Origin of the sequence: Pseudomonas sp. NFACC41-3 (genome assembly GCF_900109505.1) — a bacterium.
Taxonomy (GTDB): Bacteria; Pseudomonadota; Gammaproteobacteria; order Pseudomonadales; family Pseudomonadaceae; genus Aquipseudomonas; species Aquipseudomonas chlororaphis.
Window position 1 is genome coordinate 671,923 of the sequence record NZ_FOAE01000006.1, and the last position, 42,852, is coordinate 714,774.

Below are 42,852 nucleotides of genomic sequence, written 5' to 3' on the forward strand. Positions count from 1 at the left end.
TTGCCGGCGATACCGCTGATGGACGCCAGCAGGATCAGCCGGCCGTTGTCATGCAGGCAGCCACTGTCCAGCAGCGCCTTGGTCAGTACCTGCGGCGCGTTGAGGTTGACCGCCAGCACCGCGTCCCAGAATTCCGGGGTCATGTTGGCCAGGGTCTTGTCGCGGGTGATGCCGGCGTTGTGCACCACGATGTCGATGCCGTCCGGCAACTGTTCCACCAGCCGGGTCGCGGCGTCCTCGGCGCAGATATCCAGGGTGATCGCATGGCCACCCAGGCGCGCGGCCAGGGCTTCGAGGTCGGTCTTGGCGGCGGGCACGTCCAGCAGCACCACCTGGGCGCCATCCCGGGCCAGGGTCTCGGCGATCGAGGCGCCGATGCCGCGCGCCGCGCCAGTGACCAGTGCCCGCGCGCCGGCCAGCGGCCGGGTCCAGTCCTGGACCTGGGTTGCGCAGGGGTTCAGGCGGATCGCCTGGCCGGAGATGTAAGCGCTTTTCGGCGAGAGGAAGAAGCGCAGCGCGCCTTCCAGCTGGCTTTCGGCACCCTCGTCGACATAGAGCAATTGCAGGGTGGCGCCACCGCGCAGCTCCTTGGCCAGCGAACGGCTGAAGCCCTCCAGGGCGCGTTGGGCGCTGGCGGCGAATGGATCGCCGAGGGTTTCCGGGGCGCGGCCGAGAATCACCAGGTGCGCGCTGGGCTCGAGGTTCTTCATCAGCGGCTGGAAAAATTCGCGCAGTTGCTTGAGCTGGTCGGTCTGCAGGAGGTCGCTGGCGTCGAACACCACGGCCTTGAGCTTGGGGCCGTGGCCGGGAATCCAGGCGGTGGCGAGGGTCGGATCGGTGCCGTAGCTGTAGATGCTCTCGGTCAGCCGCGGGGCGATGGCGCCGACCTGCTGGGTCAGCGGGCCGCCGCCGATCAGCAGCGCACCCTCGACCGGACGCATGCGGCCGGCCTGCCAGCGCTCCAGACGCACCGGCGACGGCAGGCCAAGGGCCCCGACCAGGCGGTGGCCGATGGACGAGTTGGCGAAGTCGATGTAGCGATCTGACATGGAACACGCTCCAGGAACTGAGGTTCAAAGTGTGGACCATTAAGGGCCTTTGGTCGTTCGATCCATGAGATACAACCTACGCTTGTCGGTTGTGCCACTCACAGAATAGGGAGCTTTTCATGACTCAGCTGCGTCGTGTTGCGATTATCGGCGGCAACCGCATCCCCTTTGCCCGTTCCAATGGGCCTTACGCCACCGCGAGTAACCAGGCCATGCTGACCGCGGCCCTGGAAGGCCTGATCGAACGCTACCGCCTGCACGGCCTGCGCATGGGCGAAGTGGCCGCTGGCGCGGTGCTCAAGCATTCCCGGGATTTCAACCTGACCCGCGAATGCGTGCTCGGCTCGCGGCTGTCGCCGACCTCCCCGGCCTACGATATCCAGCAAGCCTGCGGCACGGGCCTGGAAGCGGCGTTGCTGGTGGCTAACAAGATCGCCCTGGGGCAGATCGAATGCGGTATCGCCGGTGGCGTCGATACCACCTCGGACGCGCCGATCGGGGTCAACGAGGGGCTGCGCAAGATCCTGCTGCAAGCCAACCGCGGCAAGACCCTGGGCGACAAGCTCATGACCTTCCTGCAACTGCGCCCCCGGCACCTCAAGCCGGAACTGCCGCGCAATGGCGAGCCGCGGACCGGCTTGTCCATGGGCCAGCACTGCGAGCGGATGGCACAAACCTGGAACATTCCCCGCGACGAGCAGGATCAGTTGGCGCTGGAGAGCCATCAGAAAATGGCCGCCGCCTATGTCGAGGGTTGGCACGACGACCTGATGACCCCCTTCCTCGGCCTGACCCGCGACAACAACCTGCGCCCGGACCTGACCCTGGAAAAGCTGGCGTCGTTGAAGCCGGTGTTCGAGCGCGGCGACAAAGCCACCCTGACCGCGGGCAACTCCACGCCGTTGACCGATGGCGCGTCCCTGGTGCTGCTGGGCAGTGAGGAGTGGGCGAAGGAACGTGGCTTGCCGATCCTCGCCTATCTGCGCGACGGCGAAGCGGCGGCGGTGGATTTCGTCCACGGCGCGGAAGGGCTGCTGATGGCGCCGGTCTACGCGGTGCCGCGCTTGCTGGCCCGCAATGGCCTGACACTGCAGGACTTCGATTACTACGAAATCCATGAGGCCTTCGCCGCGCAGGTGCTGTGCACGCTCAAGGCCTGGGAGGACGCGGACTACTGCAAGACCCGCCTGGGGCTGGATGCGCCCTTGGGTTCCATCGACCGCAGCCGGCTGAATGTCAAAGGCAGCTCGCTGGCCGCCGGGCATCCGTTCGCCGCCACCGGCGGGCGCATTGTCGCCAACCTGGCGAAGCTGCTGGAAGTGGCGGGGCAGGGGCGTGGCCTGATTTCGATCTGCGCCGCCGGAGGCCAGGGCGTGACGGCGATTGTCGAGCGCTGAGGGGCCAGGTGTTTGCGCAGTGGCGGCCCCCTGTAGGAGCGAGCTTGCTCGCGATCGAGCGCGAAGCACTCGCCAGCTTCTGTCACCTATACCCCGGCCTTTAGTAACGGGCAGCCACCGAGCACTGGGCTATGATCCAGGTCGGTCGAGCCTGTCGACATGACGGGTTGACCTGGCACATTGAGTGCATCGGCACTGTCGTAGGTCGGTAACCTCTCCCCGTGGTGCGAGGATTGCCGTATAACGAGTGACATTCGCGTGTTTGGTAATAAAGGACCCCTGATAAAAGCTGATGAAGACTCCAAAACGCATTGAACCCCTGATCGAGGACGGTCTGGTCGACGAGGTGCTGCGCCCACTCATGAGTGGTAAAGAAGCAGCTGTTTATGTGGTGCGCTGCGGCAACGAATTACGTTGCGCCAAGGTTTACAAGGAGGCGAACAAACGAAGTTTTCGTCAGGCGGCCGAGTATCAGGAAGGCCGCAAGGTGCGCAACAGCCGTCAGGCTCGCGCGATGGCCAAGGGGTCCAAGTTCGGGCGCAAGGAGACCGAGGACGCCTGGCAGAACGCCGAAGTGGCGGCCCTGTTCCGCCTGGCCAACGCCGGCGTGCGGGTGCCCAAGCCGTTCGACTTCCTCGAAGGCGTGCTGCTGATGGAGCTGGTGGCGGATGAATACGGCGATGCCGCGCCACGCCTGAACGACGTGGTGCTGGAGCCGGATCAGGCCCGCGAATATCATGCCTTCCTGATTTCCCAGATCGTGCTGATGCTGTGTACCGGCCTGGTGCACGGTGACCTGTCCGAGTTCAACGTGCTGCTGACCCCCGACGGCCCGGTGATCATCGACCTGCCCCAGGCGGTGGATGCGGCGGGCAACAACCACGCCTTCAGCATGCTGGAGCGGGATGTCGGCAACATGGCGTCCTACTTCGGGCGTTTCGCCCCGGAGCTCAAGCGCACCCGCTACGCCAAGGAGATGTGGGCCCTGTACGAAGCCGGCACCCTGCACCCGGCCAGCGTGTTGACCGGCGAGTTCGACGATCCGGAAGAACTGGCGGATGTCGGCGGCGTGCTGCGGGAGATCGAGGCGGCGCGCCTGGACGAGGAGCGGCGCCAGGCCATGCGCATGGCCGACGACGCGCCACCGGCCAAGTCCGAGGAACCACCGCCTCCGCCCTGGATGCAGTGATTCCCGAATACAAAAAATCCGGCAATAGCCGGATTTTTTGTACCCGTGAATCACGTAGCCGCTGCCGATAGGCTGCGATAAGGCTCGAAGAGCCTTCCAGCGATCACGAAGAACATGTCCTCTTCGCACGGAGTACCGCCCAGAGCGATCGCAGCCTGCGGCAGCGGCTACAGGTCATGGGGGCGTGCAGCATCCGCCGGAGGCCAGGTCCTTGAGAATCGGGCAATCCGGGCGATGGTCGCCGTGGCAGTGCTGCACCAGGTCCTGCAGGGTGTCGCGCAGCCCGGCCAGCTCGGCGATTTTCCGGTTGAGCTCGTCGATGTGCTGGCGGGCCAGGGCTTTGACATCGGCGCTGGCGCGTTGGCGGTCCTGCCACAGGGTCAGCAGCTTGCCCACTTCCTCCAGGGAAAAGCCCAGGTCCCGCGAGCGCTTGATAAAGGCCAGGCTGTGCAGGTCGTCGTCACCGTACAGGCGGTAGCCGCTGTCGCTGCGATGGGCCGGCCGGAGCAGGCCGATGGACTCGTAGTAGCGGATCATCTTGGCGCTCAGGCCGCTCTTGCGGGCTGCTTGGCCGATGTTCATCGGGCGTCCTCCAGGTCTTTGGGTTTCCAGGTTTTCAACAGTAGCGCATTGCTCACCACGCTGACGCTGGACAGCGCCATGGCCGCCCCGGCCAGCACCGGGTTGAGCAGGCCGAACGCCGCCAGCGGAATGCCGATCAGGTTGTAGACGAAGGCCCAGAACAGGTTCTGGCGGATCTTCGCATAGGTCTTGCGGCTGATCTCCAGGGCCGCCGGCACCAGGCGCGGATCGCCGCGCATCAAGGTGATCCCCGCAGCGTGCATCGCCACATCGGTCCCCCCGCCCATGGCGATGCCGATATCGGCGGCGGCCAGGGCCGGGGCGTCGTTGATGCCGTCGCCGACCATCGCCACCACGCCGGTCTTTTTCAGTTCGGCGACGGTGGCGGCCTTGTCGGCGGGCAGCACTTCGGCGTGCACGTCGGTAATGCCCAGGGCCTCGGCGACCACCTTGGCGCTGCCGCGGTTGTCGCCGGTCAGCAGGTGGCTGCCGATATGGCGCGCGCTCAGTTGCTGCACCGCTTGCAGGGCGCCGGGCTTGAGGGTGTCGCCAAAGGCGAACAGGCCCAGTACACGGGGTTGCGGCTGTTGTTCGATCAGCCAGGACAGGGTACGGCCTTCGGTTTCCCAGGCCTGGGCCGAGGCCGCCAGGTCGCCGGCCTGCAGGCCGCTTTCTTCCAGCAGGCGTCGGTTACCCAGGGCCAGTTGGCGGTCGTCCAGGGTGCCGGCGATGCCGCGGCCGGTCAGGGACTGGCTGGCGCTGACGTCGGCCACCGCCAGCTGGCGTTCGGCGCACAGGTCGAGAACCGCCTTGGCCAGCGGGTGTTCGCTGCCGCGTTGCAGGGCGCCGGCCAGTTGCAGCAGGCGGTCTTCGTCGCCGTCGACCGCATCCAGGTGGGCGATGCGTGGCGTGCCGGAGGTCAGGGTGCCGGTCTTGTCGAAGACCACCGTGCTGACTTCATGGGCGCGTTCCAGGGCATCGGCGTCCTTGATCAGGATTCCGTGGCGGGCGGCGACGCCGGTGCCGGCCATGATCGCGGTCGGTGTGGCCAGCCCCAGTGCGCAGGGACAGGCGATGACCAGCACCGCGACCGCATTGATCAGCGCGGTTTCCAGCGGCGCGCCATACAGCCACCAGCCGATCAGCGTCGCCAGGGCCAGCACCAGCACCGCCGGCACGAACACCTGGCTGACCCGGTCCACCAGTTTCTGGATCGGTGCCTTGCCGGCCTGGGCGTCTTCCACCAGGCGGATGATGCGCGCCAGCACGGTTTCCGCGCCGAGGGCCAGGGTCCGCACCAGCAGTCGGCCTTCGCCGTTGATGGCGCCGCCGGTGACCGGGTCGCCGGGTTGTTTCGGCACCGGCAGGCTTTCACCGCTGATCAGGGCTTCGTCGGCATGGCTCTGGCCTTCGACCACTTCACCGTCCACCGGGAAGCGCTCGCCGGGCTTGACCAGCACCAGGTCGTTCAGGCGCAGGGCGCTGATCGCCACTTCCTGCTCACGGCCATCGATGACCTGGATCGCCCGTTCCGGGCGCAAGGCTTCGAGGGCGCGGATGGCGCTGGCGGTCTGGCGCTTGGCGCGGCTTTCCAGGTACTTGCCCAGCAGCACCAGGGCGATGACCACGGCCGAGGCCTCGAAGTACAGGTGCGGCATGCCGCCGGCGGGGGTGATGGCCCATTGGTAGAGGCTCAAGCCGTAACCGGCGCTGGTGCCCAGGGCCACCAGCAGGTCCATGTTGCCGGCGCCGGCGCGCACGGCTTTCCAGGCGGCGACATAAAAACGCGCACCGAAGATGAATTGCACCGGCGTGGCCAGGACGAACTGCGCCCAGGCCGGCAGCATCCAGTGCAGGCCAAAGGGTTGCACCACCATGGGCAGTACCAGCGGCAGGGCCAGCAGGATCGCCAGCACCAGGGACCAGCGTTCGCGCCGCAGGCGTTGTTCCTGATCGTCGCGCTCGGGGTGTTCGGCTTGCCACAGGGTGGCGGAGTAGCCGGCCTTGCTGACGGCGGCGATCAAGTCGGCGCTATCGACCTGGCCCAGCAGATCGATATGCGCGCGTTCGTTGGCCAGGTTGACGCTGACCCGGGTGACCCCGGCCACCTTGCTCAGCGCGCGTTCCACACGGCCGACGCAGGAGGCGCAGGTCATGCCGCCGATGTTCAGCTCCAGGCTGTGGGCCGGCACGCTGTAGCCGGCATCCTGCACGGCGGCCATCAGCGCCGGCAGGCTGTCGCTGGGCGCCTGGACACGGGCCTGTTCGGTGGCGAGGTTGACGCTGACGGCCGCGGCGCCCGCGACCTTGCTCAAGGCGCGTTCCACGCGCCCGGCGCAGCTGGCGCAGGTCATGCCGGCAATCGGCAGGTCAAAGGTGGTTGATTCGGACATCACTGACACTCCCTGTAAACGGTGGTCTACAGGATCAACCTTGCCATGCTGGCAAGGTCAAGCGCCATGGTGCGGGGTGCTTCAATCTGTCTCGGGGGCAGCGTCCGAATCGTCGCCGGTGCCGGGGAGGGACAGGGCGCAGGCGACGACCCGGGGCCTCAGTATCCCAGGCCGGTGCGCTGAAGGTGCAGGCCCGACGGGCTCATGGCGATGCGGAACTTCAGCACGTCGCCGGCCTTGAGGCTAATGTCCTGGGAGCTTGGCGCGAGCATGCCCGGGTTGCAGCCCGGCATCTGCCCCGGCAGCAGTTTCAGGCGCAGCGAGACTTTGCCCGGCGGCAGGTTGAAGGACGTGGCTTGTTCCTGGAACAGCCGGCCCGCCAACTGGTCCTCGATGTACAGGCCGATCTCGCAGGAGGTGGCGACTTCCAGGCGTTCCCGGGAAATGATCAGGACGCCGTAGTCCTCACCGGCGGCGTTGACCGAAGGGGATGCCGCGATCAGGCCGAGGAGGCTGAACAGGCTGATAACCGACCAGCGCATGGCTGAATCTCCTAGTGTCGTGTCGTTGAGGGGTGAAGCTTGGCCGAGCGCGTCGCCGATTGCCAGCCCGGCAGATGCATCCGGAACTTGACCTTGCCATGATGGCAAGGTCGAGACTGGCGACAACCCTCACTACAGGAGAAGCGTCATGCAAGTGTTCAATGTCGAAGGGATGTCCTGCGGTCACTGCGTCCGGGCCATCACCCAGGCGGTGCAGAGCAAGGACCCGGCAGCCAGCGTCAAGGTCGATCTCGGGGCCCGGGAAGTGGGTGTGGAAAGCCGCTTGTCCGCCGACGAGGTGATCAGCCTGATCAGCGAAGAAGGCTATGCGGTCAAGCTGGCGTGAGCGGATTTAGCCGGTCTTTTTAATAGTTAGCGACCTATCGGAATGTTCAAGGCCTCCAAGCGCGGATAAACTGTCGGGCTGCCGACCGACCCGCACCTGGATGCCTGATGAACCTTCGCACAATCCTGATTCTCGGCGCCCTGAGCGCCTTCGGTCCTCTGGCCATCGACTTCTATCTGCCGGCGTTCCCGGCGATGGCGCTGGCCTTTGGCACCGATGAAAAACACGTTCAGCTGACCCTGGCGGCCTACTTCCTCGGCCTGTCCATCGGCCAGCTGGCCTACGGCCCGGTGGCCGACCGCTTTGGCCGGCGCATCCCGTTGCTGGCTGGGGTGGGGCTGTTCACCCTGGCGTCCCTGGCCTGTGCCTACGCGCCGAACCTGGAATGGCTGATCGGCGCGCGGTTCGTCCAGGCGCTCGGTGGCTGCGCGGGCATGGTGATTTCCCGGGCGGTGGTCAGCGACAAGTGCGATGCGGTGGGTTCGGCCAAGGTGTTTTCCCAACTGATGCTGGTCATGGGCCTGGCGCCGATCCTGGCGCCGATGCTCGGCGGTCTGCTGGTGAATCTCTACGGCTGGCAGTCGATCTTCATCATGCTGACCCTGTTCAGCGCCCTGGCCGGCCTGGCGGTAGCGCTGGGCTTGCCGGAAAGCCTGCCGGCCCATGTGCCGCGCCAGCCGTTGTCCGGGGCCTTGCGCCAATACGGTCGGTTGCTGGCTGACCGGGTGTTCCTCGGCCATGCCCTGACCGGGGGCATCGCCATCGCCGGGATGTTCGCCTACATCGCCGGTTCGCCTTTCGTTTTCATCAAACTCTACGGTGTGCCGGCCGAGCATTTCGGCTGGTTCTTCGGGATCAACGCCGGCGGCTTCATCCTGGTGGCGCAGATCAATGCGCGGTTGCTGGCCAAGCGTGGCCCGGCGTTCCTGCTGGCACGCACGGTGTGGATCTACCTGTTGGGTGGCCTGGCCTTGCTCGCCGTCAGTTCGCTGCACCCGGCACAACTCTGGCCGCTGCTGGCACCGCTGTTCATTTGTATCGCCAGCCTGGGCTGCATCCTTCCCAATGCCTCGGCCTGCGCCATGAACGGCCAGGGCGCGCGGGCCGGCAGTGCCTCGGCGATGCTCGGCTGCCTGCAGTTCAGCGTGGCGGCCGGCGCCGCGGCGTTGGTGGGCGTGTTGCACGATGGCAGCGCCGTGCCGATGGCAACGGTCATCAGCCTGTGTGGGATTCTGGTGGTGACGCTGGCGATGGTCACCCGCAAATTGCAGAACGCCAGGGCGCTGCAAGCCACCCAGCTGTAATCAGCCGGCGGCGCGTTGTTGGCTTTCGGGGAAGCGGTGGGGGGCTTGCAGACGCGTTTCCAGCGTATTGGCGAAGGCTCGGGCTTCGGCCTCGCTGCGGAAGGTCACCGCATGCTGGTCGAGTTGAACCTGCCATTGGGTACCTTTGGATTTTGCCAATTCTTTTATCAGGATCTTCATTGCTGACCTCCTCGCGTAAAAGACTGCATTGCAAAGGCCCCCAGTGTAGACCCGAATACGGTCACAAGTATGACAAGGATCAACTGTCGGACTGACGGCATCCTGCCCCTTTTTAGCGCGGGCAGGACGCCGTCCGCTCCCCGCCTCAGAAGCCTTCGAGCACGATCTTGCCCTTGGCCTTGCCGCTTTCCAGCAACGCGTGAGCGCGCCGCAGGTTGGCCGCGTTGATCGTGCCGAAGTGCTCGCCCAGGGTGGTCTTCAAGGTGCCGGCGTCGATCAGCTCGGCGACGCGATTGAGCAGCTTGTGCTGCTCCTGCATGTCCGCAGTTTCGAACAGCGAGCGGGTGTACATGAACTCCCAGTGCAGCGACAGGCTCTTGCGCTTGAGCTTGGTCACGTCGAGGGTTTGCGGATCGTCGATCAGTGCCAGCCGGCCCTGGGGCGCGAGGGCCTCGACCAACTCGTCCAGGTGCGCCTCGGTCTGGGTCAGGCTGGCGACATGGGTGACACTGGCCTGGCCGGCTTTCTTCAACTCCTGGCTCAGCGGCTGGCTATGGTCGATCACCAGGTCGGCGCCCAGCTCGCGTACCCAGCCCTGGGTTTCGGCGCGCGAGGCGCTGCCGATGACCTTGAGCCCGGTGAGCTGGCTGGCCAGTTGGGTGAGGATCGAACCGACGCCGCCGGCCGCGCCGACGATCAACAGGCTCTGCTGCCGATCGGTCTGGCCTTCGGCGATCTGCAGGCGTTCGAACAGCAGTTCCCAGGCGGTGATCGCGGTCAGCGGCAGGGCGGCGGCTTCGGCGAAGCCCAGGCTCTTGGGCATATGGCCGACGATGCGTTCGTCGACCACGTGCAGCTCGCTGTTGCCACCGGCGCGGGCGATCGAGCCGGCGTAGAACACCTTGTCACCGGCCTTGAACAGGCTGACGTCGCTGCCCACCGCCTTGACCACCCCGGCCACGTCCCAGCCCAGCACCTTGGCGGCGCCACCTTCAGGCTGGACGTTCTGGCGGACCTTGGTGTCCACCGGGTTGACCGAGATGGCTTTGACTTCCACCAGCAGGTCGCGGGGGCCGGCGAGCGGTTCCGGCAGTTCGATGTCTTGCAGGGACAGGGGATCGTCGATCGGCAGGGAGGCGTAGTAGGCGATAGCTTTCATGGTGGGTTTTCCTGATGAAGATGAAGGTTGGGTCAGAGGAGCAGCAGGCGCTTGAGCTCGAAGTGCTCGATCGCCTCGCGGGTCTGGCTGAGAAAATGCTGGAAGTGCGGTGTGGCGTTGTGAAACTCCAGGGCCGCCTCGTCATCCCAGCGTTCCAGTACATAGAAGGTGCCTGGGGCCTCGGCGTCCTGGTGCAGGTTGTAGTACTGGCAGCCGGCTTCTTCACGGCTCGGTTGCACCAGGGCGCTGAGTTCGCGCTTGAGCACGGCCTGCTGGCCGCTCTTGGCGACCAGGGTGGCGATGGCGGTAAAGGCTTGCGACATAGGGAGTTCCTTCAAAGGCTGGTGTGACGAGCTGATATGACGGTAGGCCGATCATTGGTCATTTCCCTGGAAGATAAAACCGGCTAAAACAGCAGTCTCTTTCAATATTTTTTTGATAATGCCCGGTGAGCCAGATGCTGCGATTCGATGACCTGCAATTGTTCGTGCGCGCCGCCGACCTCGGCAGCCTGTCCGCCGCGGCGCGGGTCATGGACCTGTCGGCGGCGGTGGCCAGCGCGGCCCTCAAGCGTATCGAGCAGCAGCTCGGTGCCCGGCTGCTGGCGCGTTCGACCCGCAGCCTGCGCCTGACCGCCGAGGGCGAAGGGTTTCTCGAATACGCTCGCGCGGCCCTGAGCAACCTGGAGGAAGGCCGGCGCCTGCTGGCCAGCGGGCAGGATCAGGTCAGCGGCGTTCTCCAGCTGTCCGCGCCCTCGGATTTCGGCCGCAATCTGTTGCTGCCCTGGCTCGACCAGTTCCAGCTGGAGCACCCCAAGCTCACGCTGCGCCTGCTGCTGGGCGACCGTATCGCCGACCTGTTTCGCCAGCCGGTGGACATCGCCCTGCGTTACGGCGAACCGGAAGACTCCAGCCTGGTGGCCTTGCCGGTCGCGCCGCAGAACCGCCGGGTGCTGGTGGCCGCCCCCGAGTACCTGGCCCGCCACGGCGAGCCGCGTCAGCTGGAGCAATTGGCCCAGCACAATTGCCTGCTCTACATGCTCGGCAGCCGGGTGCATGACCATTGGAGTTTTCACGACGGCAAGCGCGAGGTCGGCCTGACGGTCAGCGGCGATCGTTTCAGCGACGACGCCGATGTGGTGCGCCTGTGGGCGGTGGCGGGGCGGGGTATCGCCTACAAGTCCTGGCTCGACGTGGCGGCCGATGTGCTGGCCGGGCGGCTCAAGGTGCTGCTGCCGGAGCTGCGCTGCGAATGGGCACCGCTGAACCTGTTGTGCGCCCATCGGGCGCAACTGAGCAAACCGGTGAAGCTGCTGCGGGACATGTTGCAGGCGCGCTGCGCTGAAGTTTCCGCGCATTACCCCAAGCCAACCCACGCCGATCAATGACCCTGGCCGGCGGCGTCGTTGCCGGGTGCGGGCAGGTCGCATCCAGCACTGAGCGGCGGCGTCGATCTTGCACACTCGATTGCAGACCATTCAATCGGGGGGACGGGGCATGGCAAGTCAGGGATACAGTGCGGCAGAGCGTCTGGAACGTTTGCCCATCAGCGGTTATCACCGGGTCATTTTCATCATCATCGCCCTGGCGTTTTTCTTCGACTCCATGGACCTGGCGATGATGACGTTCCTGCTCGGCTCGATCAAAGCCGAGTTCGGCCTGAGCACGGCCCAGGCCGGCCTGCTGGCCAGTTCGAGTTTCTTCGGCATGGTGGTCGGCGCGTCGCTGTCGGGCATGCTCGCCGACCGCTTCGGGCGCAAGCCGGTGTTCCAGTGGAGCATCGTGCTCTGGGGCATCGCCAGTTACCTGTGCTCCACGGCGCAGACGGTGGACAGCCTGACCCTGTTCCGGGTGCTGCTGGGGATCGGCATGGGCATGGAGTTTCCCATCGCCCAGTCGATGCTCTCGGAGATGATCCCGGCCAAGCGGCGCGGGCGCTATATCGCCTTGATGGACGGCTTCTGGCCGCTGGGTTTTGTCGCGGCGGGCGTGCTTTCGTACTTCCTGCTGCCGCTGATCGGCTGGCGCGACATCTTCCTGGTCCTGGCGATCCCGGCGGTGTTCGTGCTGGCGATCCGTTTCTTCATTCCCGAGTCGCCGCGTTGGCTGGAGCAGGCCGGGCGGCACGCCGATGCCGACCAGGTGCTGCGGCGGATCGAGGATAAGGTCCGCGCCTCGTTGCAGCGCGCGGACCTGCCCGAGCCGGTGCGCCTGCCGCGGGTGGAGAGCGTGCCGGGGCACTTCTTTTCGGCCTTGCGCGAGATCTGGTCGCCGCTCTATCGCCAGCGCACGATGATGATCTGGAGTGTGTGGTTCTTCGCCCTGCTGGGTTTTTATGGCCTGACGTCGTGGCTCAGTGCCCTGCTGCAGCAGTCGGGTTTCGCCGTGACCCAGTCGGTGTACTACACGGTGCTGATTTCCCTCGGCGGGATTCCCGGCTTCCTCATGGCCGCCTGGCTGGTGGAGCGCTGGGGGCGCAAGCCGGTGTGCGTGATCACCTTGCTGGGCGGTGGGGTCATGGCGTTCTTCTACGGGCAGAGCGCGGTGTTCGGCGGCAACGTGGCGTTGCTGATCAGCTCCGGCCTGTTGATGCAGTTCTTCCTGTTCGGCATGTGGGCGGTGCTCTACACCTATACGCCTGAGTTGTATCCCACCTCGGCGCGGGCTACTGGCTCCGGGTTCGCCTCGGCGGTGGGGCGCATCGGGTCGCTGCTCGGTCCTTTGGTGACCGGCGTGGTGTTCCCGATGACCGGGCAGGGTGGGGTGTTCGCCCTGGGCGCGCTGTGTTTCGCGGTCGCCGCGGCGGTGGTCTGGCTGTTCGGGATGGAGACCCGGGGCAAGACGCTGGAGGAGTTGAGCGAAGTCGGCGTTTGATCTGTAGCCGCTGCCGCAGGCTGCGATAAGGTTCGAAGAACCTTCCGAGGCCCTCAAGAGCGGCGCCCGCTTCGTCGGAGTGCCGCCCAGATCGATCGCAGCCTTCGGCAGCGGCTACATAGTGCGGTCGCGGCGTGGTCGGGTGGTTCGGGATGGAGACGCGGGGCAAGAGGCTGGAGGAGTTGAGCGAAGCCGGCGCCTGACTCGTAGCCGCTGCCGCAGGCTGCGATAAGGTTCGAAGAACCTTTCGAGGCCCTCAAGAGCGGCGCCCGCTTCGCGGTCGATCGCAGCCTGCGGCAGCGGCTACAGGGGATCGCGGGCAGGTTGCCCGCGATGGGGTTACGGCTTGACCAACCGCGCATCCAGGCTGTTCTGCGCCAGGCGTTTGGCCTGGTCCTGGGTCATGCCCAGGTGGGTGTACAGGGCGTGGAAGTTCTCGGTGACGTAGCCGCCGAAGTAGGCCGGGTCATCGGAGTTCACCGTGACCTTCACCCCACGCTCGAGCATCTCGAGGATGTTGTGCTGCGACATGTGATCGAACACGCAGAGCTTGGTGTTCGACAGCGGGCAGACGGTCAGCGGGATCTGCTCGTCGATGATGCGCTGCATCAGTCGCTCGTCCTCGAAGGCGCGCACGCCGTGGTCGATGCGCTGGATCTTCAGCAGGTCGAGGGCTTCCCAGATGTACTCGGGCGGGCCTTCTTCACCGGCGTGGGCGACCGTGAGGAAACCTTCGCTGCGGGCCCGATCGAACACCCGCTGGAACTTGCTCGGCGGGTGCCCCATTTCCGAACTGTCCAGGCCGACCGCGACAAAGGCTTCGCGGAACGGCAGCGCCTGGTCGAGGGTTTTCTGCGCTTCGTCTTCGCTCAGGTGCCGCAGGAAGCTGAGGATCAGGCCGCTGGTGATGCCCAGTTGCTGCTCGCCATCCTTGAGCGCACTGGCGATGCCGTTGAGCACCACTTCGAAAGGAATGCCGCGATCGGTGTGGGTCTGCGGATCGAAGAAGGGTTCGGTGTGGATGACGTTCTGCTCTTTGCAGCGCAGCAGGTAGGCCCAGGTCAGGTCATAGAAATCCTGGGAGGTGCGCAGTACGTCCGCGCCCTGGTAGTACAGGTCGAGGAACTCTTGCAGGTTGTTGAAGGCATAAGCCTTGCGCAGGGTTTCCACATCGCTCCAGGGCAGGGCGATCTTGTTGCGTTCGGCCAGGGCGAACAGCAGCTCGGGCTCCAGGGATCCTTCGAGGTGCAGGTGCAGTTCGGCCTTGGGCAAGGCGTTCAGCCAGTCGTACATGGGTGTGATCTCATCAGGTGCAGTCGAGCGCTGCGTGAACGTATTGCGCTCCATCATCCTGCGGCGAAAAGCCTACCGCAAGGTTCGATGACAGGCGCCGGCCCCGGGTTTCCCCAGGGCTGCGCGGGCGCGTCAGGTTCCAATCGCGCCCATAAGGGCAGGCATTCTACAGGCGCACGCGGACTATTCGGCAAAACCTGACCAGCCGGGCGATCAGGACGCTTGCGGTTCCCGGCGATAGGCATAGGTATCGGCAAACCGCGACAAGAGGAATTCGGCGCAGGTGGTGACCGGGTACTTCGGCGGATGCCCGGCATCCTGGCAGCCTGGCAGGCATTCGATGCAGGTATCCGGATGGGGTTCGGCGAAGAACGGCATCGAGTAGCGGTCCACCCCCAGCGGGCTGATCACCCGGTGCGGCGTCGACCGGTAACGGTCGTTGCTCCAGCGCGCCATCATGTCGCCGAGGTTGACCACGAAGGTGCCCTCGATGGGCGGGGCGTCGATCCACTGGCCCTGGACATTGCGCACCTGCAGGCCGCCGGCGCTGTCCTGGTAGAGCAGGGTGATGCAGCCGTAGTCGGTGTGGGCGCCGGCGCCTTGCTGTTCGTCGCTGCTGGCGGTATGCCGCGGCGGGTAATGGATCAGGCGCAAGACGCTGACCGGCTCCTTGAAGCGGCGGTCGAAAAAATCGCGCTCGATGCCCAGGGCCAGGGTCATGGCCCGCAGCAGGGTCTGGGCCAGGGCCTGCATGTCCAGGTAGTGCTGCTCCATCAGGGGTTCCCAGCCGGTGATATCCGGGTGCCGGTTGCTGCCGCGCAACGGTTTTTCCGCGAGCACCTCGGGATGGTCGGCCGGCAGGTGCAGGCCCATGTCGAAGGTTTCCTTGAGGTCGCTTGGCTTGCCCGGGTCCAGCTGCTCGGTGGCGATCGCGCCGTAGCCGCGATGGTGGCGGGTCTGGGTGATATCGATCTTGAGTTTCTCGGCGGCCGGCAGGGCGAAGAAATGCCGGGCGGCGTCGAGCAACTGGCCGATGCGCCCGGAGGTGATCGGGTGGCCCTTGATATAGAAGAACCCCCACTCGCGGCAGGCACGGTCGATCTGCTGGGCGACGCTGTTCCAGCCTTGGGCGTCGCCGCCGTAGAGCGGGCTGATGTCGATGATTGGCAGCTGGTTCATATAAATGCTCTCAAGGTACCCATTGCCCTGTAGCCGCTGCCGCAGGCTGCGATCGATCTGGGCGGCACTCCGACGAAGGGGGCGTGCTCTGGAGATCGAGCAAAGGTCCTTCGGACCTTAGCGCAGCCTGCGGCAGCGGCTACAGGATTCGATGAGTCATTTCGGAATGTCGGCCTTCATGCCTTCCACGTAATAGTTCATCGACGCGAGCTCTGCATTGCTGGCGCTGACCCCGGCGGCGAGTTTTTCCACGCCGGCCTGATCCTTGATCGGTCCGGTGAACGGATGGAAGGCGCCGCTCTTGATGTCGGCGATGATCTGCTCGGCCTCACGCTTGACGTTGGCCGGCACCAGGTCGCTGATCGGCAGTTCGACCGTGCCTTCCTTCAGGCCGCCCCAGTAGTCCTGGGATTTCCAGCTGTGGTCGAGCACGCCCTGGGTGGCCTGGATGTAGTGCGGGCCCCAGTTGTTGACGATGGAGGTCAGCACCGCTTTCGGGCCGAAGTGGGCCATGTCCGAGGCGTAGCCCACGGCGTACACGCCACGGCGCTCGGCGGCCTGGATCGGCGCCGGGCTGTCGGTGTGCTGGAAGATCACGTCGGCGCCCTGGTCGATCAGGGCATTGGCGGCGTCGGCTTCCTTGCCCGGGTCGAACCAGGAGTTGACCCACACCACCTTGATCTCGGTGCCCGGGTTGTATTTGTTCAGGGCCAGCTGGATGGCGTTGATGTCGCGGATCACTTCCGGAATCGGGAAGGAGGCGATGTAGCCGACCTTCTTGCTCTTGGTCATCTTCGCCGCGAGGAAACCGCCGACGTAGCGACCTTCATAGGTGCGGGCCAGGTAGGTGCCGAGGTTCTTGTCCTGCTTGTAGCCGGTGGCGTGTTCGAAGGTGGTTTTGGGAAACTGCTTGGCGACTTTCAGGGTCGGGTTCATGTAGCCGAAGGAGGTGGTGAAAATCAGGTCGTACTTATCCTTGGCCATGTTACGGATCACCCGCTCGGCGTCGGCGCCTTCGGCGACGTTCTCCACGTAGTTGGTCTTGATCTGCTCACCGAACTTCTCCACCAGCGCCTTGCGCCCCTGTTCATGCTGATAGGTCCAGCCGTGGTCGCCGATCGGGCCGATATAGACGAAGCCGACCTTCAACGGATCGGCGGCGCTGGCGCCCAGCGAGACGCTCAGGCCGATGGCCGCGGTGAGGGCGCACAGCAGTTTTTGCAACGGACGTTTATGCATGAATCCGGACTCCATTTTGTTGTGGGGCGTGGCTGGGCTCTAAGGCTTGAATGGCTCAATGCAAATAGCTGACCAACAGGACAACAAAATCTCCGGGACCAGGGTGAAGCCTTCGCGGGCAAGCCTCGCGCCTGCAGAGGCTGCATGATCCTGTAGGCGCGAGGCTTGCCCGCGAAGAGGCCCGCCGGATCACCAAAGGCTCATCCTGGTGCACCCTCGCCCATCAACGCCATTGACTGGTGCACTAAGGTGTAACGAAACGTTAGTGACTTCAGGCAGTCTTTAGCTCATCTCTTTCTGCTCGATTTATCCGGTCAAAGGACTGCAATGTTCACTTCACTCAAGCAAGAAAGTTTTCTGTTGCTGGCGCTGCTCGCGGCGCTGGTTGCCTATCCGCTGGAGCATGCGCTGCTCAACAGCGGCCAGGGCGTGGCGCTGATCTCCGGGTTGGTGCTGATCGGTTTTATCGTCGCGGCCTCGATGCGCGTCGCCCATCACGCCGAACTGCTGGCGGAGAAGGTCGGCGACCCCTACGGCACCATGATCCTGACCCTGGCCGCGGTCCTGGTGGAGGTGGTGATCCTGGCGATCATGATGAGCAACGAGGCCTCGCCGACCCTGGTGCGCGACACCATCTATTCGGCGGTGATGCTCGACATCAACGGCATCCTCGGCCTGGCCGCGCTGATGGGTGGGATCAAGCATGGCGAGCAGGCCTACAACGACGACTCGGCGCGCTCCTACAGCGTGATGATCCTCACCGCCATGGGCGTGTCGATGGTGGTGCCGGAGTTCATTCCCGAGTCGAAATGGAAGCTCTACTCGGCCTTCACCATTGGCGCCATGGTGCTGTTGTACACCCTGTTCCTGCGCATGCAGGTCGGCGCCCACAGCTACTTCTTCAGCTACAGCTACCCGGAAAAACGCCGCAAGAAAGAACCGACAGAGGATCAGCCGGCGCCTGTCAGCCTGGCGTTTTCCATCGCCACCCTGGTGTTCGGCGTGGTGCTGATCGGCGCCTTGGCGGAGGTGATGTCCAAGACCCTCGACCTGGGGCTGGAAGGCACGGGCGCGCCGCCGGTGATCACGGCGATCCTGGTGGCGGCGATTTCCGCGGCGCCGGAAATCCTCACGGCCCTGCGCGCGGCGTTAGCCAATCGCATGCAGTCGGTGGTCAACATTGCGTTGGGCGCGTCGTTGTCGACGGTGATCCTGACGGTGCCGGTGATGGAGGCGATGGCGCTCTACACCGGCCAGCCGTTCCAGATGGCGATGACCCCGGTGCAGACGGTGATGATCTTCATCACCCTGATTGTCAGCGCGATCAACCTCAACGACGGTGAGACCAATGCCATCGAAGGCATGACTCACTTCGTGCTGTTCGCGACCTTCATCATGTTGTCGCTGTTGGGTCTTTGAAGAGCATCGCGAGCAAGCTCGCTCCTACATCTGGCGTGATTCATTCTGGAAATGATCGGAACCGGTTCCCTGTAGGAGTGAGCTTGCTCGCGATAACGCCGGATCAGGCGCCGCCGATCAACTTCCGCGCCGCCTGGCTGTGATCGGCAATCAAGCCCCGCACATCCAAACCCTCGACCTGCCCGTCGATCACCCGCCACTGGCCGCCGACCATCACCCGGTCCGCCCGGTCCGCGCCGCACAGCAGCAACGCCGACAACGGATCATGGCTGCCGGAGAAGCGCAGCTCATCGAGCTTGAACAGCGCCAGGTCGGCCTGCTTGCCCACGGCCAGCTCGCCGATATCGCTGCGCCCCAGCAGCCGTGCCGAACCCTGGGTCGCCCAGCCCAGCACCAACGCCGGGGTGATCTTTTCGGCGCCGTAGCGCAGGCGCTGCAGGTACAGGGCCTGACGGGTTTCGAGAATCATGTTCGAGGCGTCGTTCGAGGCCGAGCCATCCACGCCCAGGCCGACGGGTGCGCCGGCGTCGGTCAGTTCCAGGGTCGGGCAGATGCCCGAGGCCAGGCGCATGTTGGAGCTCGGGCAATGGCAGATACCGGTCCCGGCCGCGCCGAGGCGGGCGACTTCATCGGGGTTGAAATGGATGCCGTGGGCCAGCCAGGTCCGTGGGCCGAGCCAGCCGACGCTGTCCAGGTAGTCCACGGTGCGCAGGCCGAAACGTTGTAGGCAGAAGTCTTCCTCGTCGAGGGTTTCCGCCAGGTGGGTGTGCAGGCGCACGTCGAGTTTTGCCGCCAGCTCGGCGCTGGCGGCCATGATCTCTGGGGTTACCGAGAACGGCGAGCAGGGCGCCAGGGCGATCTGGATCTGCGCGCCGGCGCCGCGTTCGTGGTACTCGGCGATCAGGCGCTGGCTGTCGGCGAGAATCACCTCGCCCTGTTGCACGGTCTGTTGCGGCGGCAGGCCGCCATCCGCTTCGCCGAGGCTCATGGAGCCGCGGGTGAGCATGGCGCGCATGCCCAGATCGCGCACGCTGGCCACCTGCACGTCGATGGCATTTTCCAGGCCTTCGGGGAACAGGTAGTGGTGGTCGGCGGCGGTGGTGCAGCCGGACAACAGCAGTTCGGCCAGCGCCACTTTACTGGCCAGGGCGAGTTGCTCCGGGGTCAGCCGGGCCCAGACCGGGTACAGGGTTTTCAGCCAGGGGAACAGCGGCTGGTTGACCACCGGCGCCCAGGCGCGGGTCAGGGTCTGGTAGAAGTGGTGATGGGTGTTGATCAGCCCCGGCAGCAGCACATGCTCGCGGGCATCGAAGACCTGTGCGCAGGGCTGGGCGGGTGGCTGGCCGGCGCCGAGCACTTCGACGATCAGGCCGTCTTGCAGCACCAGGCCGCCACGGGCGTCGAGGGCATTGCCAGTGAAAATGGCGAGGGGATTCTTTAACCAGGTACGGGTCGCAGGCATGGTGGCCGGCTCCTCTGAAAGTGGGTTCAGGTTAGCCAGCTCAGTGTTGCCCTGTCTGCTGATCCAGGGGCGTCAGGATCGACGCGGGGTGCAGTTTACGGCGAGACCGCGTTGCGGTCTATCGCCGGCCAGCTCGCCCTCCGTAGGCGCAAGGCTAGCCCGCGATGACGTCCTGTAGCCGCTGCCGAAGGCTGCGTTCGACCACGCAGTGGGCGCTGCGATGTTGGCAGCGGCTACAGGTGCAGGCTTACCAGGGAATGGTTTCGCCCTTGTAGTTGACGAAATGGTGCCCGCCCTTGCCGGTATAGGCATTGATCTGCTCGATCAGGCCGCGGGTGCTGGTCTCGACGTCGATGTCCGCGCCTTCGCCGCCCATGTCGGTCTTCACCCAGCCCGGGTGCAGCGACAGCACGGTGAGCTTCTGTTCGAGCTGGGTGACGAAACTGTTGGTCATGGAGTTCAGCGCCGCCTTGCTCGCCTTGTACAGCGCCAGCTCCGGCGCGTCGGGCATGGTCACGCTGCCCAGCACCGAACTCATGAACGCCAGCACGCCGCTGTCCGGACGGATCTGCGGGGCGAAACGCTGGGCCAGGTTGATCGGCGCCACCGTGTTGGTGAAGAACAGCTGGCCGACTTCCGCCAGGGTCGCCTTGCCCGGCGTCTGGTCGTCCGGCCCCTTGACCCCGGCGTTGACGAACAGCAGGTCGAACACTTCGCCTTTGAGCTTCTGGTTCAGGGCGATCACCGCCTGCTGGTCGTCCATGTCCAGTTGCTCGATACGGACCGGTCCCAGGGCCTTGAGCGCCTCGGCTTTTTGCGGGTTGCGCACGGTGGCGGTGACCTGCCAGCCATCGTCCAGCAGACGTTGCACCAGGCCCAGGCCCAGGCCTCTGGAGGCGCCGATGATCAGTGCGGTTTTTGGCGTAGACATGCGGGGATTCCTTGATGAGTGAAGATCATGGATTTAATGGACAACGCTGGCCGAGCCGTTGTCGCAGCTCCTGGCGCAACTCGCCCAGTTCGCTGATGCGGGTCTCGATCAGGAGCAGTTTGTCTTGCAGCAGTTGAGTCACGGCGCTGTCCGGATCGCTGGCATGCCAGATCGCGGCAACGCTGTTGCCGATCTCGCCGCGGCTGACGGCGCAGGCCGGGCAAGTTCACCGAGGCGCATGCTGGCGTCTCGGAAGGGCTTGACCCTGGAGCATACTCCAGGCTTTAGCTTGTGTGCTCCTTGAATATCCGGAGCGATCCTTTATGTGGAGCACAGCGCAATACCGTCAATTGGTGCGGGCCGGCGGTTGGTACGACCTGATCGTCACCGCCGCCTTTGTCACCCCCTGGAGCTTTCTCGCCCTGCACGGCCTGATGCAGCAGTGGAGCCGGGCCCTCGACCTGCCCGGCGCACTGCCGCCGTTCGAGCCCATGCACATGCTGATGGTCAACCTGATGGGCTCGATCGTCTGCGTGTGGTCGGTGCTGCGCATCCGCGATCCGCAGTTGGCCTTCGGACGCTACGACGCCGCCGGCCGGCTGCTGTTCGCCACCTGGCAGATCTACGCCCTGGCCCAGGGCGGCACGGCCTTGATCGGCGTGATCCTGTTATTCGAGCTGGCCTGGGCGGTGGCGCAGTTGTGGCCGGTCCGTGGTGAACCGCGTGCGATTCCTGGCGCGGCCTGAAGCATCGTCGCACGGCTGGCTCCTACAGGGGCAGGAGCCGGCAGCTCGACGATGGCGTCGCAGCGAATGCAGGGGATGAGCAAGGCCGCCCAGAATCCGATCCACTGGACGTCTGCCGCAGTCAGTCCTTTCCGGCGCTGGCTAATCGAACTGCAGCGCATTGGTCAGGTCGCCCATGGGTGGCTGGTCCCGGGCGGCCATGGCCTCGTCACGCAGTTTCAGGCCATCGAGCTTTTCCAGGTCGAAGACCCGGGTCACCAGGCGCAGGATCGATGCCGTGTCATACACCGTGTGATCCACCGTTCCCTTGCGGGCGAAGGGCGACACCACCAGGGCCGGAATGCGGCTGCCCGGGCCCCAGCGATCACCCTTGGGCGGGGCCACGTGGTCCCACCAGCCGCCGTTCTCGTCGACCGTGACAATCAGCACCATGTTGTTCCACTGCGGACTGTCCTGCAGGGTCTTGATCGCGTGGACCAGATGGCGGTCGCCCGCGGCGACATCTGCGTACCCGGCATGCATGTTGAGGTTGCCCTGGGGCTTGTAGAAACTCACGCTCGGCAGCTTGCCGGCCAGGGCGTCGGCGAAGAACCGGTTCGTCGACGGGTCGTCGCCCAGGCCGCCGTCGCGCAGGCGCCTGGCGCGTTCGCCGGGATGCTCCGGGCCTTGCTGGCGGAAGTAGTTGAAGGGTTGGTGGTGGTACTGGAAGTTGGGGATTTTCGGGATCGCGCTCGAGCCGCTGAACTCATCCAGGGTGGCCTGCCAGCCACCGGCGTACCAGGCCCAGTCGATGTTCCTTTGCGACAGCTTGTCGCCGATGTGCTCGTGGTGTTGCGCAACCAGCACGAAGGGCAGGTCCGGTTTGGAATAGTCCGGCCGTTGTGGGTCGCGTTGCCAGGTCGGCCAGTAGGGCGGGGCGAAGGTGTTGACCGCGTAACCGTCCGGGGTGAGCGCGCAGGGGCCGAACTGGGCGGGGCCGTCCATGGCGCTGGCGGGCGAGTCGGCCAGGGGTTTGAGCCGCGGGTCGCTGGGGTCGTCGCTGTGCAGGCTGGCGATCTGCGCCTTGGCCACCGAGTTGCGGGCGTTCGGATAGTGCGGCACCGCCGCCGAGATCAGGTATTGATGGTTCAGGTATGAACCGCCAAAGGCGCCCTGGAAGAAGTTGTCGCAGAGCACGAACTGCCGCGCGATATCCCACAGGCGAAGGGTATAGCGGCTTTGCCTGTAGTGCCCCATGGTCAGGCCGCCGGAATCGGACCAGGCGGCGAACCGGTCATTCATGCCACCGTTGATCTGCATCTGGTTCTGGAAGAACTCGTGGGACAAATCGCGGGTCACCAGGCTCAGCGGCAGGTCCTCGGCATTCGGGCCTTTGAGGGCGAACGGCGCGTTCGGCAGGTCCTGCTGAAATGGCACGCCAGCCGGGTAGGTCACGCCATCCACGGTCTGCGGTCCCAGATGCAGGGTGCCGCCCCAGACCGGGGGCAGGATTCGCAGCAGGCTGCCGTCGCGGTCGCGCTGCTGGTAAGCGGCGGGCTCGAGGCTGGAAAGAGGCTGTTCGAGGCCGGGGAAATCGGCGAACAGGCTGTTGAAGCTACGGTTCTCGGCATAGATCACCACCACCGTCTTGACGTGGTTGCGCAGTGCGCTGTCCAGCTCGGCAGCGGACAGGGGGCGCTTGACCGGTGCCTGGGGCGCATCGCTGTTGGGCGTGCAGCCGCTGAGCGCGGCGCCGGCACCCAGTACCGCGGCACCGGCGAGAAAGTGGCGACGGCAGGGATCGATCGGGGTTTCAGGGTCGTTGTGGTTCATTACAGGTCTTCCACGAAGTTGCAGGGCATCCGTTCATGGCGCGTTGGAACTCATGCCGCCAGGCGGCTGGCGCATTTGTCATGAATGCCGCGCCAGCTATCGAGCGGACGCGAGGAGGGAGCGCGGCGCTGAGGTCGGCCATGGTCGAGTCGCCGAATGCTTGAAATCCATCTGCTATGAGGAGGCCCCGGGCGGGGCCTCCCTGGTTAGCCAGCGAGATCAGAACTTGTAAACGAAGCTGGCGGTGTAGGTACGCGGAGCGGAAGGGAACACCAGGGTCGAGTCGAACAGGTTGGCGGAAGTGAAGTACTTCTCGTTGAACAGGTTGTTGACGGTAAACAGCGCTTCCCAGGACTTTTCGGAGTAGCCCACCGAGCCGTTCCACACGGTGTAGTCAGGCAGCTTGATCTGCTTCTGGTTGTCCGCCCATTGCTCGTCTACCCAGGTGAAGCCCAGGCTGGCGTTCACACGGCCACCCCAAGGGGTCGGCTGGGTGTAATTGCCATACAGGCTGGTTACCCATTCCGGTACGCCGCCACGATCGTATTCGCCGCCCAGCACCTGGCCGGTCGGGTCGAAGAAGCGGAAGCCGTAGAGTTGCGACGGATCCAGGCCATAGGCTTGGGCGACAGCGGCGGTATTGAGCACGGTGAAAGGCTGCCCTTTCTCGCGCACCTTCTGTTTGGTCGCCGAGGCGGTCATGGAGAAGTTCTGGTTGAGCATCCAGCGCAACTCACCTTCGTACCCCTTGCCGTTGACCAGCACGGTGCTGCCGTTTTGCGAGTCGCGGTAGGTCTTCTCCTGGTCGTAGTAGGCCAGCGCGGCGTAGACGTTGCCGTTCTCGCTGTTGTACTTGATGCCGTACTCGCGCAGTTTCGAGTCCTGCAGGTAGTTGCCGCTGGAGACGTCCGACGCCGTTACGCCACCCGCCTGGTTGGCCGACAGCGCGGTCGACTCGGCGTAGGTGAAGTAAGGGATGAACCCCCACGGTGTCTTGTACGAGAGGCTGGCACTGAACGAGTCAGTGGTGTTGTGGTTGGTGGCTTTGTCCGGACGCCCGTCGCCATTGGCATCGCCGACCAGATCGCCATTGGTGGCCTGGGCCTTCTCTTTGGCCTTGGCGTCGTAGTAGTCGAAGCGATAGCCCAGCAGCAGGTTCCAGTTCTGCCAGTTCATGTCGGACAGCATGAACGCGCCGGTGTTTTTGGTGATGGATGCGCTCTGGGTATTGAAGTTGCGTCGGTACATGCCGGGGGCAATCTCGACGTTGCCGGTATGGCCGATGTCGAAGCTGTCGTCCGGTGTCGGCCCGACATTCAGGTCGCGGCGGTCGAGGATCTCATCGAGGTAGGACTCTCGGTCGATGGCGCTGTAGTAGCGATAGTTGACGCCGACGACGTTGGACGTGCTGACCTCTCCGATCTGCAGCGGGAAGCTCAGGCTGACCTTGTCTTCCCAGGTGTAGGCGTCGTAGTCGGCGGTGAAGCCATAGCTGGTGTATTTGTTGTGGTCCAGGGAGTCGTAGAAGAACTGGTTCTTGAGCTCCATGTCATTGTCCAGCGACCAGATAAGGTCGAAGTACGCCGTGGCGGCCTTGCTTTCGCCCTTGTCCTTCTTGTCGGTGAACACCTTGTTGCGGTCGAGCTTGGTGGTCCCGGGGTTGCTCAGTGCCGCGTTCGGGTCTTTCGGGTCGAAGAAGCAGTTGCTGTAGTTCAGGCAGAAAACGTCCAGCTTGGAGTTGCCGCTGCCTGGTGGAAAACCGACGCCCGGGCTGATGTTGTTGCGTACATCGTCAGGGAACAGCACATCGCCCCTTGAGCTCATCTTGGACGGCGCGCCGGTGATGTAGGTGTCGTGGTCGATCAGGTCCTGGGTGACCCGGTTCCATCCAGGGTTCTGGATGCGTTTGGCTTTCAGGTACTGGCCGCCGAACTCGGTCCGCAGGTTGTCGGTGAGGTCCATGTCGAAGGCGATCTGGCCGATGGTCGACTTGGGTTCGACGTTGTCGAAGTAGCTTTTCGAGTCCTCCTGCTCGAAGAAGCCATAGACGCCACCCTGGCGGCCACCCAGCTCAAAGGGCGAGCCGCCTTCGGCGGTGGTGATGTACTGGTCATAGGAGCCCACGGTCACACCGAATTGCCCGGTAGGTTTTTCGATGAACTTGGAGGTTCCCGACTTCGAGGATTTCGGGTTGAAGTTCATGTAGCCGCCGACCTTGCCGGCGCCGTAGATGGGCGAAACCGGGCCACGCACGATATCGACCGAACTGGCGGCGCGGATCGGCGTTGCATAGTTGCCAGGGTTCTCTACCCGCTTGAAACCCCGGAAGTAGTTATCCGCGGCATCGCCACGCAGGCTCAGCGCTCCCGGCACCCCGAAGAAGGAGCTGGTGTAGGCTCCCGGGGCGAGGCGAACCAGGTCGTTGATATCGCGCAAGCCGTAGTTTTCGATCAGGTCGGACGACACATCCGACACCGAGCGTGGGGTTTCGGCGATGGACTTGCCCAGGCCGAAAACGCTCTTCACCGGCTGGCTGGGCATGATGCCCATGGTGTCTTCGACACTCTCCTTGAGAATGTAGTCCTCAAGTTCGACTGTCTCTTTCTGATCCTCGGCCATGGCCTGTCCGCCGAGAATCTGTACAGCAGCCGCAACTGCCAGGGCCAGTTTTTGCGGGTGACGCCAGTTATATGTACCCATGGAACACTCCCCTACTACATTTGCTTTTATGTAAAAGTTGTTGAACGACAGGCGAGTGCGTACAGGCAGAAACACAAGGTGTTCCTGCCGTACTTGCACAGCCTTCTAGAGCAAGTTGAAGTTCGCTTACTTCTTCTCTGAGGTCATTTCCGGGTGAATACGCAAACTGTCGCCGACCCGCGGCTTATTGCCGATGGCGGCAATCTTCGGCAAGGACTCCAGAACGATTTCCAGGCAAACCGGATTAAGCCGTGGGTAAACTTCGCGGATGGTGTCCCATGTCCAGTTACCCAGGCCTTCGGCTGGATTGGAGATGGCGATCAGCGAGGCATAGTTGATCCCGGCCATGCGCGCATAGATCACTTCCGAACCCACGCTCATGGTCACCAGGTCGCCTCCCATCTTGGCCAGCATGCGCACTTCCGCGGCCGTTTCGAAACGCCCGCCGCGGGTTTGCATGATCACCCCGCTCTTGTGCAGGTTGATCCCGGCGACGGGAGCGTCTCCACGGTTCAGGCGCTTCTGCGTCTCATCGATCAGGATGTCGCGAAGAATGGGGTCCATGGCCGGCGTATAGCGCGGAACCGGATGGTCGCCCTTGCGGTAGATGGCATCGGGCAGCGCCAGTGGCCGGTCGATGTTGAAGTCGATGACGTCATCGGCCACTACCAGATCGTGGAGTTTCATTGCCGGATTGATACCGCCGGCTGTTGCTCCGCCAATCGCATCACGAACCCGTAGCTGGTAAAGGGCGGCCCAGGTTTCGACGATCTTTCCGTCGCCATGCATGTTGATGTAATAGAACGGAACGTTTTTATAGTTGCCACAATAAATAGTTGGCGAAGTTCCGGCTGGAGTTTCAAGGGTGAAGGACTCCTTGAGTTTTCCGGACTTCAACATGGCATCGTTGATGAAGGTACCGCCAATCACCGCAATATCGGCCTTGCACGGAACCGCGGGGGTAGCGGCCCAGGCCGTTACCGATAAGCATCCCAGTAATAAACCCATGAGGATTTTCATAAAACACCTCTTCACTTAGTTGTAAGTCCTGCCGTTTTCCAGGCAAGGCGTGGCCGTCATGCGGGTTAGTTGAATGTCAGCTAACGGGCATGGGTGTTAAGCATCAGCGCCGGCAACGCGCTGGCTGGTTATTGTCCGAACCGGTAAACAGCGGCTTCAGTCGCCAGGAAGTGTGTTCAAGCAACGAGTGCGGTTATCAAGTACATCCGCCTGTCAGTGCTCGATCGTGCTTCTCGGGTCATGGCCTGGATTGTTTTATGGCGTTCACCAGGCCGGGTCATGAGTTCAGTGTCCCGGCAGGGTCTGGGAATACAGCTCCCAGTTTCCCGTCAGCGCGTTGATCACCGTGCTGCCCACTCGATAGGCGGCTTCGAGCGAGGGCCGCATGCCGACGAAACCCGCCTGGTCATGAGCCATGCTTTGCGCGGCGCTCATGCCGGGCGGCTGCATGGTGTAGTTACTGGCGGTACGCAATACCAGCACGCGGTCCAGGTCCACCTTCGCTGCCTTGCTCAGGAAACTGAGGGACTGCAGGGTTCCGCTGTCCTCCATGGCGGAGGTCACGAATTGCCCTTTGCCGTCGGTCCAGTACTTGACCCAGTCACCGGCCCAGTCGTTGAGCCGCGCGCCGTGCCAGAACGTCGAGGAGGCGAGGTTATCGCCTTTCATGACCTTGGCCGGCAGGACGGCCTGGGGGAAACCCTTGAACTGTTGGCGAAACGCTGCCAGGTCCTGGTTTTCTACCAGCGGCACGTCTTTTGTCAGGTTGTAGGCCCAGTCCACCAGTCGACCATTGAGCTTGTAGACTTCGCCGATGCTGTCCGACCGTGGCTGGGCATAAGGCGTTGCGCGAAAGAACGGGGTGTAGCCGGTTTTCCAGTCCTTGGGGATTTCTCGCGCATCGATCTCGTGCGCCAGGTCACCGTCCACCACATAGTTGGCCCAGGCCGCCGAGCCGATGGAGCCTTTGTGCGGATTGATGCCGGCAATGCCTGCAACCAGCCAGTACGCCTTGCTCAAGTCAAAGCGCGGATCCATGCCCAGGGCCATTACCGACGCCGCCGCACGGGCAGTGCCCATGCCGGTCACCGTTGCCAGGACGCCGGTTTCAGGGTTCAGGCATACGTCATGAAAACCCTGGGCGAGTGGCATGCACTGATTCAGACCGGCGCGCTCACGCCAGAACTGAAACTCGCCAGGGTTGTCTCCCTGATCCTGGCCGACCTCGAACATGCTCAGGACCACAGCCTTGATCTGAATCGGCTGCTCGGCGGCCTGGGTTGCTCCGCCTGCGCCCAGGCAGCACAGCGCGGCAGCGAGTGCGCCACTGGTTTTACGTGTCGTCATCATCTTGATTCCTTGGCAGAGGGCATGCGCTCCGCGCGCACCCTCCACGGTCTTATTTCAGGTCGAACCTGACCGTCTGTTTAGCGCGCTGCTCAACGGCCGCGCCATTGACCATTCGCGGCTGGAACTTCCAGCGTTTCACCGAGTTGATCGCGGCCTCGTCGAACAGCTTGCGTGGTTTCGACTCGAGTACCTTGGCGCTGGCAACCGTGCCGTCCGGGCGGATCGCAAGTTCCAGCACCACATAGCCCTCGATCTTGGCCTGCCGGGCATCACGCGGATAAACCGGTGCCTGCTGATCCAGGGCGACCGCGTCGGTGCTGCTCGACGGTGCGGGCGGTGGCGGCGGCGGTGGCGGAGTAACCGGTGGTGGCGGTGTCGGCACAGGGGGCGGCGGCACGGGCTGCTGCGGTTTGGGCTCCGGTTTGGGTTTCGGTTTCTCCGGCGTGACCTTCTTCGCAGGCGCAGGCTTTTTCACCGGCGCAGGTGGCGGTGGAGGGGGAGGCGGAGGTGGCGGTGCAGGCGGTGGTGGAGGAGGCACTTGCACCATGGTCACCTTGGTCACCTTCGGCGGCTCCTCAACTACCGGCTGCCTGGCCTCGATCAGGCTCAGCAACGTGATACCCAATGCAACCGCCAGCACAGCCAGGCCGATAGCCGCCGGCATCGACAGGTGATGGTCGACATGATGGTCGTCGGAGGCCCACAAGGCCCCTCGCCGTACGTTGGGGGTCAGGTCGTTCATCAGTTTTGCGTCGCCAGGCCAATAGCACTGATACCGGCAGCGCGTACCAGATCCATTGTGTGCACGATGCTTTCATATTGGGTGCCACGATCGCCGGCGATCACCACATCCAGTTTTCCGCTGTTCTGCATCTCGGTGAGCCGGCTCGTCAGCTGTTCGTCGCTGATGGGCTGGCCATCGACAAACAAGCCACCGTCGTTGGAGACGCCGATATTGAGCGTGACCGACTCGATCGCTTCTTGCGAAGAGGACTGCGGCAACTCCAGGGTGATACCGGTGCCCTGGATCATCTCGATCATGATGAGTACGAAGAACACCAACAGAAACATCATCACGTCGATCATCGGAATGATTTCGATGCGGGCTTTCTCTTCATGTCCGAGATAGTTTGATCTCTTGCTAGCCATGACTATTTCTCCGAGTGGCGTAGGTATTAATCAACCCTTGGCCAAGCGCCCAACCAGCATGGACTTGATCAGTTCCATCTGATTGACGACCAGGCGGATACGCTTGTTGAAGTGATTGAGAAAAATCACGCAGACGATGGCGATGCATAAACCGACAGCGGTAGCGACCAGCGCATGGGCAATAGGCCCGGTTACCGAACTGACTTTCTGCGATGTATTGGCCGCCAATACACTGAACACCTGGATCATATGAATGATGGTGCCGAGCAGTCCAAGCAGCGGGCCTAAAGTTACACAGGTATCCAGTACCCAGAGATTGCGGTCCAGTCGCGGAATCTGAATCATGATGGTTTCATCGATATCCCGCTCCAGTGCCTCTTCGGACTTTCCGTGAGACTCCACTGCGGCCAATACCAACTTGCCTTGGGCACTTTTACTGTAGTGATCTGCAACTTTCTTGACATCGGCCAGGTTGTCCTGGTTTACCCGCTTCAAATCCAGATCAAGACTTTGTCCCAGTTTGATGCTGGTACTGAAGAAGAAGTAGCGTTCGATGATCACGGCGATCCCGATGATGAATACCACCACCATCAGTGGAATGAGCCCCCAAGAGTCTTTGGAGTACTGAATGACATCTTCTAACATGTGAAATCCTTCATTAACGTTGAAATACATACTCGGTAGCAGGTACTGGACCGGCGTTGCGAGGCCTTGGCACAGGTGCTCGGCACGCCTCTGTGGAGGGTCAGGTGGAGCGAGCGAGTGAGTCTTTGCAAAAACCTGACCAACAGTTCAACTTAAACCTTTCAGCATGTTAAAAATCTTCGAAAACAGCTCTAAATAGGCAGTCTTGGTCGATAAAGAGTGGCTTCTTCCTGACGAGTGGTTTTGGCCGGGGAAAATGGCTTGAGATCGATTTTCAATACGCCGCCGCAGAGCCTTTGTATCCGCCCCAACATGAAACGCCTCGCACCGTTTTGTGTCCGTTACTCGGCGTCAGGATTCGGATACAAAGGGTGGCCGGTCGCTGGAAGTGCTTGAAAACAGGCTCTATATCTCGAACTGAAGCTATCCTCGTCAGCCTGGATGACGGGGTATTCGGCAGGCTGCAAGGTCGTACCGGTATGAAGGGCCCAACCTGTCTGAAACGGGATTCGCGTTTTTCGATAGGTCGTGCAGGGGCAAATCCGGAAAGACTTGATCGGGCCGTGGCCGGAGATTCAATAAGCTGTGGCAGGGACCTTTCGCTTGTCCGGCTGTCCTGAGCAAAGGTCAATCTTGTTGATTGCATGCATACCCCTGGCTTTTGTTCTGATAAATAAAAAACCGGCGATGAATGACTTCGCCGGAAAAGACATCCTTGTCTGTGGAGGAGAACTCTTCACTTCTTTGGGCAAGAAGTGAAATCGAATAAAAAAGTCGACAACAGTTACCCGTGCCGACATAAAGCAAAACCTGCTACTTCATCAGTAGCCTGTATTGCTAGGAGTCCGGCCACTTGGGAGATAAGCCGGAAATCGGTGGAGCCGATACTGGAATAAATGGGTAGGGCTCAGATCTTTCTATACGGTCAATTGAGATAGACGCGCCGGTCTTTCTTCGGTCCCTCGCGCGAGAGTAATAGGCCGGTGTCATGCACTTCTTCAACGGTGGAAAATCAAATAGCCCTGCCTGTGAATATCGTGCGCGGTTACTTCAGTTGAACGCCAAGCCTGCCTGTTCAAAGTGTTTGTCAGTTGTTGAAAGTGAAAGTGGAACTCACGTCCAAAAAAGTTAACCATTAGGTCAGCTTAATCGTTTAAGCAGAAAGCGGGCCAATTTCCCGGGATGTGCCGGATAGAGGGTTTGCGGGCGAAAAGTAAATGACCTTGGCTGCGGATCCAGGGATAAGCGGTCGCTATTCGGCAATCGGCTGGCTATTTTCATTTATGGTTGCGCACCCAAGCGGCGCCTGGTGCGCGGGTATGGGGCGCCATTCATCCGTCCTTGTCAGGCGGAAGTCATGCACGTTGGTTGATAGGGACTGCTAGCCCTTTCTGATGGCAGTTGCCTGGGCTAGGCCGGGGGCTGAGGGGAGGTGTTGCGAGGTGGGGGCATGGGCTGTCAGGCAGCCCATGCCAATAGTGAAAAGTCTTCGGTCAGTGACCCGCCTGCCACGGCTGCCCCAGCGACACCGGCGCATACAGGCGGGTGCGCAGCGCATCCCGGGACAGCAGCACCAGCACCAGGATGGTCGCGGCATACGGCAGCATCGCCAGCATGTTCGAAGGGATCGCCAGGCCCAGGCCTTGCGCCACCAGGTGCAGGATGCTGGCGAGGCCGAACAGGTAGGCGCCGAGCAGCAGGCGCCACACCCGCCAGCTGGCGAACACCACCAGCGCCAGGGCGATCCAGCCGCGCCCGGCGCTCATGTTTTCCGCCCACATCGGTGTGTAGGCCAGGGACAGGTAAGCCCCGGCCAGGCCCGCCATGGCGCCGCCGAACAGTACCGCCAGGGTGCGTACTCGCAGCACCGGCAGGCCCATGGCGCTGGCCGCGTCGGGGTTTTCGCCGACCGCCTGGATGATCAGGCCGACCCGGCTTTTCAGGATCACCCAGGCCACCAGGGCGAACAGGGCGAAGGACAGGTAGACCAGCAGGTCCTGGGCAAACAGCATGCGCCCGATCAAGGGGATTTCGCTCAGCAGCGGAATCGCCATCGGCTCGAATCCGGCCAGCGGTTTACCGACCCAGCTGGCGCCGACGAAACTCGACAGCCCGACACCGAAAATGGTCAGGGCCAGGCCGGTGGCCACCTGATTGGCGTTGAACACCAGTGCCACCAGGGCGAACAGCGATGACAGCAGCATCCCGGCGAGCATCGCCAGCAGTACGCCGAGCCACAGGTTGCCGCTGTTCAGGGCGACGATAAAACCGATCACCGCGCCAAACAGCATCATGCCTTCCTGGCCGAGGTTGAGGACGCCGCTCTTCTCGCAGATCAGTTCGCCCAGGGCCACCAGCAGCAGCGGCGTACCGCAGCGGATCATGGCGTAGAAAATATTGCTCAACAGATCGATATCCATCACAGCGCTCCTGCCTGTACGGAAGGGTTGGCGGCGCGACGTGCCCAGCGCAGGTTCAGGCGCGGCCGATAGAGAATCAGCACGTCACTGGCCAGCAGGAAGAACAGCATCATGCCCTGGAACAACTGGGTAATGGCTTGCGGCAGGTTGAGGCTCATCTGCGCGTTCTCGCCGCCGATGTACAGCAGCGCCATCAGCAGGCTGGAGAACAGAATGCCGATCGGGTGCAGGCGGCCGAGAAAGGCCACGGTGATCGCTGCATAGCCATAGCCGGGCGATACCTGGGGCACCAGCTGGCCGATGGGGCCGGTGACTTCGCACACCCCGGCCAGGCCGGCCAGCCCACCGCTGATCAGCAGCGCCAGCCAGATCAGGCGCTTCTCGCGAAAACCGACGAAGCCGGCGGCGCGCTTGTCCAGCCCCAGCACCTTGATCTGGAAACCGACGAAGCTTTTTTGCAGCAGCACCCACACCGCCACCAGGGCCAGCAGGGCAAAATACACCCCGGCATGCACCCGGCCGTCTTCCAGAAGCAGCGGCAGGCGGCTGGCATCGCCGAACATCGCCGACTCGGGGAAGTTGAACCCGGCCGGGTCTTTCAGCGGCCCGTGCACGCAATACAGCAGCAGGTTCAGGGCGATGTAGTTGAGCATGATGCTGGTGAGGATTTCATTGGCGTTGAAGTGCGTGCGCAACCAGGCGGTGAGGCCGGCCCAGGCGGCGCCGGCCAGGGTGCCGGTGAGCAGGATCAGCACCAGCGCCCAGCGGCTTTGCAGGTCGATGATATTTACCGCCAGGGCGCTGCCGGCCAGGGCGCCGAGCAGCAGTTGGCCTTCGGCGCCGATGTTCCAGATCCGTGCCTGATACGCCACGGCCAGGCCGAGGGCACAGAGCAGGATCGGCAGGGCCTTGACCAGCAGTTCGGAGACGCCATACAGGTCGCTGATCGGGGCGATCAGCAAGGTGTGCAGGGTTTCCAGCGGGTCGTGGCCCAGGGCGACGAACAGCAATGAGCCACAGCCCAGGGTCAGGGCCGCGGCCAACAGCGGCGAGCACCAGAGCATCAGGCGCGATTGCTGGCCGCGGGGTTCGAGAGAAAGCAGCATAAATAAACAGCTCCGTTACGCTGGCTGAGCGGATAAGTGGACGGGGGTATCGAACTGGCCGGCCATCCAGCCGCCGACTTCGACCAGGCTGGTGTCCGTGGTGGCCTTGAGGGCCGACAGGCGACCGCTGCACAGGGCTGCCAGGCGATCGCTGATCTGGAACAGTTCATCGAGGTCTTCGGAGATCACCAGGATCGCCGCCCCCGCATCGCGCAGGGCCACCAGGGCCCGGTGGATAGTCGCGGCGGCGCCGACGTCGACGCCCCAGGTCGGGTGCGCGGCGATCAGCAGCCTGGGGCGCTGGAGGATTTCCCGGCCGAGGATGAATTTCTGTAGATTGCCGCCGGACAGGCTGCGGGCGGCGGTCTGGCTGTCCGGCGTTTTCACCGCGAAGCGGCGAATGATGTCTTCGGCCAGGGCCAGTACCTTGCCGCGCTGGATCAGGCCTTTGCTCACCAGCCCTTGCTGGAAGGCGGTCAGCAGGGCGTTGTCCGCCAGGCTCAGTTCCGGCACGGCGCCGTGGCCCAGGCGCTCGGCCGGGACGAACGCCAGGCCCAGCCCGCGACGGGCGTCGGGGCGCAGGTGGGCGATGGCTTGCCCGGCGAAGCGCAGGGTGGCGCCTTGGGCGCGGCCAAGGCGCTGTTCGCCGCTGAGCAGGGCCAACAGTTCGTCCTGGCCATTGCCGGCGACCCCGGCGATGCCGACGATTTCACCGCTGCGCACGTCCAGGTCGATGTCCTGGAGCGAGCAGCCGAACGGGTCCGGATTGGGCCAGGAGAGTTTCTGTACCTGCAGGAAGGCCTCGCCGCCCTTGGCCTTCGGGTAATCGGTGATCAGGCCTGCGGCTTCGCCGACCATCAGCCGCGCCAGTTCCTGGTCCGAGCACTCGGCGGGTATGCAGTGCCCGGCAACCCGTCCACCGCGCAGCACCGTGGCGCTGTGGCACAGGGCGCGGACTTCGCCGAGCTTGTGGCTGATGAACAGAATGCTGCAGCCCTCGCTGGCCAGGCGGCGCAGGGTGACGAACAGTTCGTCGGCCTCCTGGGGCGTCAGCACTGAGGTCGGCTCGTCGAGGATCAGCAGGCGGATGTCCTGCATCAGGCAGCGAATGATCTCCACCCGCTGGCGTTCGCCGATGGACAGGCTGTGCACCAGGCGTTCCGGCTCCAGGGCCATGCCGTAGCGCTGCGAGACCTGGCGGATCTTCGGTTCCAGCTGCTTCGGCGTGCCGGCCGCGGCACCCATGGCCAGGGCGATGTTCTGCGCCACGGTCAGGGTCTCGAACAGCGAGAAATGCTGGAACACCATGCCGATCCCCAGGCTGCGCGCCTGGGCCGGATTGCGCATGAGCTGATGCTGCCCCTGCCAGATCACCTCGCCCGAGTCGGCCTGGGTCACCCCGTAGATGATTTTCATCAGGGTGCTTTTGCCGGCGCCGTTTTCACCGAGCAGGGCGTGGATTTCCCCCGGCTGGATACTCAGGTCGATCCCATCGTTGGCCAGGCAACCGGGGTAGCGTTTGGTGATTCCGCGCAGTTGCAGGCGGGGTATTGCAGCGGGGATGGGTACAGGGTTTGGCATGACGGACTCGGGTTGCTGAACGTTATGCCGGTGGACAAAGCAATTTCCTGGCCAGTGAGTCAGGAAATTGCCGGAGCCCCGATGAACTGCGGCCTCGTGCCCCCTTTGCTCGTTACCTGCACTGCTGCTCGGCACCAGTTCAGGGCAAGGTGCTTGAAAAGGCGGCGGTTTTGCCCGAAGGGTCTGGTCGAAAAATGATCAGGTGCCTGCAAGCCTTGCGCTCTATGCGGCTGGCGCAGCCTTGCACGGGTTATCCACAGCTTGTTCCACAGTATTTGTGTGCAAGCCCGAAGGCCGGGCATAAGCACTGTGTGGCTTTCTTCTAAAAGCGATAAACCACGCTAACTTACTGTTTTATCTTGAAAAATATGTTTTTGGTGAGTGATTGGCTGAAAAATGAGCAATCGCTGCAAAGCCACGTGACAGAAGGGTTACAGGCAAGTGTGCTCAGGTTATCCACAGTCGGGTGCACAGCAGGTGTGGGCAAGTCGGCTATCCACCGGGCCGTTGTGCACAGGATGATTTCGAGGCGTTGGTGCGTATTGGTGCGCTCAGCGCTGCAAGAGGATGCGCCCGCGACTCAGGTCGGCCAGCTGGCTTTGCAAGGTGGCGATCTGGCTTTCGCCCAGGGCCAGTTGCAGTTCTACGCCGTTGGCCGTGAAGTGTTCCTCGACCAGCAGCCCGCCGAGTTCGGCGACCCGCAGCTTGACCAGTGCCAGTTCGCTGAAGCTGCAGGCACAACTCAGGGCTACACGGCTGACCAACTCGATGCGTTCGGCGCCTTGCAGGCACTTGTTGGCGCTGCCGCCATAGGCGCGGGCCAGGCCGCCGGTGCCCAGCTGAATGCCGCCGTACCAGCGAATCACCAGCACCGCGACCTGGTCGCAGTCCTGGGCTTCGATGGCCGCGAGGATCGGGCGGCCGGCGGTGCCGCCGGGCTCGCCGTCGTCGCTGCTGCGGTATTGCTCGGTGAGTTTCCAGGCCCAGCAGTTGTGGGAGGCATTGGGATCGCTGTGCCGTTCGATAAAGGCTTGGGCCTCGGCCGCGCTGCTGATTGGCGCGGCAAGGGCGATAAAGCGGCTTTTGCGAATCTCTTCGCGGTATTCGCAAAGGCCGGCGAGGGTAAAGGGCATGCGTTGGGTTCTTTATAAGGCAGGCTTGAGGCCGCAACCCTTGAGGATGATGCGGATCAGGTTGTTGCCGGCGTCTTCCATGTCCTGCTTGGTCAGCTTGCTGCGACCGGTGACGCGGCAGATCTGGGTGGCGAAGTCGGCGTAATGCTGGGTGCTGCCCCACAGCAGGAAGATCAGGTGCACCGGGTCCACGGGGTCCATCTTGCCGGCGTCGATCCAGGCCTGGAACACCGCGGCGCGCCCTTGGAACCAGGCGCGGTAGTCCTGGCTGAAGTATTCGCTGAGGCATTCGCCGCCGCTGATGATCTCCATGGCGAAGATTCGCGAGGCCTGCGGCTGGCGCCGGGAGAACTCCATCTTGGCGCGGATATAGCGGGTCAGCGCTTCGGCCGGGTCGTCCTCGGCGGTCAGGGTGTTGAAGGTGCTGTCCCACAACTCGAGGATGTTGCTCAGCACCGCGACATACAAACCAAGCTTGTTGGTGAAGTAGTAATGCAGGTTGGCCTTGGGCAGGCCGGCATTCTGCGCGATGGTGTTCATGCTGGTGCCTTTGAAACCGTGACGGGCGAACTCGTCTTCGGCGGCCTTGATGATCGCTTCTTCGTTTTTCTGACGAATACGGCTGGCGGGCTTGGCGGTTTGAGGGCCGGCGTGGGCTGGGACTTCAAGGGTCATAGGCATTTCCGAGCTGTTCTGTGGGTGCAACCAGTGCGTTGATAGCGCACCCACAGGCCTCAGACAAGTCTTAATGGGCAGAAAACCCTCAAAGCGGTTCCAGGGTGTCGCTTTCGCGAGCCGGATTTGCGCTACGCAGCGCGGCCCGATCTTCCGGCAGCAACAGGCACATGAGGATCGCGGTCAGGCCGCCGCTGGTGATCGCCGAGTCGAACAGGTTCTGCACCACCTTGGGCAACAGGTGCAGCAGGTTCGGTTGCGCCGCGATCCCCAGGCCGACGCCGAAGGAGGTGGCGATGATCAGCATGCTGCGCCGGTCCAGTGGTGCCTGGGCGAGGATGCGCACGCCGGCCGCGGCGACGCTGCCGAACATCACCAGGGTGGCGCCGCCGAGCACTGGCTTGGGGATTTGCTGCAGCACCGCGCCGATCAGTGGAAACAGGCCCAGGCAAAACAGCAACAGGCCGATGTACAGCCCGACATGACGGCTGGCGACGCCGGTCAGCTGAATCACCCCGTTGTTCTGGGCGAAGGTGGTGTTGGGGAAGGCGCTGAAGGTCGCGGCGATCATGCAACTGACGCCGTCGCCGAGGATGCCGCCCTTGAGCCGGCTTATATAAGAAGGGCCGCTGATGGGCTGGCGGGCGAGCATGCAGTTGGCGGTCAGGTCGCCGACGGTTTCGAGGGTGCTGATCAGGTAGATCAGCGCCACAGGCAGGAACGCTGTCCAGTCGAAGCTGAAACCGAAGCGGAAGGGCGTCGGCAGGCTGATCAGCGGTAGGTCGGGCAACGCCTGGGGCACCAGCTTGCCGCTGAACCAGGCGGCGAGGCTGCCCAGGGCCAGGCCGATGATGATCGCCGACAGTCGTACCCAGGGCGTGTTTGAGCGGTTCAGCAGGATGATGGTCAATAGCACCAACAGGCCCAGCGCCAGGTTGCCCGGCGCGCCGAAGTCCGCGGCATTGAAGCCGCCGCCCAGGTCGGTGATGCCGACCTTGATCAGGCTGACACCGATCAGGGTAATCACGATGCCGGTGACCAGCGGCGTGATGACCCGGCGCAATTGGCCGATGAAGCGGCTCAGGACGATCTGCACCGCCGCGCCGAAAAAGCACACGCCGAAAATCATCGCCAGGATGTCTTCCGGGCTGCCGCCCCGTTGCTTGACCAGAAAACCCGCGGACAGCACCGCGCCGAGGAAGGCAAAGCTGGTGCCTTGCAGGCAGATCATCCCCGCGCCGATTCCGAACGGCCGACGCGCCTGAATGAAGGTGCCGACGCCGGAAACCATCAGCGCCATGCTGATCAGGTAGGGCAGGTGGGCGCCCAGGCCCAGGGTCGAGCCGATCACCAGCGGCGGGGTGATGATGCCGACGAAACTCGCCAGCACATGCTGCAGGGCGGCGAGGATCGCGGCGAGTGGTTTCGGGCGATCGTCGAGACCGTAGATCAGGTCGCTTTGGCGCAAGGTGTCTGGCTGCATGGACGGGGAACTCAGGGCTGATGGTTCAAGGTCATCGTGCCCTGCAAAAAGCTGTCCAAGTGCTCAGGTTATTGCCTGTGTTTACCGTTGTGGGGCAATAGGGGCGGGGCTTTTATAGTGTCGTAGGTTTTTTCAGCGGGTGGCCGCCAGGCTGTCCAGGAAGCTTTCCAGCACCAAATGGGGGCGACGGCCCTTGCGCGTGACCGATGCCAGGCTCAGGTCATAAAAACGTGAGCCGGGCTTGAGCGCGCGCAGTCGTCCCTGCTGGACCCAGAGGCTGGCGTAGTGGTCCGGCAGGTAGCCAATGTAGCGTCCGGTGAGAATCAGGAACGCCATGCCTTCGCGGTCCGAAGCGCTGGCGGTGCAATTGAGCGCCTGGTAATGGGCCTGGATCTCGGCGGGCAGGCGGAAGGTCGGGGCGATGGCGTCCTGCTCGTTGAGGCGCCGGTCGTCCAGTTGCTTGTCGTCGACATAAAACAGCGGGTGGCCGACGGCGCAATAAAGCAGCGAGCGTTCGCTGTACAGCGGTTGGTATTCCAGCCCGGACAAGGCACTGGCCTGGGGCACTACGCCGACATGCAGGCGCCCGTCGAGCACGCCTTGTTCGACTTCGTTGGGGGCGATCATGCGGATCTGGATCTGCACGTCCGGCCCGCGCTCCTTCAGTTGTGCCAGGGCATGGGTGATGCGCATGTGGGGCAGGGTGACCAGGTTGTCGGTCAGGCCGATGATCAGTTCGCCACGCAGGTGCCGGTGCAGGCCGTTGACCTCGGTACGAAAGCTTTCCAGGGCGCTCAACAGCTGCAGGGCCGATTGATACACCTCGCGACCCTCTTCGGTCAGCGAGAAGCCGGCGCGTCCGCGTTGGCACAGGCGCAGGCCCAGGCGTTGCTCGAGGTCGCTCATCTGCTGGCTGATGGCCGAACGGCCAATGCCGAGCACGGTTTCCGCGGCGGAGAAGCCACCGCACTCGACCACGCTGCGAAAGATCCGCAGCAGGCGGATATCAAAGTCGCTGACTTGCGCCAGCGGGTCGGCGCGACGGCTGCTCATAGTTTAGTGGGCCACTGACTGAAGGTTATAAAAGTTGGATTTCACCGACTTTATAGCCGTGGCAACTTAGCTGCAACAACGCTTTCCGATCCCTGCGCCGCTTATTGCCCTGCGAGGTTTTGCCCCATGAACATGCATGAAAACGCTCCAGCTTCCCTGGCCAGCCAGCTCAAGCTCGATGCTCACTGGATGCCCTACACCGCCAACCGCAACTTCCAGCGCGATCCGCGTCTGATCGTCGCCGCCGAAGGCAGCTGGCTGGTCGACGACAAGGGGCGCAAGGTCTATGACTCGCTGTCCGGCCTGTGGACCTGTGGCGCCGGCCACACCCGCAAGGAAATCCAGGAGGCGGTGGCCAAGCAACTGGGCACCCTCGATTACTCGCCAGGCTTCCAGTACGGTCACCCGCTGTCGTTCCAGCTGGCCGAGAAAATCACCGCGCTGACCCCGGGCAATCTGAACCACGTGTTCTTCACCGACTCCGGTTCCGAATGCGCCGATACCGCGGTGAAAATGGTGCGCGCCTACTGGCGCCTGAAAGGCCAGTCGACCAAGACCAAGATGATCGGCCGTGCCCGTGGCTATCACGGTGTGAACATTGCCGGCACCAGCCTCGGCGGGGTCAACGGCAACCGTAAACTGTTCGGCCAGGCGATGATGGATGTCGACCACCTGCCGCACACCCTGCTGGCAAGCAACGCGTTCTCCCGCGGTATTCCGGAGCAGGGCGGTATCGCGCTGGCCGACGAACTGCTCAAGCTGATCGAACTGCATGACGCTTCCAACATCGCCGCGGTGTTCGTCGAGCCCCTGGCCGGTTCCGCTGGCGTGCTGGTGCCGCCACAGGGTTACCTCAAGCGCCTGCGGGAAATCTGCGACCAGCACAATATCCTGCTGGTGTTCGACGAAGTGATCACTGGTTTCGGCCGTACCGGCAAGATGTTCGGTGCCGACAGCTTTGGGGTGACCCCGGACCTGATGTGCATCGCCAAGCAAGTCACCAACGGCGCGATTCCGATGGGCGCGGTGATTGCCAGCTCCGAGATCTACCAGACCTTCATGAACCAGCCGACCCCCGAGTACGCGGTGGAATTCCCCCACGGCTATACCTACTCGGCGCACCCAGTGGCTTGCGCGGCCGGTCTGGCGGCACTGGATCTGTTGCAGAAAGAAAACCTGGTGCAGAGCGTCGCTGACGTGGCACCGCATTTCGAGAAGGCACTGCATGGCATCAAGGGTACGAAGAATGTCATCGACATCCGTAACTACGGCCTGGCCGGTGCCATCCAGATTGCCCCGCGCGATGGCGATGCCATCGTGCGTCCGTTCGAAGCGGGCATGGCCCTGTGGAAAGCCGGTTTCTACGTACGCTTCGGCGGCGACACCCTGCAGTTCGGCCCGACCTTCAACAGCAAGCCGCAGGATCTGGATCGTCTGTTCGATGCCGTCGGCGAAGTGCTGAACAAGCTCGACTGATTCCTCCCTCTATATATAAGTACAAACAGCAGGCGCTCCTTGGCGGGCGCCTGTGGACAACTTCAGGAGTTCCCCGATGAGCGTTATCCCGCATTTGATCAATGGTGAACTGGTGACCGAGAGCGGTCGCGCGGTCGATGTGTTCAACCCGTCCACCGGTCAGGCGATCCACAAGCTGCCGCTGGCCAGCCGCGAAACCATCCAGAGTGCCATCGATGCCGCCAAGGCTGCCTTCCCGGCCTGGCGCAACACGCCGCCGGCCAAACGTGCCCAGGTGATGTTCCGCTTCAAGCAATTGCTGGAGCAGAACGAATCGCGCATCGCCCAGTTGATCAGCGAAGAACACGGCAAGACCCTGGAAGACGCCGCCGGTGAGCTCAAGCGTGGTATCGAAAACGTCGAGTTCGCCTGTGCCGCTCCGGAAATCCTCAAGGGCGAGTACAGCCGCAACGTCGGCCCGAACATCGATGCCTGGTCCGACTTCCAGCCGCTGGGCGTGGTTGCCGGCATCACCCCGTTCAACTTCCCGGCGATGGTGCCACTGTGGATGTATCCGCTGGCGATCGTCTGCGGCAACTGCTTCATCCTCAAGCCATCCGAGCGTGACCCGAGCTCGACCCTGCTGATCGCCCAGCTGTTGCTGGAAGCCGGCCTGCCGAAAGGCGTGCTGAGTGTGGTGCACGGCGACAAGGCCGCGGTGGACGCGCTGATCGAAGCGCCGGAAGTCAAGGCGCTGAGCTTCGTCGGTTCGACGCCGATTGCCGAATACATCTACGCCGAAGGCACCAAGCGCGGCAAGCGCGTGCAGGCACTGGGCGGTGCGAAGAACCACGCCGTGCTGATGCCGGATGCCGACCTGGACAACGCGGTCAGCGCCTTGATGGGCGCGGCCTATGGTTCTTGCGGCGAGCGTTGTATGGCGATCTCGGTTGCCGTGTGTGTCGGCGACCAGGTGGCCGATGCGTTGGTGGCCAAGCTGGTTCCGCAGATCAAGGCGCTGAAAATCGGTGCCGGCACTTCCTGTGGCCTGGACATGGGGCCGCTGGTCACAGGACAGGCGCGGGACAAGGTCAGCGGTTATGTCGCGGATGGCGTGAAGGCGGGCGCGAAGCTGGTGGTCGATGGTCGTGGCCTGAGCGTGCCGGGTCATGAAGAAGGCTTCTTCCTCGGTGGTTGCCTGTTCGACAACGTCACCCCGGAAATGCGCATCTATAAAGAAGAGATCTTCGGGCCGGTGCTGTGCGTCGTGCGGGTGAACAGCCTGGAAGAGGCCATGCAACTGATCAACGATCACGAATATGGCAACGGCACCTGCATCTTTACCCGTGACGGGGAAGCGGCGCGTCTGTTCTGTGACGAGATTGAAGTCGGGATGGTGGGGGTCAACGTACCGCTGCCGGTACCGGTGGCATACCACAGCTTCGGCGGCTGGAAGCGTTCGCTGTTTGGCGACCTGCATGCCTACGGTCCGGACGGTGTGCGTTTCTATACCCGTCGCAAGGCGATCACTCAGCGCTGGCCGCAGCGTGCCAGCCATGAAGCCTCGCAGTTCGCCTTCCCTAGCTTGTAATAAGCAGAAGGGTATTAAAGGCCGCCCCCTTGGGGGCGGCCTTTGCTTTTAGGGGCTTTTTGACTGATATGACAGATTTGTGAAAATAAGTGTTGACGGCAGATTCTGGAAGTCTATAATTCGCCCCACTTCCGGCGCAGTCGAAACGGAAAACTCCTTGAGATTCAATGAGTTACACGGTTTTCGGCAGCGGTCACGCTTCAGTTCATCGAAGCCCGAAGGAGTTGGTTCGGCAATATGTTTTCGCCGGGTTAACGATTCGATCTTCTCGGTCGAAAGCGGAGAAAAAGAGGTGTTGACAGCAGCGTGTAACGCTGTAGAATTCGCCTCCCGCTGACGAGAGATCGGAAGCGCAAGTGGTTGAAGTTGCAAAGGAAACTTTGAAAGCTTCTTAAA

The 42,852-nt window shown here is 63.2% G+C and carries 37 protein-coding genes and 1 pseudogene (1 of these 38 only partly in view); 10 read left to right on the forward strand and 28 right to left on the reverse strand.

What is annotated here, in order from left to right:
* Positions 1 to 1,049, reverse strand: partial view of a 3-oxoacyl-ACP reductase gene (locus BMY68_RS27560; protein ID WP_085533737.1) — the 5' portion only. 304 nt of this gene lie to the left of the window's left edge; only the first 1,049 of its 1,353 coding nucleotides appear in the window; the start codon lies at positions 1,047 to 1,049; its stop codon lies off the left edge, out of view.
* 119 nt (positions 1,050 to 1,168) lie between these two features.
* On the opposite strand from BMY68_RS27560, the gene BMY68_RS27565 reads away from it, so the two are divergent.
* Together BMY68_RS27565 and BMY68_RS27570 are read left to right on the forward strand one after the other, a co-directional pair.
* Positions 1,169 to 2,446 carry an acetyl-CoA C-acetyltransferase gene (locus BMY68_RS27565; RefSeq protein WP_085533739.1) on the forward strand — a complete coding sequence of 426 codons (1,278 nt, stop codon included), beginning with the start codon at positions 1,169 to 1,171 and terminating at the stop codon, positions 2,444 to 2,446.
* A gap of 292 nt (positions 2,447 to 2,738) precedes the next feature.
* Complete coding sequence (locus BMY68_RS27570) at positions 2,739 to 3,635, forward strand: PA4780 family RIO1-like protein kinase (protein WP_007928734.1); 897 nt, start codon at positions 2,739 to 2,741, stop codon at positions 3,633 to 3,635.
* 174 nt (positions 3,636 to 3,809) lie between these two features.
* Here BMY68_RS27570 and cueR read toward each other — a convergent pair whose 3' ends face one another.
* The 3 genes from cueR to BMY68_RS27585 form a co-directional block, all read right to left on the reverse strand.
* Positions 3,810 to 4,217 (reverse strand): Cu(I)-responsive transcriptional regulator, encoded by a 408-nt coding sequence (gene cueR / locus BMY68_RS27575; RefSeq protein ID WP_053259511.1) that lies wholly within the window; start codon positions 4,215 to 4,217, stop codon positions 3,810 to 3,812.
* Positions 4,214 to 6,610, reverse strand: coding sequence for a heavy metal translocating P-type ATPase (locus tag BMY68_RS27580; protein WP_085533741.1), 2,397 nt, complete (start codon positions 6,608 to 6,610; stop codon positions 4,214 to 4,216). The genes cueR and BMY68_RS27580 overlap by 4 nt, the downstream gene beginning before the upstream one ends.
* Positions 6,611 to 6,768: 158 nt before the next feature.
* The gene (locus tag BMY68_RS27585) at positions 6,769 to 7,152 is read right to left on the reverse strand and encodes a hypothetical protein (protein ID WP_009042014.1); all 384 of its coding nucleotides are present in this window, start codon (positions 7,150 to 7,152) and stop codon (positions 6,769 to 6,771) included.
* A 148-nt stretch (positions 7,153 to 7,300) separates the two neighbouring features.
* Here BMY68_RS27585 and BMY68_RS27590 point away from each other — a divergent pair, with 148 nt between their 5' ends.
* Both BMY68_RS27590 and BMY68_RS27595 read left to right on the forward strand, forming a co-directional pair.
* On the forward strand, positions 7,301 to 7,498 hold the full coding sequence (locus BMY68_RS27590; protein WP_007923288.1) for a heavy-metal-associated domain-containing protein: 198 nt from the start codon (positions 7,301 to 7,303) through the stop codon (positions 7,496 to 7,498).
* Between the two features lie 107 nt (positions 7,499 to 7,605).
* Positions 7,606 to 8,802 carry a multidrug effflux MFS transporter gene (locus BMY68_RS27595; RefSeq protein ID WP_085533743.1) on the forward strand — a complete coding sequence of 399 codons (1,197 nt, stop codon included), beginning with the start codon at positions 7,606 to 7,608 and terminating at the stop codon, positions 8,800 to 8,802.
* Here the strand turns inward: BMY68_RS27595 and BMY68_RS27600 are convergent, their stop codons facing one another.
* From BMY68_RS27600 to BMY68_RS27610, 3 genes are all read right to left on the reverse strand, one after another.
* Positions 8,803 to 8,982, reverse strand: a complete 180-nt coding sequence (locus BMY68_RS27600; protein WP_007923286.1) for a hypothetical protein — start codon at positions 8,980 to 8,982, stop codon at positions 8,803 to 8,805. It lies immediately after the preceding gene.
* 145 nt (positions 8,983 to 9,127) lie between these two features.
* Positions 9,128 to 10,141, reverse strand: a complete 1,014-nt coding sequence (locus BMY68_RS27605) for a zinc-binding alcohol dehydrogenase family protein (protein ID WP_085533745.1) — start codon at positions 10,139 to 10,141, stop codon at positions 9,128 to 9,130.
* A gap of 32 nt (positions 10,142 to 10,173) precedes the next feature.
* A complete protein-coding gene (locus tag BMY68_RS27610) occupies positions 10,174 to 10,464 on the reverse strand; it encodes a putative quinol monooxygenase (RefSeq protein WP_009042017.1) in 291 nt (96 codons plus the stop codon).
* Between the two features lie 134 nt (positions 10,465 to 10,598).
* Between BMY68_RS27610 and BMY68_RS27615 the strand changes: the two genes are divergently transcribed.
* Together BMY68_RS27615 and BMY68_RS27620 are read left to right on the forward strand one after the other, a co-directional pair.
* On the forward strand, positions 10,599 to 11,528 hold the full coding sequence (locus tag BMY68_RS27615; RefSeq protein ID WP_085533795.1) for a LysR family transcriptional regulator: 930 nt from the start codon (positions 10,599 to 10,601) through the stop codon (positions 11,526 to 11,528).
* A gap of 109 nt (positions 11,529 to 11,637) precedes the next feature.
* Positions 11,638 to 13,014, forward strand: a complete 1,377-nt coding sequence (locus BMY68_RS27620; protein WP_007923281.1) for an MFS transporter — start codon at positions 11,638 to 11,640, stop codon at positions 13,012 to 13,014.
* Between the two features lie 339 nt (positions 13,015 to 13,353).
* On the opposite strand, the gene BMY68_RS27625 is transcribed toward BMY68_RS27620, so the two are convergent.
* From BMY68_RS27625 to BMY68_RS27635, 3 genes are all read right to left on the reverse strand, one after another.
* Positions 13,354 to 14,307, reverse strand: coding sequence for an adenosine deaminase (locus BMY68_RS27625; RefSeq protein ID WP_007923280.1), 954 nt, complete (start codon positions 14,305 to 14,307; stop codon positions 13,354 to 13,356).
* Positions 14,308 to 14,520: 213 nt separating this feature from the next.
* Positions 14,521 to 15,486 (reverse strand): 2-oxoglutarate and iron-dependent oxygenase domain-containing protein, encoded by a 966-nt coding sequence (locus BMY68_RS27630; RefSeq protein WP_085533747.1) that lies wholly within the window; start codon positions 15,484 to 15,486, stop codon positions 14,521 to 14,523.
* Positions 15,487 to 15,642: 156 nt separating this feature from the next.
* Positions 15,643 to 16,725 (reverse strand): BMP family ABC transporter substrate-binding protein, encoded by a 1,083-nt coding sequence (locus BMY68_RS27635; protein ID WP_085533749.1) that lies wholly within the window; start codon positions 16,723 to 16,725, stop codon positions 15,643 to 15,645.
* A 327-nt stretch (positions 16,726 to 17,052) separates the two neighbouring features.
* On the opposite strand from BMY68_RS27635, the gene BMY68_RS27640 reads away from it, so the two are divergent.
* Complete coding sequence (locus tag BMY68_RS27640; RefSeq protein ID WP_007930681.1) at positions 17,053 to 18,144, forward strand: calcium:cation antiporter; 1,092 nt, start codon at positions 17,053 to 17,055, stop codon at positions 18,142 to 18,144.
* Between the two features lie 103 nt (positions 18,145 to 18,247).
* Here BMY68_RS27640 and BMY68_RS27645 read toward each other — a convergent pair whose 3' ends face one another.
* The 3 genes and pseudogenes from BMY68_RS27645 to BMY68_RS27655 all read right to left on the reverse strand — a co-directional run.
* On the reverse strand, positions 18,248 to 19,606 hold the full coding sequence (locus BMY68_RS27645) for an 8-oxoguanine deaminase (protein ID WP_085533751.1): 1,359 nt from the start codon (positions 19,604 to 19,606) through the stop codon (positions 18,248 to 18,250).
* Positions 19,607 to 19,853: 247 nt separating this feature from the next.
* Positions 19,854 to 20,537, reverse strand: a complete 684-nt coding sequence (locus BMY68_RS27650) for an SDR family oxidoreductase (protein WP_085533753.1) — start codon at positions 20,535 to 20,537, stop codon at positions 19,854 to 19,856.
* Between the two features lie 25 nt (positions 20,538 to 20,562).
* A pseudogene (locus BMY68_RS27655) lies at positions 20,563 to 20,736 on the reverse strand (MerR family transcriptional regulator); the annotation flags it as partial.
* Between the two features lie 124 nt (positions 20,737 to 20,860).
* On the opposite strand from BMY68_RS27655, the gene BMY68_RS27660 reads away from it, so the two are divergent.
* Positions 20,861 to 21,283 carry a hypothetical protein gene (locus BMY68_RS27660; RefSeq protein WP_085533755.1) on the forward strand — a complete coding sequence of 141 codons (423 nt, stop codon included), beginning with the start codon at positions 20,861 to 20,863 and terminating at the stop codon, positions 21,281 to 21,283.
* Positions 21,284 to 21,424: 141 nt separating this feature from the next.
* Here BMY68_RS27660 and acpA read toward each other — a convergent pair whose 3' ends face one another.
* The 14 genes from acpA to BMY68_RS27730 form a co-directional block, all read right to left on the reverse strand.
* Positions 21,425 to 23,095, reverse strand: a complete 1,671-nt coding sequence (acpA, locus tag BMY68_RS27665; protein WP_085533757.1) for an acid phosphatase — start codon at positions 23,093 to 23,095, stop codon at positions 21,425 to 21,427.
* A gap of 219 nt (positions 23,096 to 23,314) precedes the next feature.
* Entirely contained in the window at positions 23,315 to 25,795 is a 2,481-nt protein-coding gene (locus BMY68_RS27670) for a TonB-dependent siderophore receptor (protein WP_169834590.1), read from the reverse strand.
* Positions 25,796 to 25,921: 126 nt separating this feature from the next.
* A complete protein-coding gene (locus tag BMY68_RS27675) occupies positions 25,922 to 26,815 on the reverse strand; it encodes a phosphorylase family protein (RefSeq protein WP_009042029.1) in 894 nt (297 codons plus the stop codon).
* A gap of 285 nt (positions 26,816 to 27,100) precedes the next feature.
* Complete coding sequence (locus BMY68_RS27680) at positions 27,101 to 28,162, reverse strand: purine nucleoside permease (protein ID WP_009042030.1); 1,062 nt, start codon at positions 28,160 to 28,162, stop codon at positions 27,101 to 27,103.
* A 52-nt stretch (positions 28,163 to 28,214) separates the two neighbouring features.
* Positions 28,215 to 28,907 (reverse strand): energy transducer TonB, encoded by a 693-nt coding sequence (locus BMY68_RS27685; RefSeq protein ID WP_085533759.1) that lies wholly within the window; start codon positions 28,905 to 28,907, stop codon positions 28,215 to 28,217.
* Complete coding sequence (locus tag BMY68_RS27690; RefSeq protein WP_009042032.1) at positions 28,907 to 29,314, reverse strand: ExbD/TolR family protein; 408 nt, start codon at positions 29,312 to 29,314, stop codon at positions 28,907 to 28,909. The genes BMY68_RS27685 and BMY68_RS27690 overlap by 1 nt, the downstream gene beginning before the upstream one ends.
* 30 nt (positions 29,315 to 29,344) lie before the next feature.
* On the reverse strand, positions 29,345 to 29,959 hold the full coding sequence (locus BMY68_RS27695) for a MotA/TolQ/ExbB proton channel family protein (protein ID WP_009042033.1): 615 nt from the start codon (positions 29,957 to 29,959) through the stop codon (positions 29,345 to 29,347).
* Positions 29,960 to 31,452: 1,493 nt separating this feature from the next.
* A complete protein-coding gene (locus BMY68_RS27700) occupies positions 31,453 to 32,379 on the reverse strand; it encodes an ABC transporter permease (protein WP_085533761.1) in 927 nt (308 codons plus the stop codon).
* On the reverse strand, positions 32,379 to 33,485 hold the full coding sequence (locus BMY68_RS27705; RefSeq protein WP_009042035.1) for an ABC transporter permease: 1,107 nt from the start codon (positions 33,483 to 33,485) through the stop codon (positions 32,379 to 32,381). Before BMY68_RS27705 ends, BMY68_RS27700 begins: the two co-directional genes overlap by 1 nt.
* A gap of 15 nt (positions 33,486 to 33,500) precedes the next feature.
* Positions 33,501 to 35,066: an ABC transporter ATP-binding protein gene (locus tag BMY68_RS27710; RefSeq protein WP_085533763.1), complete on the reverse strand. Its 1,566-nt coding sequence runs from the start codon at positions 35,064 to 35,066 to the stop codon at positions 33,501 to 33,503.
* Between the two features lie 551 nt (positions 35,067 to 35,617).
* Positions 35,618 to 36,199 (reverse strand): IMPACT family protein, encoded by a 582-nt coding sequence (locus BMY68_RS27715; RefSeq protein ID WP_062823753.1) that lies wholly within the window; start codon positions 36,197 to 36,199, stop codon positions 35,618 to 35,620.
* Between the two features lie 12 nt (positions 36,200 to 36,211).
* On the reverse strand, positions 36,212 to 36,874 hold the full coding sequence (locus BMY68_RS27720; RefSeq protein WP_007930696.1) for a TetR/AcrR family transcriptional regulator: 663 nt from the start codon (positions 36,872 to 36,874) through the stop codon (positions 36,212 to 36,214).
* Positions 36,875 to 36,962: 88 nt separating this feature from the next.
* The gene (locus BMY68_RS27725; protein WP_009042038.1) at positions 36,963 to 38,357 is read right to left on the reverse strand and encodes a uracil-xanthine permease family protein; all 1,395 of its coding nucleotides are present in this window, start codon (positions 38,355 to 38,357) and stop codon (positions 36,963 to 36,965) included.
* A gap of 132 nt (positions 38,358 to 38,489) precedes the next feature.
* The gene (locus tag BMY68_RS27730) at positions 38,490 to 39,410 is read right to left on the reverse strand and encodes a LysR family transcriptional regulator (protein WP_007930700.1); all 921 of its coding nucleotides are present in this window, start codon (positions 39,408 to 39,410) and stop codon (positions 38,490 to 38,492) included.
* 126 nt (positions 39,411 to 39,536) lie between these two features.
* Between BMY68_RS27730 and BMY68_RS27735 the strand changes: the two genes are divergently transcribed.
* Complete coding sequence (locus tag BMY68_RS27735; protein WP_053259531.1) at positions 39,537 to 40,886, forward strand: omega-aminotransferase AptA; 1,350 nt, start codon at positions 39,537 to 39,539, stop codon at positions 40,884 to 40,886.
* Positions 40,887 to 40,962: 76 nt separating this feature from the next.
* Positions 40,963 to 42,456, forward strand: coding sequence for a CoA-acylating methylmalonate-semialdehyde dehydrogenase (locus tag BMY68_RS27740; RefSeq protein ID WP_085533765.1), 1,494 nt, complete (start codon positions 40,963 to 40,965; stop codon positions 42,454 to 42,456).
* A 48-nt stretch (positions 42,457 to 42,504) separates the two neighbouring features.
* On the opposite strand, the gene BMY68_RS30005 is transcribed toward BMY68_RS27740, so the two are convergent.
* The coding region (locus BMY68_RS30005; RefSeq protein WP_204840083.1) for a hypothetical protein at positions 42,505 to 42,852 on the reverse strand (348 nt) is incomplete at its 5' end.

What these genes read in the sequence shown, in the direction of transcription:
- BMY68_RS27565 (WP_085533739.1), top strand. Translation starts at nt 1,169, where the DNA reads ATGACTCAGCTGCGTCGTGTTGCGATTATCGGCGGCAACCGCATCCCC.
- BMY68_RS27570 (WP_007928734.1), top strand. Translation starts at nt 2,739, where the DNA reads ATGAAGACTCCAAAACGCATTGAACCCCTGATCGAGGACGGTCTGGTC.
- cueR (WP_053259511.1), bottom strand. Translation starts at nt 4,217, where the DNA reads ATGAACATCGGCCAAGCAGCCCGCAAGAGCGGCCTGAGCGCCAAGATG.
- BMY68_RS27580 (WP_085533741.1), bottom strand. Translation starts at nt 6,610, where the DNA reads ATGTCCGAATCAACCACCTTTGACCTGCCGATTGCCGGCATGACCTGC.
- BMY68_RS27585 (WP_009042014.1), bottom strand. Translation starts at nt 7,152, where the DNA reads ATGCGCTGGTCGGTTATCAGCCTGTTCAGCCTCCTCGGCCTGATCGCG.
- BMY68_RS27590 (WP_007923288.1), top strand. Translation starts at nt 7,301, where the DNA reads ATGCAAGTGTTCAATGTCGAAGGGATGTCCTGCGGTCACTGCGTCCGG.
- BMY68_RS27595 (WP_085533743.1), top strand. Translation starts at nt 7,606, where the DNA reads ATGAACCTTCGCACAATCCTGATTCTCGGCGCCCTGAGCGCCTTCGGT.
- BMY68_RS27600 (WP_007923286.1), bottom strand. Translation starts at nt 8,982, where the DNA reads ATGAAGATCCTGATAAAAGAATTGGCAAAATCCAAAGGTACCCAATGG.
- BMY68_RS27605 (WP_085533745.1), bottom strand. Translation starts at nt 10,141, where the DNA reads ATGAAAGCTATCGCCTACTACGCCTCCCTGCCGATCGACGATCCCCTG.
- BMY68_RS27610 (WP_009042017.1), bottom strand. Translation starts at nt 10,464, where the DNA reads ATGTCGCAAGCCTTTACCGCCATCGCCACCCTGGTCGCCAAGAGCGGC.
- BMY68_RS27615 (WP_085533795.1), top strand. Translation starts at nt 10,599, where the DNA reads ATGCTGCGATTCGATGACCTGCAATTGTTCGTGCGCGCCGCCGACCTC.
- BMY68_RS27620 (WP_007923281.1), top strand. Translation starts at nt 11,638, where the DNA reads ATGGCAAGTCAGGGATACAGTGCGGCAGAGCGTCTGGAACGTTTGCCC.
- BMY68_RS27625 (WP_007923280.1), bottom strand. Translation starts at nt 14,307, where the DNA reads ATGTACGACTGGCTGAACGCCTTGCCCAAGGCCGAACTGCACCTGCAC.
- BMY68_RS27630 (WP_085533747.1), bottom strand. Translation starts at nt 15,486, where the DNA reads ATGAACCAGCTGCCAATCATCGACATCAGCCCGCTCTACGGCGGCGAC.
- BMY68_RS27635 (WP_085533749.1), bottom strand. Translation starts at nt 16,725, where the DNA reads ATGCATAAACGTCCGTTGCAAAAACTGCTGTGCGCCCTCACCGCGGCC.
- BMY68_RS27640 (WP_007930681.1), top strand. Translation starts at nt 17,053, where the DNA reads ATGTTCACTTCACTCAAGCAAGAAAGTTTTCTGTTGCTGGCGCTGCTC.
- BMY68_RS27645 (WP_085533751.1), bottom strand. Translation starts at nt 19,606, where the DNA reads ATGCCTGCGACCCGTACCTGGTTAAAGAATCCCCTCGCCATTTTCACT.
- BMY68_RS27650 (WP_085533753.1), bottom strand. Translation starts at nt 20,537, where the DNA reads ATGTCTACGCCAAAAACCGCACTGATCATCGGCGCCTCCAGAGGCCTG.
- BMY68_RS27660 (WP_085533755.1), top strand. Translation starts at nt 20,861, where the DNA reads ATGTGGAGCACAGCGCAATACCGTCAATTGGTGCGGGCCGGCGGTTGG.
- acpA (WP_085533757.1), bottom strand. Translation starts at nt 23,095, where the DNA reads ATGAACCACAACGACCCTGAAACCCCGATCGATCCCTGCCGTCGCCAC.
- BMY68_RS27670 (WP_169834590.1), bottom strand. Translation starts at nt 25,795, where the DNA reads ATGGGTACATATAACTGGCGTCACCCGCAAAAACTGGCCCTGGCAGTT.
- BMY68_RS27675 (WP_009042029.1), bottom strand. Translation starts at nt 26,815, where the DNA reads ATGAAAATCCTCATGGGTTTATTACTGGGATGCTTATCGGTAACGGCC.
- BMY68_RS27680 (WP_009042030.1), bottom strand. Translation starts at nt 28,162, where the DNA reads ATGACGACACGTAAAACCAGTGGCGCACTCGCTGCCGCGCTGTGCTGC.
- BMY68_RS27685 (WP_085533759.1), bottom strand. Translation starts at nt 28,907, where the DNA reads ATGAACGACCTGACCCCCAACGTACGGCGAGGGGCCTTGTGGGCCTCC.
- BMY68_RS27690 (WP_009042032.1), bottom strand. Translation starts at nt 29,314, where the DNA reads ATGGCTAGCAAGAGATCAAACTATCTCGGACATGAAGAGAAAGCCCGC.
- BMY68_RS27695 (WP_009042033.1), bottom strand. Translation starts at nt 29,959, where the DNA reads ATGTTAGAAGATGTCATTCAGTACTCCAAAGACTCTTGGGGGCTCATT.
- BMY68_RS27700 (WP_085533761.1), bottom strand. Translation starts at nt 32,379, where the DNA reads ATGGATATCGATCTGTTGAGCAATATTTTCTACGCCATGATCCGCTGC.
- BMY68_RS27705 (WP_009042035.1), bottom strand. Translation starts at nt 33,485, where the DNA reads ATGCTGCTTTCTCTCGAACCCCGCGGCCAGCAATCGCGCCTGATGCTC.
- BMY68_RS27710 (WP_085533763.1), bottom strand. Translation starts at nt 35,066, where the DNA reads ATGCCAAACCCTGTACCCATCCCCGCTGCAATACCCCGCCTGCAACTG.
- BMY68_RS27715 (WP_062823753.1), bottom strand. Translation starts at nt 36,199, where the DNA reads ATGCCCTTTACCCTCGCCGGCCTTTGCGAATACCGCGAAGAGATTCGC.
- BMY68_RS27720 (WP_007930696.1), bottom strand. Translation starts at nt 36,874, where the DNA reads ATGACCCTTGAAGTCCCAGCCCACGCCGGCCCTCAAACCGCCAAGCCC.
- BMY68_RS27725 (WP_009042038.1), bottom strand. Translation starts at nt 38,357, where the DNA reads ATGCAGCCAGACACCTTGCGCCAAAGCGACCTGATCTACGGTCTCGAC.
- BMY68_RS27730 (WP_007930700.1), bottom strand. Translation starts at nt 39,410, where the DNA reads ATGAGCAGCCGTCGCGCCGACCCGCTGGCGCAAGTCAGCGACTTTGAT.
- BMY68_RS27735 (WP_053259531.1), top strand. Translation starts at nt 39,537, where the DNA reads ATGAACATGCATGAAAACGCTCCAGCTTCCCTGGCCAGCCAGCTCAAG.
- BMY68_RS27740 (WP_085533765.1), top strand. Translation starts at nt 40,963, where the DNA reads ATGAGCGTTATCCCGCATTTGATCAATGGTGAACTGGTGACCGAGAGC.